Below are 56,702 nucleotides of genomic sequence, written 5' to 3'. Positions count from 1 at the left end.
TCATCGACGGAAAAATCAGACAGACTAGTGGATTCCGCAACCTGGATTATGCAACCCTCCAGGCCACCATGAGATGCATCTATCGCCCGTATTCCAAAGGTGGTAAGCCTTTTCAAGAAAAACACTTGCTCCAGTATGTCTGGAGATTAGAATGAAAAAAATAAATTATTTCTTATTCGCCGCAGCGATGACTTGTGGCACTGTCCAGGCCCAAGAACTGGGCAAACTGACAGACAAAGATTGCAAAGTACAGATACGCCGGACAGGCACCGCGAGTAAAGCCACGACCGATAGAAACATGTCTGAGCTGGTAGCCATACCTGATGATTCCATCGAGGGATTAAGACGCTTGTATGCTCTGGCGCTGCAAACATTTATCCAGGATTTCAGCACCGCAGAAAAAGCGATACGCAAGCATCAGGCTGCCCTGTCGAACTGGAACATGGCAGAAGCCGCACTTGCAGAAATCGACACGTCTTCAAAAGCACTGATAAAAAGAGGCTGGTGCGAATATGCAGAGTCTTATTTATTGCTGGGATCTGCCATTGCAAAGAAAAATGCGAACTTTTATCAGCGAGACATGCAATTCCAGCTCGGCCTCGCCAGATTGTATCTGGAAAGCAAAAGATATGACCTGGCACAATCCAGGCTGAAGCCATTGCTGGATAGCGGCAGCCCGGGTTCACCCTTGCTCCCGGCCCAAAAAGCGGAAGCCAATGCCCTGATGGGCGAGTCATACTTTACGATTAAAGACTATGTTAATGCAGCCGGGTTTTTTGAGCAAAGTGTGGCTATCCTGGAGCAAAATAATGTCAATGATAAAGGCTACTTGTCAGAAAATTTATATCTGCTCGCAGCCAGCCAGTATCTGACGAATGAGTTTCTCAAGGGCGAGAAGACCTTCGAAAAAATCAAACAGTTAAACGGAAATGACATCAGATTTTCCAACGGCGGGTCTTTGTATGATCAGGACATCGTCGCGAACTACAAAAACGGCAATCTCAAAGAAGCTATCCGCATTGCAGAAAAAAGACTGGAGTTTTTTAATGGCAGGCAGGAAGAGTTGCAAACAAAAATAAAAGCACTGTCTGGAAACCCGGTTGAAATGAAGAAGCTCTTGAATGAGCAGCGAGAGACCGAGCACAGACGCATTACAACCATGCTGACTCTGGCAGAAATTTTGCATTCACAAGCCCAGTTCGATAAAGCACGTGAGCTGTACGTACAAATTCTGGCTTCAAGTAAAAGCCAGCAATTTTCTCAAAAACTGATTTTCCAGGTACACAGCAATCTGGCACGTCTGTATTTGAGCAAAAAAGAATTTGGCCTGGCTGAAGACAATTATCTGACTGCCTATGAAATTGCACAGAAATTTTTTGCCCCTGAGCATCCGTCTGTGACAAGCGCAATGGCAAATCTTGCCTATGTCTATAAAATCAATGGCCAGACAGATTATGCTGAAGGATACTATCTCAAGCTGATAAACAGGCTCAAGGATGATTCAATCTATGGATATGAAGAACTGCCTGCTTACTACGAGTATCTAGGAGAAATTTACCTGGCAAAAGCGAACTTCCCGGATGCCAGAAAATTCTATGAACTGGCCTACGAAAAAAATGCCGCCTTGCAGGTAAACAAAAAAGACCCTCTCATCCGGTGCACCAAGGCCCTCATCACTGTTTATAGAAAACTCGATGAAACAAACAAGGCCAGAGAAATGGAAAAGGAACTGGCGAAATTTGACAGCCCGGCTCAAAAATTGAAGACATCTTCAAGCAAAAAAAGCAAGGCATAAACGTTAGCAGAAATGGGTACAGTCCCTGACCGTGAGCCAGACAGTAGGTTGCTTTGCAACGCACCGCTCGACAGCTGTAGGCCAGGGGGTATCTATCCGGGGGGCTGCTTCAAGTATTTTCCTGCCCTTCATGTGGTGCGTTGTAGCGTACCCCACGCGCTGAACAAGATGAAAGAACTAAGGCGAGTCATGACAATATCAAAAACTTTATCTCTATTTCAAAGAGTTCCTAAAATAGCGTTCTTTTTTTGCATTGGTCTGGTTGCCTGTCTTCGAGAGCAAAAGATAGAATACTTGGTCACTATTGAAAATGCTCTGAATGAATCCATTCATTTATGCAGATCAGAATTGAAAACAAGATGCTACGAAATTAAACCTGGAAAAACTGAAGATATCCAGTTTTTTGAAAAAGATACATCCAATCGCTGGATATCTCATCTTAAGCAGAATAGTGTAAGTTTTTGTGGAAGAGATGTGTTCATTCCAGAAATTGTTGCAACAACCGGAATTATATCTAGACCTAACGGATATTTGATTAGAATTGATCGTGGCATTGAACAGAAGTTATGTTCAAAAAATGTACCTTAAGCTTGATTGATTCACGATTTACCTCGCCATCACACGCCCCCGTCAAAATGCCGTCGTGGCTTTTGCTATAACGTGTGGTTGCGCGAATTATAGCTTCGCCCATGTGTATCTGGCAAACATAAATCTGAATTTTCCCATTAGCACAGCTACTCCAGAATCCAGAAATATCTCAGCCAGTAGGCGGAGTTACAACGCACCCCACGCGCTTATAAAATTCACAGAGCCATATGACGAAAGCAAGTGGCGATGGTAGGCGCTAAAACTGTTTCCTGATAACAAAGTTAGGTCTTTTCATGACTTTTATCCTGCGTACTTTGTCCCTGATCTCAGCTTTTCTTATGGTCGTGTGCTTTGTCATGCCTATCATGATGCTCGGCTATGGCACATCCCCAATTCGGGATGCTATTGCCTCCGTCATTATTATTGCGATAGCCGTTCTTGCGATGCGTTGCACCAAATGGCTCTGGCGGAAAAGGCGCTTCTGGACCGAAATTAAATCTCTCAGCGAAGTTTCGGCATTTGGTTGCCTGTTATTGCTTTCGCCCGTTGTAGCGTTTCTTGAACAAAGAACTAGCGGTGTAGTGAAAGGCGCTATTCAAATTGCCTTCGTGCTGATAGCCGTTTCCGTGTATTTTTTTGTTCAGCGTTATGGCCGAACCAAGAGAGCTTTTGTTGTCGAATCCTCACATGGCACCTCACTTCCAACGATTGGGGCCAGCCAAAAGACAGTGTTACCCATTAGCCCCGGTAGTCAAGTAGTTGAACAACATAATGAGATGTCCATCTCCCTGGATCTTTACTGTAAAGTTTACGTAAATGGAAATATCAATTACATCTCTTTAGTAAAACTTATTTCTGTAATACTTGGTGGGGGAATTGAGATGAGGTCGGTGCATGGCCCGTATTTTACTGCAGATGTTTTTGTCAATGAGCATGCAAATGTGATGGCAGACCCAGATGACTTTGTTGAATGGCCGCTGTATCTTGAAATAGAACCTGATGATGAAAATATTGACCCTCAGTTATATATAAATTCATTGGCTTCATTCATTTCGGCATTAAGGGCGAACGAGCTTAGAGTTGTGGCTGCATGCCATTTTGAAGAAGAACTTAATGCATTGATTCTCAATCATAAAGTTTAGGCCAGATGTGCATCTGGCGTAACATCAAATCTGCATAAAATCCTGCTGAAGTTATCACTATTCAAAATTGTGGGTATCTTTCATTACAATTGTGGAGTTGATCGAATTTGCCTCAAGTATTTTCATGTCCTTCATGTGGTGCGTTGTAATGAACGGTGAAGCAGTCATAGTGAACACCATTGCGCATGAGTTGAGTCACGCACGTGATTTTCTTCGCGGCGCAAATAGAAATGGCTGCGATAAACCACATGGTAATGATTTCTCTAGGCCTGGCGATGGAAGCGTATATGGTTCTGGAAATGCAATTGAGGATTGGATTAGGGGGAATCGATAAATGTTAGAATTGGAATGGAAAGGAGTGCCGTTGGAGCACTCGAAGAAATGGCAAGATATATTTCAGTTATCTCCACCGAGTGAAGGTATGCACTTAGCAGCCGCGTGTCCAGTTTGTGGCGCAAATTCGCTATTCAGATATTTTGCGCTGGGAAGGGCCGAGCCGCGCGAAATACAGGGGATAAAGGTCAAAGGATCAGGCAGCTATTGGGAATGGTGTTCAAGATGCCGTTCATTTGAACATATGTCAGTTTGGGTTCCTGATTGGTGGCAAGTTGACCCGCTTAAAATAGACCACGAGAAACTGACTGCGCGCCCTGATCTGCTTGATGCCGCAGTTGCCGCAGCGTAGTTTGTAAAACGGCGTCAGACTATGCTGCTGCCCTGTTCAGTGTTCATGATGCTGTGAACGCAGCAACAGTGGGAGTAATGCGCTGTTGCTGCTTGCTGTAGCCAACAGGGCGCGTTACAAGGCACCCCACGCGCCTGACCTCATTTTTTCTTTAAAGAAGCAGCTATTTCTCATGACATCATCAAATTTCACGCTGTCCCCACCGCAATTCAAGCATTCAATGACTAGCTGTAAAAGGTGTTATGCCACGCTAAGGTTTTATCATGCAACTCAATCCCCGGATGAAATTACAAGTGAATTGGAGCTTGTGCCAACTAGATACCAGGTTGTTGGCGCTCCTAAACGGGATGCTTTTTACACGATTAGCGGCTGGTTTTTATCTACTAAAGATAGGTTGAATTCTAAAGATATCAGGGCTCATATATGGGAGCTGGTTTCTGATCTCAAGGATAAAAGAAGAGCATTAAAAGTACTTGCCGAGAATGGTTGGTCGGCAGACATTTATTGTTATTGGGAGTCAAAGAGTGGAAATGGTGGCCCGTACTTCGATGTTTCCACGTTATCAGCATTAAGTCTGCTAGAAATAGAACTTGGTTTTGATATCTGGTTTTGAATCAAATCATTGAGCATTCTATTTTCATGGATTACATGCCAATAAAATTGAACAGCCATTAAGCCTCATGGCTGCGCCTGTTCGACGATTACGTTTCGTCATCGTATCGCAGGATTTGCATGAGCGAATAGCTGGGCATCTTTAACATACGAAAATTATAAACTTGACAATATAAGAAAAGTGAACTAATTTATAATTGCAATACGGAAATTAGTTGCGCAAACATCATCAACATGATGTCACTTATTGAGAATTCAGTTTTTAATTTAAATCTATGTTTAAGGAAAATGATGAATACTTTTGCAATTAGTAAATATCGCGCCATTTCGGTTTTAACGCTGTCTGGTTTGCTTGCGACGCAAAGCAGCATCGCGGCAACGGAGATGCCAGCGTATAACAAGTATTACGATATACCGTCACGCAACGTGCTGTGCCAGGCCGGGCATTTGGTGACGCTATATGACAATGGTTATCTGCAAAGTTGCACAGTGGCGGATGGCACTCAGCTTCAGGGCAAGACGGGGGGCAATGGCGCGCAATTTTATGCCTGCTCCTCTAGTCAGCCAGTGGTTATTTATGCCGACGGTTTTCTTAATCGCTGCATTATCACTAACAATATCCAGGTGGGCGGTCATAACGCTCCAAATGGCACGCAATTCTATACATGCAAGGCGAACAGTCTGGTAGAAATCAAGGAGGATGGGTATCTGTCCAGCTGCACCCTGGCAAGCCCCATCAATGTCTATGGCCGCTATGGCAGTAACACGGTGGTGCCATACACATGTAAAGAAAATGCCTCTCTGGAATTGCGTTCCGATGGCTATTTGAGCAGCTGCACCCTGGCTGGTGCCAATTGGGTGCAATCAAGCAGTGGCATGAAAATGTGTAATGCCGGCAGCGTTGTTTATATAGATGCGAGTGGTAACGGCTCTTGCGGCAATTGATATAGAGACAGAAGTAGCAGAAATAGGTGCCTGCTCTGCAAGCTTGTGGAGCGGGCACTTTTTTTTGGGGACGGACGCTCCTAAACTTTAGTCATACCGACCAGCCAGCAGGGTGCGTTATAAAGCACCCTACTGGATATGTCACTGTGAGTAGGGTAGTGCTGGCATTTGAGAAAAAATCCTCATTTTCACGAGAGCCATATTGGAGTTGTACTTGTACATCGGAGATTACAAACAACCCAAAAATGTCGAACAACCCATAAATGTCGCAAAGTAAAACCTGACTCTGCTTTCACAATTACAATCCTAATAAAATTGAGAAAAATGAAAAAATACCTTGGATCAGATAGATTTGGCAATATTGTTGAGAATGATGATTTAGTTCGTTTATTACGTATTCGCCCTTCTATCCTAAAGCGATTGGCTGGCGATGAGCATGCCGATGTTTCGTCAATGCTTGGTCAAGTCTTGCCTGTATTTGATATCTATGAAGATGGTCTGGTGTGGGTAAGTTTGACTTGGAAAAGGCAAGATGGGGCGACGGAAGTTCACGCAATTGCCGTTGATACTGACGCCATCGAATTGGTCGAAAAAGCCAGCTCACGTAACTCAGATTAGACAGCAGGGAGCGTTATAACGCACCGTCCGCGTTGCAGACCATCTAGTGCCTCAAAAGATAAGATCAAGAAGTGCCCATGATCGCAATGCAATAAAGGAATTGATAATGAATCCCAATGATTCACGTCTCGAAGATATGGAGTTTGAAGTCTGGAAGGAAATGGAGTCCTTTAGCCTCCAGCAATTGCGCGCTGAGTTGAATGTAACGAATATACTTCGGCAATATACTGCTGCTAAATATCTTCAACTTAAAGGTGCATCAAGAGAGACTTTTATATATTTGACTGATCTTCTTAGATGCGAGAACGAGTCGTATCGTAAAGTTGCGGTATTTTGCCTGGGGCAATTAGGTACTCCTGATCGACCTTTCTCAGCAGAGACAGTGCCACTATTAGTTGATTTGGCGAAAAAAAATATTGATTTGAGCGTGAGAGCAGAAGTGATCTCTGCACTTGGTCATCTTAAGGACAATAGTTGTTTTGAATATTTGGCAGATGCCGCAAACGACAAAGACGCAGGAATACGTGCTTGCGTTGCTTTTGCGCTTGGTAATATTCACGATAAAAGAGGCTCCGTCCCTTTATTGAAGTTGACGTATGACGCAGATGATGAGGTAGCTTCTTGGGCTATTCTAGGCTTAAGGCTCCTTGACGTTAGCTCTCTTGATGTGAGAAATCGCTTGTTTGAATTAGTTACTACTACGGACGACGAAGCGTCGGAAAATATCATCTGCGCACTAGCGAGATGGCAAGACCTACGTATACTGTCAGTGTTAATTGATAAGTTAAATCAAGACGAAATAAATGCTGAGCTTTTTGAAGCAGCAGGTAATTTAGGAGATAAAAAAGCATTGCCGAGATTAAAGCAATTACTTGATGATTGGGGTGACGATTCACCAAAGCTTCTCAAACAAGCCATTTTAAAACTTGAAGCGCAAATAAATTAAGCACTATGTCTTAAATGTAGTAGCCAGTAGGGGGGGCGTTGCAATGCACTCTACGCGCTAAGCAGTTGAATCAATTCTTGAATAAGCTGCGTGGAAATGGTGTGAATTTGAACAACGTAAAAGTAGGAGCAGGATTCTAATGAACATAAATATAAATTTCTTAAGAATACCTATATATAACTTATATTATATTGATGACGTAGCTGACTTTGCGGGACTGTCTGTAGAAGATTCACGGTCTCTGCAAGAAGTCTATGACGAAGAAGAGCTAAAAGGAATTTTTGAGGCATTAGCGTGGGCGATTAAAAATCCGGAATATGATTTTCTATCGCTTCTTCCAAATTTGCGGCATTCTAACGAAGATATTTATCTATACCTTTGCAAGATAGAAAGGTCTTTAACTGCAGCAGGAGTCACCTATTAGCCCCCGGTAGTCAAGTAGCCGAACAACATACCCGCGACACATCGCGATAAAATTTACTACACCATCGCACGCTTGTTTCAAAATGCCGGAGAGTCTTTTTCTTCAACGTGTGGTTGCGTTAATCAGAGCCAGTAGGGGGGCGTTGCAACGCCGCATGCGTGAGCCTATCTTTTATGAAAGAATGAGCAGTGAGGAGCCAGCTATATATTGGATTAATTGCATCTGAAGAAATAATAAAAAATTTTTCGATGAAGGTTAGTCTTTCTGAGGCGATTGTATATGAGATGGGTAGTAAATTGAAATCTTCCTGCGACCCAAAGTCTTGGCAATGGCGCACTCCCCGTAGAGCATCGTATACGTCGTTTCCAACAGATTCGATAGTGCCTCTTTTGCGAGAGTACGAAGTGATACTTCCTGCGCTCAATCAAGTCCGTGCATTTTCACATTTTCACGTGACGATCATTTGCGAATTTCATGACAATGAATCTCCTTGCGGATTTTCATTGTCGAGGGAAACTATAGAGTTACTTTCTAAATTTCAAGCTTCAGTAGAGATTGATTCGGTATCGAGGATGTCGCCGCCAGAAGTTTGAAGACTTCGGTCCGAAAGATAGCCAGTAGGCTGCGTTACAGCGCACCACTCGACAGATGTAGGGCAGGGGAAGTATCTATCCGGGTGAACCTGCTTCAAGTGTTTTCATGCCCTTCATGTGGTGCGTTGTAACGCATACTTCGCGCTGACCCGAGCTTGTACTACCAGGCATTCGAAAAATTAGATGAATACTTTAATTTTATATTTAGATCAATTATCTGATGGAAGACATCAGATTAAACACGGCATTAATTTCTGCGATGTTGCGATCGTCAAAGCTGTAATTGATGGTGAAGATATTGATGAAAACGAGCATTTTAAAGACTCGTTAATCTATTTTGATGAGTTGAAAAAAAGTAAGCTTGGTACCGCTCGCTACTTAATATTTACATGTGCCTGTGGCATAGCTGAAGATGGTGGTTGGGAAGGGGTTGAGGTTGAAATTAATGATACGATTGTGTGCTGGAAAATAGAGATGTGGAATGAGACACTTCAATATTTTTTTGACCGAGAACAATATGAACACGAAATTGACTCGATGAATGAGCATGTGGGTCGTTCTGGGTTACCTTTAGAACCTTTGAACGTGATTTTCCCAGAGAATTTTTCAAGGAGTATGTAAGCGTCCTGTCGCTTGCTTTGTTCAGTGCTCAGTCAGCCAGTAGGGTGTGTTACAACGCACCGCTCGACAGAAACAGACCAGAGGAAGTATTTACCCGGGTGAACTTGTTTCAAGTATTTTCATGCCCTTCATGTGGTGCGTTTTAATTCACCCTACCCGCTGAAGGAAAGATTACCTACAAACAAATATTAAAATGGAACAACGGGAAAGACGCGAAATCACGTCCTGTTCCGATGGGAAGTCCAAAACAATGCAAATGCCCAAAAAACTAGCAGTCACGCTAATTCTACTATTGGTGTGCATTTCCTCATTTGCAACTTTGACATTGGGAGTGTTGGAAAAATATGAATATGGTGATTTAGCTCTTGTGGGAACTGGGATGGACGGTAGAGGATGGATTGCTTGTTTCAAGAATATAAAAGGAGAGCGTTTCATCGCAATAAAAGGAGACCACATTGGGAAAGTATTTGGCTCAATTGCAGAAATTAATAGCAAAGGTATTTTTATAGCCGAAACGATAAATCTTAATTTTGAAGATTGGTATGAAAGAAAATTCTTTTGGCCAGTTGTGAGTAATGAATCAATGCGTTCGGTATGCAAAAGGTAGGTGATTTCGGCCTTGGATAAGGGGAAAGGTATGACATTCATACATTTCAAACCAGGCGGGCAATAACTGGGGCGCGGGGTCACAAAGCCGGGGGCACCCATTAGCCCCCGGTAGTCAAGTAGCCGAACAACATACTCGCAACACACCGCTCGATTACATGCAGGCCATGGGGCCTATCTATCCGGGTTGCGTGCTTCAAGTATTTTCATACCCTTCATGTGGTGCGTTGTAACGCACCGTACGCGCTGAAATTTAAATTGCAATTTTAGTAGTTGTAATGAAGTGAGGCTGACATGGAAATAAAGGATAATGAAAAAAGTTCGGATCAGCCTTTTGTTGATATGGCTAATCGAGGAATTTCTTTCACTTTAATCCTGGTTGTTCTGACGATAGCGGCGATAGCCATGGTAGTAGTGTATGGATTGTCATGGCAACGATTAATCTTTCAATACCCACGTTGGTCCGCTTACTGTTTGCTAATTGCCTCTCTCCTTAGGTTACTGGCAATCGCCGGTATTTGGAGGTGGAAAAAAATCGCAGTAATTTTATATTCATTGATAGCAATGGCAACGACGGTAATTTGGTTTGCGGTTGGAGAGCCAGTGCAAAGTATATTTGGAATGATCGGTGCAATACTTGTTGCATCGATGTCCACGCTCAAGTGGTCGAGAATGAGCTGGAAATTGATGAATTCCCAACATTAATGCAAGAGAGCAAAAAGCCGAAGTCAACCATTAGCCCCCAGTCGCCAAGTAGTCGAACAACATACTCGCAACACACTGCTCGATTACATGCAGGCCATGGGGCCTATCTATCCGGGTTGCGTGCTTCAAGTATTTTCACGCCCTTCATGTGGTGCGTTGAAACGCACCCTACGCGCTGCTGCTTGGATGGCAAATAAAGCTGATGAAAAAGGCAAAGACGAGGAAAAAGGCAAAGACGAGGAAAAAGAAATTCCAGAAAAGCCTGAAGGAAAAATTACCGTTACTGACGACAGCTATTGGGAAACAAAAGGGATACATCCCCATGATGTTAAAAATAATGGGAGAGGAGACTCCAAGAGAAATCTTGCTGTCGATAAGAAAGGTAATATTTGGAGTGTGGATCGTCATGGCTAAGGCAATCCATCTTATGAAGGACATATTGACCATTTTTGCCCTCCAAAAAAATGAGTGATATCTATGAAATTAATAAATTGGGAAAAGGATGCAAACGGTAGTTCGGCAATGTTTTTTGCTCCGAAAGAAAAGAAATTTATATCCTCCTCAAATGCGACATTTGTTGCCAAAAGCTTTATGCATGATGCAACAGTGATAAGTGCAAGCTTTCCACAAGTTGGGGAAATCGCCTATGGTTTATTGGCTGGTATTTCAGTCTTTGGAGATAACTCGGCGATTTTTTACGGGTTATATGGCGCTAGCAGCATGTCAGAGAATACTAAATATTGTTTAAGGAGGAGTGAATGGAAGAAAGGATTTGGAACTTTTGAGGCGGTTTTAAATGGATTTTCATCTAAAGTATTGTTTTTTTCATTACAGGATATACCCTCTTCATCCCAACAAATTATTGAAATGATAGATGCTCCTTTAAGTTCAACAAACATTGTTGTTCCTCGGAAATTAACCAATGCTAATTCTGAATTTATTAACAAACGAATTTATTATTCAATTGGAGACGACATTCAGGACATGGATTGCCGATATTGGGGACGTGACATGATGAACCCATATATTGAAGACGTTTTTCAGAAGATTCAAATCGTATTCAATTCTTTGGAGTCCGTAAACACTATGGAGCCTATAGAAGGCTCTTTTAGATTGTCATATGCGTTTGATTTGCTTTGTGATGCCGAGAAGGTGCTATTAGCTACTTAAGCAGTGCTCAAGGGAAAATTGGGGTCACCCATTAGCCTCCGGCAGTCAAGTAGCTGAACAACATACTCGCAACACACCGCGATAATATTTACTGCGCCATCACACGCTTGTTTCAGAATGCCGTCGTGCCTTTTGCTTCAACGTGTACTTGCGTGAATCGCAGCTTCACCCATGTGTATCTGGCGAAACATAAAGCTGGATTTCGCCCATTAGCACAGCTACTCCAGAAGAATCTCGGTACCCCCGTTGCGTCGAAGTGATGGGCAGATCTGTGGCTATCGGATTTGGTTATAACCCCGTTTCCGTTTTCGTTCTGCCGGTATCGCTCACCGTTGATAGCCCATTCCCAGCCACACAATAAGCGCCTTGCACCCGCCTGGATAGTAATGTTGCTTTCTGAGTAATAAAACCCTTAGATGTAAAATTTTCATTGACAAGAAATAAAAATAATATCACTATTAAATTCTAGAATGGAAACGTTTCCAAAAAATGTGAATTAAATGGAAGTCGATTCGGGAATTGATATCAATTGTCTTTACACATAGCTCAGACAGACGTTGTTGACAGCGTTTTTCCATGTCAATCCGTCTAAACCCTGTTTTTAAAATTGAAAATAACGGAGGCATGATGAATCGGCAGGACTATCGTCTCAACAAACAAAAACGCAGTAGCACACTCACCGCCATCGCGGCCAGCATCTTGCTGGCTTATGGCTCGCAAGCCTGTGCCAGTGTCACTAATCCTGTGATAGGCAAACTGATCTGGTCAGAAGAATTTAATGGCACCAGCCTCAACACAGGTTTGTGGACTGCCTATGATGGCAATGGCTGCCAGATCAATTTGTGCGGCTACGGTAATCAGGAACTGGAATACTACAGCCCTAACAATATCTCGATACAAAACGTGCCGTTTGAACCTGGTACGCGTGCATTGGCAATTCAGGCAAAAAACCAGGTCATAGGCAGCAACGTCTTCACGTCTGGAAAAATTTCTTCCGCGGGCAAAGTACAGGTCCAGTACGGCATGGTGGAGATGCGTATCAGCACACCACAAGTTGGAACAGGGCTGTGGCCTGCCGCCTGGATGTTGGGTACCAGCCCGCAAACCTGGCCGCGCAACGGCGAGATCGACATTATGGAAATGGGGCATAGCAACGCAGGACGGGCGCTGGCTGGCTACCCGGCGATCAATAATTATGTAGGCTCAAACGTCATCACTTATCAGGACGCCGCCTGCGTGCCGGGCAACCCTAGTTGTGCCGCTTCGACCGCGTGGCAAACCAAGAACTGGTATATCGCCACGACGCCTTTGATCAACCGCTTTGTCACCTACCGCCTGTACTGGACTGATACCCAAATGCGCTTTACCGTCACCGATAATGGTGTGGAGCGCGACATGTATCAAAACCCTTTGCCTGTCAATTCAACTTCGTTGCAGGCACCATATTACCTGCTGTTTAATCTTGCGGTAGGTGGCAATTTCACTGACGCTGCAACGCCAGCGCAAGTAACCACACCTTTGCCTGGCACCATGTATGTCGATTACGTACGGGTGTATGAGCTCGATGGTAAAGGCACGGTGAAAGTGGGCAACCCCAACGTGCCCGAGGTGGGCAAATTTGGCGTGTTCACCGACCTGACCGCAGTCAACAATAAACAGACGGCTGGCGTCAGCTCTGACGTGTGGAACTGGAACCAGGCGTCGATGTCGGCAGGTTCTACCGCACCGTATGAAGGCAGCAATGTCATCGCCTGGAATTACACTGCTGCCAACCAGTGGTTTGGCAGCAGCATACAATCGCGCCAGGTGCGTGACATGAGCAATTACAGAAATGGCACGCTGAAATTCAGGATAAAAATACCCGCCAATGTCGCCTTCAAAGTCGGCATCGGTGATACTTACACCAATCAGGGCTCGGTCACTTTCCCCGCAAGCGTGGCGAGCTATGGCCTGGTACGCGACGGCAATTGGGGCACCGCAACCATTCCCATTTCTGCACTCGCAGGCAACCTGATCGCCTTGCAATCGATGTCTGATCTGTTCCAGATTTTCAGTGTCGATGGCAGTCTGCCGGGTAGCACTTTCCAGTGGGCGGTCGATGATATTATTTGGGATACTGGTGTGCCGACTCCTACCCCAACACCAACACCAACACCAACACCAACACCAACACCAACACCAACACCAACACCAACACCAACACCAACACCAACACCAACACCAACACCAACACCAACACCAACACCAACACCAACACCAACACCCACGCCAACTCCGACACCGACACCAACGCCTACTCCAACGCCTACTCCAACCCCGACACCTACGCCCACCCCGACTCCAACTCCGGTTTCAGCCAGCGCCACGCAAATTAACGCAAGCACACTGCAGTTTGGTATCAACACGTCGTCGTGGGCAGACGTGCATTACACAGTCAACTCCGGCGGCCAGCAAAACTTTCGCATGACACAATCCAATGGCAACAACAGCTACGCAGCCAGCGGGCTCAAGACAGGGGATCTGGTCAAATACAGCTTCACTTATTGGGACGTCGCGAAAAACTATGCAGTCGATACCGGGCAGCAGAGTTTTACGATGAAGTGATATTGCTGAGTTTGTAGGGAAAACGGTCGTAAGGGATTGCGACCGTTTTTTTTACCTGTTGTACGAACGCCCCTGAAGCATCTCAGCGAATGCAAAGAGGGTTTTGCATTTATGTATTTACTTATTATGGAGGGGGACTGATGTAAGACCGCCCCTATTAAAGCCGCTACTATTTCGCATGCGCTTTTATATTCAGCCAATGTCAGGAAGTGGTCCAAAAAAACTAAATACTGCGACGATTTTCCCTGCCACATCGACTTCAACTACATCATAGCCCGCAACGATGGCTTGCTTTGCTATGCGCACTTCCCAGGTGTAACGATGCAAATGGTGGTGGGAGTCAACTCCTGAAGTCCAGACTATCTCTGCGTCAGGACGTTGAGTGCGGAACTCGGCAAGGCAGGCTGAAAATTCTTCAACGCCTGTGGCAACACGGTGTGGATCAAAATACCGGGTATTGGTGCCGAATGCATCGCTGACATGTTGGCGGATCTCGTCTATGCCATGTGAATTCCAGGCTGCAAAGTAACTGACCAGGCAAGCGGGGCGGTTAAACATTTTTTTCTCCAGATAGTTTGTCGATGTGTTGATAATAAGTGCTTGCAACGGGACGATCCATGCTCTATAGTCCATTTTATCTTTTCAATCGTCCGAAGATGATGGATCCACTTTCCGATACTCTGGCACTACTCAAACCCCGCAACTATATGTTTCACGGGCTGGACGCGGGCGGTAACTGGTCTATCCATTTCGAACCACGACAGGGGATACGTTGCTATGTCTTGCTTTCTGGTCAATTCTGGCTCACTTTGGACGATATTCCTGAGGCAGTACTTTTCAAAGAAGGCGATTGTTTTTTGCTGCCCGGTGGGCACGGGGTCACTCTTAGTAGTGACCCCACGCTGTCAACTACTGATGCGAAGACCATATTTTCTGACGTAAAAGAAGGCGGGCTGGTTACTTACAACGGTGGTGGTGCCTGTTACGGATTAGGCGGTTTCTTTGAATTTTCTGGCAGACACGCAAGCATATTGCTCGGCGTTTTACCAACTATCGTACATATCCGCAAAGAGTCAGACAAAAACACCCTGCGCCAGTCAATGGAACAAATTATGCAAGAGCTGCGAGAACCGCAGCCCGGTGGCACTTTGATTGCGCAATACCTTTCGTCTCTCATGCTCGTTCAGGCGTTGAGACTTTTTCTGTTTGAGAGGGCAGAGGCTTCAAGCGCAACAGGAAGTACAGACATTGGCGCAGGCTGGATTTATGCACTGGCGGACAAGCAAATAGGTGGCGCTATGAGTGCCATGCATGAGAACCCGGCACATAAATGGACTATACAGAGTCTGGCCAGCCGTTCTTGCATGTCCAGATCCACCTTTGCAATGAAATTCAAAAACCTGGTGGGCGAGTCGCCAATGGATTATCTGACACGCTGGCGTATGCTGCTTGCAGGTGACAGGCTTTTAAATTCGGATGATACAATTTCTGTCATCGCACCATCACTCGGTTATCAATCTGAAAGCGCATTCAGCACCGCTTTCAAACGTGTAATGCAATGCTCGCCGCGGGAATACAAAGCGCTTTGCCAATAGGCCGATTTGGGCTTGAACATATTTCTGTTGAGAGTTGCAATGCACATCACGCGATTACTATTTAATTTTTACCCAATCACCCCGACAGTCATAGTATATGAACTGCCACGTCGGTTTAACAAACTATTTAGATGATGCTGCAAAAATCTTATGTATTTAAGAGTCGGGCTGATTGTGCTGAATGTGAGCAAGCGATTGATCTAGCGCTTGGCAACAAAGAAATTAAATCAATTCCCGAGCCATCCTGGTATGCCCCTCCAATCGATGAAATGGGGCAGGCAGTATTTTTTGAAAAAATTAATGATGGCTCAGTTTGGGTGCTCGTTCTGCCAGAGCGAGTGTCATTCGGCTATTGGAAGCAGATTAAATAAGCGAATCGGGCGTTTGAAATTATCTGTTGATATACTTCAAAAATCAGAGGACGCGAACAATTTAGAAAAACTGCTTAAATTATGAACGATGAAAAATAAAAATTGCGATTCGTAGTCGATGATCTTATATCTTCGTTGAATGCAGAGCGCGTTCGGCAACTTAATATTCTCATCCTCAATCACCAAATCAAGGAAAGCTGGCTATGGTACGACGAGGTGATTTCTCGTTATCTGCAAAGCCCAGACTCTGCCGAACTAATAGGCGAAATCGATGCTTTGTTTCCAGATGAGAGTACATTAAAACTTATAGAAACAAGCACCGTTTTGCCAGTGTTTGAAGCCAAAGTTATTCTCAGAGAAGCACAAAATCTTCTGCGATCGTCAGCGGCCGACAGCATTTTAGTTTCCAGGTAGCAGGCATCAAATAGACACCTCAATTTATCAGCAAATCCGTTTCTCACACTTCCAGCACTGCCCACTTCCTTCGGGATAAAACAATGAACCGCATTCGGGGCAGGGCATGGCTTTTACTCCAGGGTTATAGGGCTCCCAGCCTTGGCGCAGGTGATAGATGGCCATTGCTTCTTCCCAAGTGGCTGCCTCTATGCGCCAGAACAATTGTTCGCAATCTGGTTCTGGTGTGCCGTCATTGAAGCAAGGCGGGTCTTCGCCTGCGGCAAGGGTTGATGGCATATGGGCGTCTCTAAGGCCCCAACTGGTAAATATTGGCATGTTTGTCTCATTTTAAAAATCAGCCCATAGGATGCTGATTACAACAATTCATTGTTCCGAAAAAAACGCCGCTTTTTTCTTTCATAGAATCTGGCACGCAATACAAGCGGTATGGCGGCAGCTATGGGCAGAAACAGAAAAATCAATGCCAGGGTTTTATAAGCAAGTATCCAGAAAATAGCGGCACCAAACCAACTGTTTGCTGTCAGCGTTCCCAGAACAAAAGCAATGTGCCAGTGGCAGCTGAGGCTGCGATGGCAGTTGTTGCATCGCACGGGCAAGCCGCACAAAGTGGTCAGGGCTTTGTGGCTGGCAGAGCAGGCGGTTTCTCCGCAGGCGGGGCAAGACAATATGAGTATGCTGTTTTTCATTGTGCCTGGTTTCTCTATAAATCTGCTGCTGTCCTTGGTGGTGATGCTGCTTGTCTGACATCTCTGAGCTCAAGGTCAGAACTTCAGTTGTTATCAGCAGGCTTATCCCCCGCTTCACGGCACAGTTGATCGACCAGCTTTAACAAAGTTGGCAGCCGGTATTCGCCATGCATGGCGGCGATGCTGGCCTGGGCTGTAGCCAGGTCCATGCCCAGGCTGGTGATGTACAGGGGCTTGATGCTCTCGCCCCGGCAGATGCCGAACGAGGCATCTATCGCCGAGAAAGAGGACTTGGCAACGCCGATGATGCTGACCTTGCCAGCCAGCGCCTCGTGCAGGTACCAGCCCAGGCCGGGTTTGCTGGTGCCATCAAGATAGACATAGCCGTCGATGATGATGCAGTCTGGCTGCAGATCATGTTCCGCCAGCAATTGCAGGATGCAGGGCAGCTCGCGTTTGTAAAATTCACCAGGCACATAGCTGGCCACGCTGTTGATGTGGCTGATGCAGGTTTTTGCCGGTTTGTCGTCATCCCAGTTGTGGAAGACGACACCGGCAACGCAGGCGCTTTCACCAGCTTCGTCGCTACTGTAATGCACATCCACCGCCAGCAAAGTGGCTGGTTTTGTTGTCATTTGTCGATATCCGCTACCCAGTCGCCGGATTTGCCGCCGTGCTTCTCCAGCACTCGTATATCGGTCATGACCATTCCACGGTCGGCAGCTTTACACATATCGTAAATTGTTAAGAGGCCAACTTGCACGGCGGTAAGGGCTTCCATTTCGACACCGGTTTTACCCACTGTTTCAACCTGGGCCTCGCATGTAACAGTGTTGTTACTTGCATCAATGCTAAAATCAACAGTGACGCGGGTCAGTGCCAGCGGGTGGCACAGTGGGATGAGGTCGCTGGTGCGTTTGGCAGCCATGATGGCGGCGATGCGGGCTATGCCGATGACATCGCCTTTCTTGGCATTGCCCTGCTCGATGATGGCCAGTGTGGCTGCCTGCATGCGGATATGCCCATGGGCGATGGCGATGCGGTGACTATTGTTTTTACTGCCAACATCCACCATATGAGCCTGACCACTTGCGTCAAAATGGGTCAGTTTGGCTGGTAATTCGTGGGACTGTTCTGTTTTGCTTGTATCTGTGCTCATAATTGTGTAAAAAACTTGTAAAACTAGAACAGGACTTACGAAAAATTGTCCCAGCAAGGCTATCGCTTTTGAGAACCATCCCCAGTGTGGGATGGTCGCTTTGCTGGCAGGCAACATGTTGCCTGAAACCCCAGCGATGCCGTAGCGACGAAGACAGTACTTTAGTACCGAATATTGCTAGATGCGGGAGCTGCAACGCAGCTAGGGCGGTTTTTCGTAAGTCCTGATAAATAAGGAAGCTATTAGTGTCCAAGTATCATAGCATTGAGAACCCCTTGCGACGTGTTTTTCGCCTGCCAGCCTTGTCAGCATTGCGTTTGGCGGTCTTGCTGGCAGTTGGCCTGGGGAGTGCCAATCTGTCGCCTGCACTGGTCCAGGCGCAAAACCTGCCGACTTTGGGGGACACCTCGCGTGAAGACCTGTCGCCGCTGGCAGAGCGCAAGCTCGGCGAGCAAATCATGAGCGTGGTCAGGCGCGACCCTGACTATATGGACGATGCCCCGGTCAGTGAATACCTGAACCGCCTTGGCAACAAAATGCTGGAAGCGCGGCCAGATGCCCGTGGCGAAACCAATTTCAATTTTGAGTTTTTTGCCGTGCGTGATCCGGTGCTGAATGCCTTTGCCTTTCCTGGTGGCTTTATTGGTTTTCATTCTGGCCTGATCCTGGCGGCACAGTCTGAGTCCGAGCTGGCCTCGGTCATGGGCCATGAGATAGGTCACGTGGCCCAGCGCCATATCGCCCGCATGCTGACCAGCCAGCGTGGCGATGCTCTCATCCCGCTGGCGGCACTGGCACTGGCCGTGCTGGCTGCGCGGTCCAGCCCTGATGCTGCAATGGCGATTGCGACTGGCGGGCAGGGCCTGGCGATACAAAAGCAATTGAATTTTGGCCGTGATGCCGAGCGTGAGGCAGACCGCGTAGGCTTCCAGATCTTGCGGGACTCTGGCTTTGACCCGTCGGGCATGGTCAATTTTTTTGGTCGCCTGCAAAGTTCCATGCGCAACTATAACGATAACCTGCCACCGTTTTTGCGCAGCCACCCACTGACCAGCGAAAGGATAGCCGACATACAATCGCGCCTGTCAGAGCAGCGCTACCGCCAGCATGCAGATAGTCTGGAGTTTTTGCTCACCAAGGCCAGGATCAGGGTATTGCAAGACAGCAGCACCCAGGGCCTGTTGGATGCCAGCACCTTTTTTGACACCCAGGCCAAAACCGGCAAGCTCGAAGACCAGATCACTGCCAAATACGGGCAGGCCTTTGTCGCCTACAAGCGCCTGGACTTTGCTACCGCCCGCAAATTGCTGGATCAATCGCGCAAAATGCTGGAACAGATACCCGCATACAAAAGCATGCTCACTTATAGCAATATGTATGTCGATATGTCCATCGACATCCTGATCGGCGACAAGCAAACTGCCGCCGCCGTCAAAGAGGCAGAAAAAGCCATGCGTGATCTGCCGCTCTCACGCGGTGTGGCCGTGCAATATGCCGAGGCGCTGCTGGCAGACAACAAAGAAGAGCAGGCGGCTGTTTTCTTGCGTGACCAGATCGTACTGTACCGGCAAGAAGCGCAACTCTACAACCTGTTGGCCAAAGTCTATGCCGCCCAAGGTAAGCAAGCCGCCCAGCATGTTGCCCTGGCCGAGGCCTACGGCATAGAAAATAACCTCGCCGCCGCCCTGCAACAACTGGACATTGCCCGGCGCGAAAAAGATGCGCAGTATTATGAACTGTCTGTCATCGATGCCCGCGAGCGTGAATGGAAAGAAAAGCACAAGGAACAATTGGCGGAAGAGAAAAAGCGGCGCTGAGTAGCTAGGGAGCACGCGTCGTCGATGCAGTCCGGACCAGATAAATAAATCAAGTGCAAACAAACGAAACATCAACTGAGCTGCTGAAAAAACAGCAGGCAGAAAAAATCCGTCTGCTGGAAGAACAGGTAATCGTTGCCGGCAAAATTGCAGAAGAGAGACTGGCCCGCCCGCGTGAAGAATGGTCAATCAAGTTCATGGACAGAAAGCCCATGACCAGCAGGCAAAAGTACCTACTCGCGCTGTCGTGTCTGGGTCTTGCCTGTTTGCTCTACGGGTTTAATTTGAGTGATAATTTTGTCTTTGCCGGGGAGCATTTTTATGCCACCTCTTTACCCTGGATTGTTGCGGTGGTGTTGTTTCCTTTTCTGCTTTACGGGTGCTATGACCGCACGCATCAGACTAATTTGGCGTATCGCTATCCCTCGCCAGTCTTACGTCAATTCGTCATACTGCCTCTCATGGCTTGCTTATTGACTTTCGTCATATTACGCAGCCCTATCGCCTTGTCTGCCCTGGCCAGCTGGACATTCAATAGTGAGGCGGTCGTTGTAGAAGCTACCGTAAGTTCTTTAGGACGCCTGAAACCCAAGCTGGGCATGTGTGATCAAACCCTGCGCGTGGGTGCTCCAGAGTTTGCCGCCACTATCTGCATGGAACATACCATCGTTGGCCGCCAGCCTGTTCCTGGTGATCGGGTTGTGGTCAAAGGGCGTCGCTCTGTACTCGGTATTTATATAGATGAGATCGCGGTGAAGTTACAAGTGCAATAGTGAACATCAATGCATGGCTGGCGACACCAGACCTGGAGTGCGCGCTATTCCTGTCCGATCATGCAAAGAAAAATGAGGTGTCCGCTGCTGCTTTCACTAAAGATATTCAATTTGGTGACTTGAAAAAGACTCATCTTCACTGGGCTGAGGAGGATTTGCGGGTCAGTATTCATACTAGCCGCTCATGTGTATAAAAAGCGGGCTATTGAGCGACTTAACAGAGGGCCCAAGCCACCGCCAGGGCTGTCGCGTTTTGAGGTGATTGAAGAACTGTATTTGTTTTTGCAGACGATGCGGCAAAAATATCCTAGCTATTGGCAAAGTTCGTGGGATGATTCATGTGGGGATATGCGGGGTACTGCATCTGCTTGTTAACTTGTTGCCCTGTTGAGTGGATAAATGAATATAGAAGCGTTTGAAATATCAGCATCGGCATATTTTTCGATCCGGTATGAATTAATACAAAACAAAAGTCATGCAGGCGGCGTCCGGTTATTTTGGGTGAAAATGCCTGACATTGATTTGCGGCTGATACTGATGATTCCGCCCACTGGCTACAGTTGGGGCATGCAATTCAATCAAACAAAAGATCTGCTTGAATGGACAGAAAAAGTGATTGCCAGCTCTGCCGTGGCCTCAGGATTTCGACGGGTTTTTGCAGAGTTGTCCATTGATCCAGCTTATGTACCTGAAACTCTGGCGGGATGTAGCTGGTTCGGCGAAAATCATGAATTGACTATTGGTACGCATGAACCTGACGTTCCCCGTGCCTGGTTTAGAACTGTGCTTTTGCCAGATGGTGACGATACCTTTGGGGCTTTTGTGCAGCGGTTAAGGCTGCATATTGATCAGTTGGGAATATTTTTCTTACTGCCTCAAGCAAATTTGAAGGAGGCAGGATTGCTTGCCTGGTCTGAGTCTGTTCATAAGAATCTTGGAATTCTTTTCGATTCTGACCATGACCGAAGTATTCGTTCTGTTGATATGTTTTCAAAAAGAAGAAATGCTTTGGAAGCTGCGATACAGAACACGACGAGTGAGCAAGCGCAGGCGTGGCTTACTTCACGTTTTTTGGATTGGGACATGATCAGGCCGAGTTATCCCATGGCAGAAACGCCACTTAAATCAAGACGTTCACAATTCCTGCTATCCATATTCTCATTACGATCTTTGGAGGACGTGAATGATGAAGCTAAAATACTCTCATTGCTCCGTTTGCAGCTCATGAAAAAATGGAAGTGGCCGGTGGGGGTTCGTTTGTTGGCGAACCATCATGGGTCCCAGTACTATAGGGACTTCAGGCTGAAAGGGCAGATATCCTGGCTTCCTCTGGAAGTTGAAGTTACAGAAGTATTGAAGCAGGCAAAGGATGTTTATCCAATTCTCTTTGATACAGACGTATAGCTTGATGCTACGGGTTGGTTCGAAATTTATCAAAACGGAAGGTGCTTGTAGCCGCACTAAATGCTGAGACTGCTGAGGCAAGGTACAAGCTGTAGTAGATTAATTTGCAAAAAATAATTTATAATGCATGAACGTGATAGCCACTCTGGCTGTCGATCCGTACTATCAGTTAAACCATTTATTCCCCACATGTGAAATAAAAAATGAAAATCTGAAGCCACCCTTTGCAGGATTGGTTTCATACCGGAAGTGCCTGAGCAGGCTGCTTGCATGTGCGTTCGCACTGTGATGCCTGTTTTTGGGTGCATGCCATCTCTGGATTTTTATTTTTTGTTCACATGTCATCAAGCAAACCTGTCAAAGACAGGGCAGCGGTTCAGCCGCCTGTCCTGCAAACTGTCAAATCCATTTTAATCAGCCTGTTGCGTCAGCCTCAGGGCATCGTTGCCTTGCTCAGTGATGAAGTCGATGGTGTCGTGCAGCCTGCATTGCGGCAGGTGAAGCTCGCTGCACTGGATGCGCGCTTGTTTCCGCAGTCGGCCAGCTTGCAGGCGGACTGGCATAGCCTGCAAACTGCCAGCGACTTGCGCAGCGTCTGGCCTGCTTTCTGGCGGGTGTTCTGGATGACCGTGCCTGATGCTGGCAATGCCAGCATGGTTGTGCTACCGCAAACCGGGGTGGCCAAAAAAGTGGTGGCGACCGCAGCTCACCCGCGTGCTTTTCGCGGTACCAAATACCAGCCGCCAAAGCCTGCGCAGCCTGCACTGGATTTGTGTGACTGGCTGGCAGATGCACGTTTGCTCGATGCTTTCTTTGCACGTCATGATTTTATTGCCTTGCCCGTGCTGGATGCGCAGGGACAGGTGATGTCGTTGTCTGCCGGGCTTATACCCAGCAGCGCCACTCTGTATTTGCATCACTGGAACAGGCCAGCACAAGAATTGCCCGTCTTGCCAGAAGCGTTTCGCCGTTGCTTACTGTGGCAATTGCGTGCATGCAGTGCAGACTTGCAACTGGCCTGGCTGCAAATATGGCATCAGCACAGCGGCCAGCATGCAGATGACATTGCACGCTCGCAAAAACTGGCCGTACTGGCGCGCCTGTGTGCCATGAGTACGGATAATACTCACGCCGCACAACTCACTTTGCTCTTGCCAGAAAACCGGCAAACTATTTTCCTGACTGTAGTGATGCGGGAAGCGCAGGGGAGTTTGTCGCCTCAACAGATGACTGCTGACCAGCTCATGCGTCTGCATGATTTGTCGGACGATGATGCACGCTTTGAATTTTACCTCTGCAATATTTTGCGCAACCTCGCCAGGCAAGTCAGTGTGGAATATAGCCTCACAGGTTGCCTGCTATATGAGGCGAGTGATATCAGCGAATTGCGCGACTATGTGCTGACGGCCAGTCACGATTGTCAGGATGTGCCATTAGAAGCGATAGCAAGAGCCTGTAAAGCTGTGGGTATCAAGTCCCGGGTGTCTTTGTGGGACTATTGCGCCAAATTTCCCGGTCTCGCACATTATCTGCGTGAAACCCAATGGGAAAAGTTGAGTGAGCCCGCTGCCGATACCTGGCTTCATGTCTTCTACAGTTTTATGGATGAAGATGAAAAAGAAAAAATGCAGGCCAAGTGGCAAGTGTATCTGACGCTGTTTTCTGCCTGCCATGATGTACTGATCAGCCTGCCTGCCGACAGGCAAAACAAGCTGGCACTGATGTGGCGGCACTTTATTGGCGGCTGGGATGATGCACGGACTTTGCCACAAGCAGTGCAGGATTTTTTGCCACTCATGCATAAATTATGCTTGCCGCCGTTTAAGGCTGAGATTGATTATGGCCATAGCTTTGTGAACATCGTCGAGACCTGGCCGATAGATAAAAGAGCAGAAATTATTGCCATTGACGATAGCGTCTGGCGGCAATTGGAACTTGCATGCCGTCGCGAAGACAATATGAATTTGCTGACTTCTGGCAGTTATTCCTTCGTAAACCTGGCCCCGGCGTTCTTGCGAACTTCTTTGATGGCCGCGCCAGCCAGGTTTTTTAAGACTTGCAATCTGCTGGGCAGTTTGCATTTCGAGCGTCGGCAACTCTTCATGAAAAAATTCCTTAAGACGGACTGGTTTGCGCTGGACTGGCATGCAATGCCGCCATTGGTGGCTTGCCAGCGCATGCTGGACTTGAGTAAAGAAGCTGGCCTCGATAGCCCCTTGCCACGTCGTTTGCGCGAATACCTTGAAGGCGTATTGAGTTTATCTTCACAGCAAATCGCCAGGCATTGCAGGCTGAGTTTGTCGAGATTGCCATCGTTGCGTTTACGCGCTCTGACTGCTGCACTTTGGGTAGAAATGGATGCTTCTTTCAACTTGCGTGATACGTCTGCACCTGCCAGGCATGCCCTGCGCCTGTTGGCGGGCCTGGATAATTTTTCTAGTCGTAATAACCGCAAAGGATTGCGACGATTTCTCGGCCACGCCAGAGATGGTAATGCATTGAATTATATCCAGCACCCGCTTAATCAGGCTTGGTATGCCAGACACCCGCGTGCACAGCAGGCGGCATGGCAGGCAGGGCTGCAATGCAAAGTGCAAACGGCACAAGGTGATTTGGCACTGGCATTTGAACATGATCCTTTTGAAGTTCTCATGATGGGCACTTATGCAGGCAGTTGTTTAGGTATTGGTGGTTTGTGTGATTATTCTGCGATTGCCTGTTTGCTTGACGTGAACAAGCAGCTCTTGTATGCCCGTAATGAGCAGGGAAAAGTAGTGGCGCGGCAGTTGCTGGCGATTGATGAAGGCGATCAACTGGTGTGCTTTGCGGTCTATCCAGGAAATGTTTCGCAGGACGTGAAAGCCGCGTTTAAAACCTACGGACTGGAACTGGCTACTCAATTGGGCATCACTGTTTATCAGGACGGTAACGACGGCAGCTATGACGTGGCCACCATCCTTGCGCAGAACTGGTGGGACGATGGCCCATGGCAAGAAAAATGATTGTCAAAAGGCAAGTACTTTCCTTTATTTCATGTATGATGCTTGTTTAGTACTTTTAACATTTTTTAATATTTTTGAGTTGGCCCATTTTGAAGGGGAAGTTGATGAGCATTACACGTGCAGGCATTTGTTCTGGCTTTGCTGCTGTCATCATGATGGGCGCCAATGTGGTTTGGGCGCAGTCTGCGCCTGCTCCGGTGGCGAATGCGGCAGATCCGGCCAGCGCCAGCGTAGCAGCCGCTACCTGCGCCACACCAGGCAAGAATGGCTACGACAAGCAATGCAAGCGCTACGCGGATGCCGATACCTGGCCAACGACCTGTGAACAGGCCGCGACAAACATATTGGCCAGGCTCGATGAAGCCAGCAAACAGCGCACTCGGGATTCAACGTATGACAACTTGATCCAGTTTCACATGGGATGGGGTATGGGGATACGTAATAGCACGGGTCTGTGGCGCGGCAATGTGGCGCTGACGGATTCTTGTATGGCACTTGATAACGACGGTGATCGCCACCCTGACCATATTTCCATGATCATCATCCAGCAAATCTGGAAAAAGCTTCACTGAGTGGTCGCTTAGGTCGCTTAGCATTGAGCTGGATTTCAAACTGCTTATAGTGGGCGCTGTCCTTGCGTCCTTTGCCCGTGCGGCAATCGGCTTACCTGCCTGCGCCGCCAGTTTTTTGTGGAGACACAAACATGAAAACCACAACAGGCAAGATGCATCTGGCTGTGATTGCAGCCGTGTTTTTATCCAGCGCTGCACAGGCGCAACTTGACGCAACGGCAGAGCCGGGCAGGCCCAGCTATAAGCCGGCAACGGCCATGTGCATGCGCACTGATGATGTCAATGACAAGACCTGTCGCCCCTATCCCGATGCATCATCATGGCCTGCAAGTTGCGGGCAAGCAGTAGGCCAATTCCTGGCCAAGCTTGATGACAACAGCAGGCGAGCTTTGCGCAAGACAAAATACGCAGAACTGAAAGACCATGCCATTCTTTGGGGCATGCTCGTGCGCAACCGCTTTGGTTTATGGCGCGGTAACAGTGCGCTCATCGCTTCGTGCCTGGAGATGCGCCCTGGCTCGAGTGCTAATCCTGAAGATATTTCCTGGGTGATAGTCGAAGAGGGCTGGAAAAGACTGCAATAAGCCACCATGTAGAGGCGCTAAAGACAAACAAAAGGAGCGAGGCATGACAGCAGTGAATGAAAAATTGCCAGCAATTTTTATTGCCGTCGATGTAGAGGCCGATGGGCCCATCCCCGGCCCGTATAGCATGATCTCTCTGGGTATGGCGGTGGCCGGGCATCCTGAGCTGAGCTTTTATACTGAACTGAAACCCATCTCTGATGAATTTGATCCCGCTGCACTGGCTGTCTCTGGCCTCGACAGGCAGCACTTGATAGACCATGCACCAGAGGCCGCAGTGGCAATACGTGCTGCCTATGACTGGGTGAATTCTCTGCGCAAGATAGGCAGGCCAGTGTTTGTGGCGGCACCGGCAGTATGGGATGGCATGTATGTGCATTGGTACTTCATGCGTTACATTGGTGCGAGCCCCTTTGGCTCTACCGGCTCAGGTGTGGATTTGCGCAGCTACTGGATGGGCCTGACAGGTTGTGAGTGGGTGGAAAGCCGCAAGGGCAAGATCAAATATGCGCTTAATCTTGAGGGCTTGCCGCATACCCACCATGCCGGTGAAGACGCAGCAGAGCTGGCGCAGGTGTTTGCGGCGGTACTGAAAAGCAGGAGTGACAGCTTGCCTGATGTTGCATAATCAGTGACTGCAGTGACTGATCGGGCGACCAGACTGCAGATCGCAAAGCCATGGTCTTGACACTCCCCATCGACAAGCAATTCACATCCCTCAGTGCAAGGCTTGTGTGAATACACGCAACACTCATCTTGAATAAAGTGACTTTTTTGTAAGCAAATGTTATCTTCGCTTTGTTTGTAAAAATGTCATCTCTCTGAAAAATCAGCCAGCTAAAGTGGAACATGTCCGTGCTCAACAGCAGGGCATGTCTCATCGTGCTGTCATCCCCATGCCGGGCTTTTTGGGGAGAGGGCGCAAGTCATTTAATGATGCAGCCACTTATCATTGAGGAGTGTATTTTGTCTGAAGCAACTTATCCAGTTACGCCACAGGTGGCCGTTGACAAGATATTCCCGCTGACGCAGCCTGGGCCTGCTGCACATACCTTTGAGCTGGCCCTGGTGCTCGGCGGCACGGTGTCTGCCGGTTGTTATACAGCCGGGGTGCTGGATTTTCTGATCGAGGCACTGGATGCCTGGGCTGCGGCGATTGCACAAGATGACAAAGACAACCCCGGTGCGCCAACCGTGCCACGCCACAAAGTCTTGATCAGGGCGGTCACTGGTACTTCTGGCGGTGGTGTTAATGCCGTGCTGCTGTCACGTGCACTCAGTTATGTCTATCCGCCGGCGAGTGTACAGACCGCGCCTGAGTTGAGGGCAAAGAATCCGTTCTATCAGATATGGGTCAATGCCATCGATATAAACGGTTTGCTGGCGACCGATGATCTTGATGGCGCAACGACGATCACCTCATTATTGTCTGGCAAACCGCTTGCTGCAGCGGCTGCCAGTGGCATTTCATTTGACAGCGGGCTGGCTGCAGCGCGGCAATATGTGGCCAACCCTTTGCCGGTGATACTGACTTATACCAATGTCGCGGGTATCCCTTACAAGCAGATGTTTTCCGGCCAGACTGGCCGCGCCGAATACTTTGTCAATCACGCTGATTTTGTGCGCTTCGCCATTGATATCCAGGGGGCACTGCCAACACCACAATATACGCTGGCGCCAGATAGTTTTGAGGTTGGTAATCAGGCTCAGGACATGCTGGCCTGGTCTGGCATGTCTAGTTATGCGCTGGGTACGGCGGCTTTTCCTGTGGGTTTGCCTGCTGTGCAGATCGCCAGGCCAGCCGGGCATTATGCTTACCGCTACATCTTGCCGAATAGCGGGCAGGGCGTTTACAGCCCGCAATGGCTGGTGCCGGAATGGTCACTGTTTGTACAGCCCGATAGTGATGCAGGCAGCAAGTATGCCTTTGTTTCTCTCGATGGCGGTTGCACCGACAATGCACCGATAGGCCTCGCGCATGATGTGCTGGCAGGTATAGCACCAACCCGCGAAACCAGTGGCAGCACGGTCAACCGTGCCATCGTGCTGATAGACCCATTTACCGATGTGCCCAATTTTGCTGCCTTGCCCAAGGCCGATTTGGCGAGCATCCTGTTCCCCACCATTAATTGCCTGATCCAGAATAACCGTTTCAATTCAGCAGACCTGGCTGCTTTTACTGATGGCAGTGACTTCAGCCGCTTTTTGATCACGCCTAGCCGCAAGAATGCGAGAGGCGATCCACTGACAGGTGGCGATGCGATTGCCTCATCCGGTCTGGCGGCTTTCCTTGGTTTTTTCTCGCGGCAATACCGTGAACATGACTACATGCTGGGCCGCAGGAATTGCCAGGCTTTTTTAAAATCCTGGTTTACGCTGGAGCCCGTCAATGCCGTTTTCAATGCGCTTAAACCTCCGGCAGTAGAGACTCCGCCCAACAGCGGCAAGTTTGAGATTCCCATCATCCCCTTGTACGGTTCTGCCCTCGTTGAGCAGCTATCGCCCGAGATACCGGGCAAGTTTGACCCAGGCAGTCTTGAAGACCAGATAGAGGCGAGAGCAGACAATTTGCTGCGGGTGGCCGCCCATGTCGATAGTGCAGGCTGGTTGGCGCGGCAGGCTTACAAAGTGGTGATAGGAATAGCGAGCAGCAAGGCCGCAGACAAGGTAGTCAAGGTGGTGCAGGCTGCAACGCGGGACTCAAAATTGCTCAATCCCAAGTGAATTTACCCAAATGAATTTAATTTGAATAACAAAACGCAGGAGCAATGCAAGGTCTGCATTAATCAAATTTGTTAAGCAAACTTGTTAGGCAAACTTATTAAGCAAGCTTGTTGTACAGCTCCGTTGGCAACATCGAGAAAAGGATTCATCATGTTTGGTAGCCAGGTATTGGAAACGGCCATCGGTATCGCCCTGTTTTTTCTTGCGGTATCGCTGTTCGTGACCGCATTGCAGGAATTCATTGCCACGGTCTTGAAGCTCAGGGCCAATACGCTCTCTTCTGGCATTGATGAATTGCTGGAGCAAAAAAAGAATCTTGACCCTGTCATACAGGCCATCGTCAATCATCCGCGGGTATCACCGCTCGATGGCAAGCTTTCTTATATTTCATCGACCAGTTTTGCTGCGGCCACTATCCATGTGCTGGGTGGTGCAGGGGATGCTTCCAAAGATGCTTTCAACCGCCTTGATATTGCCGTGGATAATTTACCAGCCGGGAATCTGAAAAGCGTGCTGCAACTCGCCGTCAGCCGTGCCCAGGGTGATGTCACCAAGGTGGAGCAGGAAGTGGCCACCTGGTTTGATGAATCCATGGACCGCCTGTCTGGCCGTTACAAGCGCTATGCCAGTTACCTGAGTCTGGGCCTGGGGGCAATACTGGCCGTGGGCATGAAGCTCGATGCCTTTGCCGTTGGCAGCGCCTTGTGGGTCAGCCCTGTGCTTAGGGACCAGGCTGCCGCGGCTGCGGCAGCCGCCATAGAAAAAGGCGCAACGACAACCCCGGCCATCACTGCTGATGTACTCGCCATGTTTGGCTTTCAAAGTTTCTTTGCCAGCTTCCCTTGCGGCATGGCGCTACTGGGTTGCCTGGTCACCGCATTTGCCGTCAGCCTGGGGGCACCTTTCTGGTTTGATTTCTTGCAAAGCATAGTCAAAATCAATGTGCGCGGTACTGGTGACAAGCCAGCAAAGGCGGATGGCAGCTGATTGCTTGCGTCAGGCAGGGGTAAAAATAAAGCCGGCGTCGCCGGCTTTATTAGCTTACTTCAGTGAGTTAACCTATCCTTGCGCTTTGTACGATGCGCTTCACACGCTCTATATGGCGTGGGTAAAACACCAGTTTTGGTGCCTGGTACATAATCGCATACAGTTGCCCGTTGACGACAGAGACATCTGCGCTGCCAAGGATTTCGAGATTATCAAGCTTGCGCAAGAGGCTGAATTCAAAATGAAAACCTTTGGTGCCGCCAAACTGGCTGGGCTCCATTTTCAGTAATTTGAAGGTAGAACTGTCGCGTGTCAGCGCACCTTCAAACAAGGCAATGATCTGTTCATTTTGCATGCCTGGTTTAAATGCGAATACTTTTTTATCCTTGTTCGATTCTTCTGGCGGGTGCACAGGCTCGCCATCCCGCAGGCCTGAATACACCAGCAGTTTATCTACCGGCAAACCTTCCATGGTCCAGGTATCGCGGTGTGGACCATTCATGCCACTGGCACTGACCTGGTTCCAGGCACCTTCCAGCGTCAGATTGAGTTTGTCGCCAATCAGGCGCGTGCCTGACTCTACTTTGGTTGTGGTGACGCAGGCACTTAATGCCAGCACCAGGCCCAGGACTGAGAGTTTCTTAAAAAAATTCATGTATTCAAATCCTCAATATAACTTTTGATCATGAGTGCATCGCCCGCTTCGGGTGCACTTTGCAGGTATTGTTCAAAGCATAGTTTTGCCTGGTCTTTATTGCCTTTTTGACGCCAGATCAAACCCATGCCACGGTGTGTTTCGGCAGGTTCATTGCCTGCTGCGATGGCTGCCTGATACTGAGTCAGTGCCAGGTCAGCATCCTTGTCCTGATTGCGCAAACGCAGTATTTCAGCCTTGGCCCACAGGTATTCGGCCTGTTTCACTTGACGCCCTGACAGACGCTCAAACAGGACCAGGGATTCGGCATAGCTGCCACGTTTGATTTCATCGACCAGCCAGTCATGCAGGAATGGTGCGGTACGCTCCAGCCATTCTTGCTGGTTATTGCTGCCCTGGGTATTGAGCAGCGCTGCATATTGCTCCAGCTTTTCCTTGCGCTCGTGGATGGGAGGGTGAGTGGCAAACATGGGACTGTTTTTAGCCGGGTCACCCAGCGGACCTGCCTTGCTCTCTTCACGCAGGTTTTCCCAGATTTTTGCAGCTTCAGTCGTATCATAGTGAGCGTTATGCAGCAGTACGATACCTATCCTGTCGGCATCGCTTTCATGCTCCCGCGAAAACGAAAATTGCCCGGCAAGCAAACCGACCTGGCCGAGTGCACCAATCAAACCAAACAAACCGAGGAACTGCCCAAAGGCGGCGCGGCTCTTGATGTCGCGCAAATTGGACAAGGTATGCCGCTCAAGGTAATGGCCTATCTCATGTCCCAATACAGAAGCCAGTTGCGCCTCATTGTCTGCACGCAGCATCAGGCCAGACCAGACTTGCATCATGCCATTTGGCGCCATGTTGGCGTTGAAATAATGATTCCTGACGATGTGCACCCGGATATCCGGGCAATGTTCTGGCGCCAGCTTGCAGGTCAGGGCTTGCACATATTGCGTAAACTCTTTGTCTTTCAAGACAAAGGGGCTGCGGCGCAATTTGGTTTCTTCCCTGTCCATCATAGACCACAGGCCACCTTCGTCAGTGCTGATCTCTGGACGTAAGAAACGGCCAGGCACCTGATACAAAGCCTGGGCGCTGGCGGTGATACTGCTCAGACCCAGACTCAAGCCCAGGGCAATACAGAGCAGGTGTTGACCCTTGCGGTATTTCATGGTTTCACCGGGAACTTGTCGAGCAAGTTGTCCACGGTGTTTCTGGCCTTATCCAGTTCGCGCATGTCGCCTGAACCGCTGATCAATTTATTGAACCAGAGTATCCGGCCAGTGCGCAGATCAACCAGCGAGGCATAGCCGACTTGCATGCCACCTGTCAGGCCTACGCCAAAAATGGCCATGGCGATCATGGCAGCCTTGCGCTCGGCGCTGGCATAGCTATCCCTGACCCAGGTAAATATTGCATAGTCTGCCTGGGTTTTTTCGCGCAGGACTTGTACAGAATCTCCCAATGACCAGTCAAGCGCACCTGCCTTGGTCGGCAAGTATAACGAGGAGGAGCTGAAGTGGTGCAGGTTGATCGCCTGCGCAACTGCGCCATGCAAGGCGTTGACCTCGGCTGTGGCGTCTGCATCCTGTGCATTGAGGGTGACAGTATTTAAGCCAAATTTATTCTTTTTCTCTATCAGGGCCTTGGCAAAATACCTGGTAGCCGCTTCAGTCCAGTCGGCCTTGGGTTCAGGAACGCCACCTGCACTTAGTGAATACAGTTCTATGTCACTGGGCATGATGAGTACAGTGCTGCCTTTGGGAATCTTGCTAAAGCCCGGAGCAAGTTGCTCCACAGCCTGAGCTGATTGCATGGCTGCCAGCAGCATGAGGCCAAAAAAGGCAAAAGGCGCGAAGGTTTTGCGTATAGACATGGATGGAATCCAGAAGAAAAAAGTGCCATATCTTATCAGCGCACCTCAATAAAATACAGTTAAGTTTTTGTGACAAACTCTGGAGATGGGGCAATTTTCGATAGTTGCCAAAGCATAGATCGGGGATGCTTAATCTAAGACGTGACAATTGAATGCCCTAGACCTGGGTTAATCAATGACATGTCAATTGCCGGTAGTTCCCAGTAAGATGTATTGTGCTAGATCGTAAGTGTCGCTGTACTCTAATTCAGCCGGTACGGCAATGTCTGTAGTTAGCAAGCTGCTCTTCAAGCCAGGGCCGTTGGGTGGCATTGTGGAATTTTTTGCGATGCTTTGTGCCAAATAGTGCTTCAGGTTTTTCTATATTGAGCACACTCATGACCAGCGATTCTGCATCGTATTCATGATATTTTTCGACCATCTGTGTGCGGATATACTCGAAAGAGTAATTACTATTAGCGAGGATCGCGATTGTATTGAAAATCTCTAATTGCCTATCAACCCAGTCCGTAAAAAACTCTAGCATATTAAATGCACTTTCCGAGATACCATGTTCGGTCGAAAAAAAAGCAATTTTCCCCAATTTTTCGCCATTCGTAATGAGGCAAACTTCATGACCGCAGCCTTCAAATAAGATGGGCATGAGGCCGCTTAGGTCTTGTCGATTCAAACTCAGACTCTCATCGAGTGGGTTTTCATCATCTCTTTTTCTAAGCGCCATGAGTGCCTCCACGCCAGGATAAGGCTTTGCCGCCTCATACTCGTAAAGAGCTTCGACTTTTTGTAGCCCGTAATGTGGCCCTGCGCCGCCATTACCAACTGTTATATAAAATTGCCTGAGCTGCTCTGGTAGATTGAGATTCAGTTTCTTTTCTATACGCCCAAGTAATGCGGGCGTCACCAGATCGCCAAACTGATATCGATGTTCGTCTGCGGCAAATGCTTGACACTGTTTGTCCATGTGACGCAAGGTGATGAGTTTTTCCTTGAAATCTTGCCACATACTTTTTCTAGCTTGTCGTTTGTCGAGGTTTTGCCACAAAACCAAATTCCCGCATCAATTGCCCCTCTTCACAGCGCTGCACTTCCACACATAAACCAGGCATGCCGGGCGGGCGCAATTGCAATTCACCGGGTGTGCTGGCATCTTCCAGCCACTGCAATAGTGCTTCATCACTGACTGGCTGTTCGCCGAGCGTCAGCCAGGGCAGGCATAGCGCCAGGTCGCGGTCATCAAGCTGGGCAAGGATATTGCCACTGCTGAGTTGCAGCCTGCCTTGCGGGTCAAGAAAGGCGAGTTCGGGTGTGAAAGCCTGTTGCAGGGTAAAGCCGCCATCTACCGTAGTATTGGCGATATAAGGTGTGGCTTCCAGATCGACATACACGCGCTGCGGGCCGTTCTGAAAATACCAGCAACCCTCTTCATTGCACAGATAATTGCGGGTGATGAAAGCCAGCAGGGCGGCATTGCGTATGGGGTCACCCTGCAGGTTCAAGGTCTGGCTGCGCTCGTCGCGCATGCGCCAGTTACCGCGCGCATCGAGTGCCAGCCAGCCGTAGCAATGCGGTACATTCGGCCACTTGGCCATGGCTGCCTTGACGATTTCATCCATCAGCTATTCGCCTCAAAAAATTGCAGTATCTTTTGCGGTAACCAGTTCAAATGGCCTGGTACCTTGCCTGCCGCAAACCCTACATGGCCGCCATGATCAGGGTAATCCAGCGTCACGCATCTGGCCGCCTGGGTGGGTAAATGCTGCTCGGGCAGGAAAGGGTCATTTCTGGCGTTGAGCACCAAAGTCGGTACCGTGATGTCATTCAGTATAAGCTTGGCGCTGGCTCTGTGCCAGTAATCATCAGTATCGAGATAACCATGCAGCGGGGCTGTGACGACATTGTCGAACTCGTACAGGTCGCGTGCATTGAGCATGGCATCACGGTTGAACAGGCCAGGGAACTGGTTGAGCTTTTGCAGGCACTTGGGTTTCAGTGTCTTCAAAAACATGCGGGTATAGATCATGTTGAAGCCGCTCGACAGCGAAGCACCACCCTGCGCCAGATCAAGCGGGGCAGAGACGGCGCAGGCTGCATTGACGATCTCTGCATGGTGCTGCGATTCACCGAGCCAGCGCAACAGCGCATTGCCACCGAGTGAAACACCCGCCGCATAAAACTTGCCACCATCATGACGGTGATGGAATTGCTGATACAGGCGTTCTATGATCCAGTCTATCTCTTGCGCATCACCAGAATGATAAAAGCGTGGTGCCTGATTCAGCTCGCCCGAGCATCCCCGAAAATGCGGTACCGCTCCCGACCAGCCTTTGTCGGCAAGGGCAGCCATCATGGCACGCGCATAATGGCTGTCGCTGGAACCTTCAAGACCATGGAAAAGTACAACCATGGGTTTGCCGGGTTCGCCATCAAGGAAATCGATATCGACAAAATCATTGTCCGGCGTGGTCCAGCGTTCGCGCCGCAGCGGTGTCACAGGCTTGTTGATAAACAAGGCCGGGTAGATGGTTTGTAAATGGCCACCGGGTAACCAGCGAGGGGAGAGGTATTTCATGCAAACTTCATCAATGCAGGGTGCTGGCTTTGAACATGTCCAGCGGCGGTTTGCCAGACGCGACCGAGGCGTGGTGCATGGTGATGCGCCAGCCACGCGGTGTCTTGACATACACATTGGTGGCCAGGATATGGACATCCTGGCTGCCGTCGCTGGGGCGCTGGAATTCTTCGACAATGCTATGGACCGCTGTCAGCATATTATGGGTCGCATGCAACTGCAAAGGACGTATCTGCACACTGCCGCGCTCGAAGATCGCTTCCCAGGAACTGCGTATGGCTGCATGGCCTATCAGTCTGGCTGCACCGGGGTGGATGCAGACGATCTCTTCATCCTCGGCCCACAGGGCCATCATGCCATCGAGATCGGCACGGCTCAGTGCATCATAAAAAGCCGCCTCAACTTCGTCGGCACTGCCATTCAGCTGTTTTTTAGCGGCCATGATAGGGGTGGTGGATTAGTGGGCTTTAAGCACAACGCCTGCTGCCAGCTTGTATTGCGTGCCGCAGTAAGAGCAAGTGGCTGTGCCGCCATGCGACAAATCAAGATAGACGCGCGGGTGCGAAGACCACAGCGGCATGGCCGGGTTAGGGCAGTGCGCAGGCAAATCCGTGGCTTGCAGTTCGACGATGTTATTGGTGGTGGCTGTGCTGGCTGTGGTGGACATGGGGACTCCGTAAATAAAAATGGTGCTGGAAGCAGGCGCGCACAGGCTGGCGACGCTGGTTTGCTCCCGAATTAAACATTGCCAACGGGATTTTAACGGATTATGGGGTGGCTGGGGGTATTCGTGCGGGTGGGTGGTGGTGCTGTGTACTCTGTGATTTTGCATGACCCAAAAAAATCGTAGGTTGGGCCGGGCCCTGCCAATATGTAGGTTGGGCTACGCCTCATCAGCCCAACACTCGGCGCTTAAATACCGTATACGTTTGCAGAAGCCCAGTGTTGGGCTGACACCCCGCAGCCCAACCTACGAAATTGCATTGCATGAAATTTAAAATTGTTTGCGCTTGCCAGGATCTGAGAATTTATCAATCTGCTCACAAAATAACCACCACAGGCAAGCTTTTTGTTTCCAAGTTACAATGATGCACTTTCCCGCTCTATCTACACTCTCATGTCATTTGAATCAGACAAGGCCGCGATCAAGGAAGGTTTGAGAGTAGGAGCACCCACCTGGTTTGGTATAGGTGCCTGGGGAATGGTGGTTGGCGTTGCCATGATCAAGGCTGGCCTGACGCTGCCACAAGCCATGGGCATGACCCTGCTGGTCTTTGCCGGCTCAGCCCAACTCGCTTCACTCCCTCTGATTGCCGCACACGCACCAGCATGGGTGATTTTTGCTACGGCACTGGTCGTGAACCTGCGGTTTTTGATTTTTTCTGCCATTCTCGCTCCCCATTTTGCGCACCTGCCCTGGCGTACACGCGCCTGGCTGGGTTTTATGACAGGCGACATTTCTGTCAGCCTGTTCATACAGCGTTATCCTGAATTTATTGAGGAAAAAGGCAAGCTGGCCTATCTCAAATCCTTGGTCTTCCCGAATTGGGGCGCCTGGCAAACTGGCTCTCTCATTGGCATCTTGCTGGGCAGCCAGGTGCCGTCAAGTTGGGGTCTGGGCTTTGCCGGTACCCTGGCCATCCTGTGCATCATGCTACCCCTGATCATCAACCGCGCTGCCTTTGCCGGTGTCGTTGTGGCTGGCATCGTGGCCCTGCTTGCAGTGAATCTGCCCTACAAACTAGGTCTCTTGCTGGCCGTCTTGCTCGGCATGGGTACGTCCATGATGCTGGAAGAATATCTGGACGGTAAAAAAGTAGCCGCCGCTGGCAAGAACAATGGGGAGCAAGAATGAGCGATTGGGAAATCTGGCTAGTCATAGGCCTGCTGACTCTCGCCACCTTCATCGCCCGCAGCGGCTTCTGGCTGGTGGGGCATCACATCAACCTGCCCAAGCGCGTGCAGGAAGCTTTGCGCTACGCCCCCGCCTGCGCACTGGCCGCGATCATTGTGCCAGACCTGTTGCTGACCAATGGTCAGATCGAAGTCGGTTTGCAAAACCCGCGCCTGCTGGCGGGTTTGCTGGCAACAGCTTTCTTTTTGGTGCGCAAGAATATGTTGCAGACGATATTTTTTGGGATGGCGGTGTTTACTTATATTCGGTTGGGGTTGTGAGGGGGAAGTAGTAATTGCGTAGTTTTTACCATATATCTTCGCCTGTGTTGCCAATATCAACTTCCTATTTAGGAATCGTGATAATTGCTTAAGAGACCTGTTTTTGCATTTCCTTTAAGTGTTTTATGACCTGGCGTCCGACAGCTTTAGCCATCAGAGGAGGAACTGCATTTCCTATTTGTCGGGCTTTAGATTGCAACTGCCCATAGAACTTATATTTGCGAGGGAATGTTTGCAAGCATGCTGCTTCGCGCACAGATATTGCGCGGTCTTGATTCGGATGCCCAAAACGACCGTTTGAGTAACTGATGCATTTAGTAGTCAAGCCCGAAGCCGGTTTGTCCCAAGAAAGGCGACCATATACATCGGAGTGTCCAATATGACTCTTATGACAGTCTAGCCATAGAGATTTAGGCCAATCATTTCGGCCACCACCTTCTGGTGTATTTCTGATTCTGTGCAAATTTAAGTCAGATAATTTAGCTGCAACATGGTCTGGATCTTTCTTGCTCCTTTCGCCAGCATTTAATTCAGGTAAGCCGTTAATCCAATCTCTTACTGTTGAAAATGGTTTGCCAAGAGGTCCATGGGTAGCAACTGGTAAATCTATTTTTCCAATTCTACTAGCCAATAAAACGAATCGTTCTCTTTTTTGTGGGACGCCAAAGTGAGATGCAGGGATAACTCTGGATTCATATGAATACCCAAGTTTTTTTAAAAGCTTTAAGAAAGAGGGAAGTGGCCCAACGTTATCGACTGCAATTTTTTGCATACCCGGTACGTTTTCAATAAAGACGTACTCGGGAAGCCACGCTTTTACAAAGCGTGCGAACTCCGATAGAAGATTTCTCCTTGAGTCTGAAGAGTCAGTTGTTTGGTTTTGACGTGAAAAAGGCTGGCAAGGTGCACAGCCACAAAACAATAAAGGAACTTCTCTATTCCCAACGGAATTGGCTAGAGCATTCGTATGAATATCTCTGATATCACCAAGAATAAATTCAGCTTCGGGGAAATTTTTTTGAAATGTCTTTGCTGAATCAGAGTCCAGATCCAGTCCAAGCGCAATCTCCATGCCAGCAGACTCGAATCCGCAACTTGTACCGCCACATCCCGAAAAGAAATCGAAGACTTTAATTGACATATCTAATCCAAAAGTCATTTACACACATTTTTATGCTAAATATTAGCGAATTTGTTTAATATTTGCTGTAAGCAAAGTATTCCAGCATTGTCGCTGGGTATTGACGCAACCTTTCGCTGCTGTGTGGCTAAAATTTGCGAAGCATCGATAGTTTCAAAGTCTTCTAGCCCTAATTCTGATCTCGCAAGTAATTTAAATTTTTCTTTCGGGTTTGCAATTGTTATCGCAGCCTCTATTTTATCCTGTGTCATTGAAGTCCAAACAAATTCCTCTGGATCAATGCCCGGTAAGTAATTAACGTGAGTATTTACCCACGTGATGAATTTTTTTTGAGCATCTACACGTTGTTCATTGTTGCCACCACCTGCACCGCCATCAACAGGGAAGCTTAAATCAACATTGGTAAAGTTTTTTATGATAGCAGCTAAGTTTTTCTCTTGACTCGGGGTAATTTCATCCACGGCTGGAAGTGTATTGTTTGTACGCTTATCTCCATCCAATAATATGAATATATCTTGGCGGTCTGCTAATGCAAATGGGGATGCATAAAATTTCCATAATGTTTCTGCTCCACCTGGGTAGTACTTAACTTCGAACATTGCGGAAAATGCTTGACCCAATAATCGTAATGCTTTTTCTACGATTGCTTTACCCAACTTGTCCTCAACTAAAATTGTGCGCCTCCCTTGCCCTAAGTCGCCTAAGTGAAAGAAGGCCTCTTCAGGTAACGAGGCTTGCTTGGGGATCGTGACTTTTTCAAGCAAATTATCGACAATCATGACCTTTATGGCATCCTCAGGTAATTGGCGAACAAATGCTGGTGAGTGTGTGGAAAGCACAATTTGATGTTTGTTGTGTTTTACAGCATCCATTAAATAGTCCATCAATCGTTCTTGAGCACCAGGATGAAGGCTCACTTCTGGTTCGTCTAGTAAGATTAATGATTTCTCTTCTGCTAATGAAACAGCATTGACTAATGCGATCACAGAGAACTCACCACTTCCCGCAAAAGCCTCAGTGTATTGACGCGACTTGGTTTTCAATTGCGCCGTGTATCCATCGCCGTCAAAGAAGCTATGACGTACCAACTTTATTTCGGAATATTCTCGCCCCAATATTTTAGAAACTGCCTTAACTTCTGGAACGGCTAACGTTCTATTTTCCCTATTTACGATTCGTTCATTGTAATATTCGTAACTCTTTGCTCCTGAGTTAATTGCACTTTTTAGATGTGGCGATCTCGACCTTATTAAAGCTTTTTTCGCTTTAGTTTCACTCCCTTTGTTTCTTATTTGTCCGTAATAAAAAAATTTATCAAATGCACTTAATGCTGCGCGAAAGTCGATGTAAACCACGTTTTTTGAGATTGTATTCCAGCGTGTTTTGGACCCACCTTCTGGAGCTGGGGCATCTTTCTTAAAGGGGGTCATTCCATATTTCGCTATTGGCCTAGATGGTTCCCAATAGTCAGGATCATTTTCTTTTTTTATTCTGCTTTTAAGTACTTCAGTAATTTGACCTGCTTTTTCATTGAAATAGCCGTAAATAAAACAATTTGGAGAGCCATGCCCTTCTTCGATGGGATCTATTGCAGTCGAAAACCATAAGTTCCCTACATTATTGCTTCCTGGAACACCGTAAAGTGCCTTGAGAACTGAACTCTTATTCGTTCCGTTCGGACCTACTAATGCAGTTATTGGGTAAGTAAAGTCGATTCGTGTGTCAGGTAGCAAATTTTTGTACTGTGGGAATCGGATGTAGTCGATATACGGAATTAATTGGTTTTGGTTTTTTAGTGTCCGTAAAATATTCTTTGTTGAAGTCATAAGATAAGTTAAATTTTGGCTATTCGAACATAATTGTATTTATTATATTTGTAACTTATTCTTCAGTTTCGTGCAAATCTAAATAAAAGTGCCTCAATCTGTTAAATTTTCCATTGCTTTAAATGCACTAAATCTTGTTGACTCCCACTTTGATCAGCTCATATTTTGTGAAGCGACAGCGTTGCCATTGTATTTTAGATGTTTTTTTAACAATCATTCTCGCATTAAACTTGCAAAACCCACGCAAAACCGTATGGTCTGCAAGCGGGCTTTGGTAAAATAGCGGGCTGAGAACTTATGCAGTAAATATGCATTAAATTTACTGGCGGAATTCATTTGCCCGGCTCTCGCAGGCAAATGCGCCACCCTTCAACCTTGCCAACTCCATATCACGATGCAATTCAACCGACTCAGTGACCTGATCGCAGCAAACCAGCTCCAGGGCAAACGTGTTTTCATCCGCGCCGATTTGAACGTTCCCCAGGACGATGACGGCAATATTACCGAAGATACCCGTATCCGCGCATCTGTCCCGGCGATACAGCAGGCTTTGCAGGCGGGTGCAGCCGTGATGGTGACTTCGCATCTGGGTCGCCCAACTGAGGGTGAATTCAAGGCAGAAGATACATTGGCACCGGTTGCCAAGCGTCTGTCTGAATTGCTGGGTGTGAACGTCGAACTGAAGCAAAACTGGGTGGATGGTGTAGATGTCGTGCAAGGCCAGGTAGTCTTGCTGGAAAACTGCCGTGTCAACAAGGGTGAAAAGAAAAACGACGATGCGCTGGCGCAAAAGATGGCTGCCCTGTGCGACGTATATGTGAATGATGCCTTTGGCACTGCCCACCGTGCAGAAGCAACTACCCACGGCATCGCCAAATTTGCCCCTGTCGCCTGCGCTGGCCCGCTGTTGTCTGCCGAGCTTGATGCCCTGGGCAAGGCGCTGGGTCAACCTGCGCGCCCACTGGTGGCTATCGTGGCTGGCTCCAAGGTATCCAGCAAACTGACTATTTTGAAGTCCTTGGCAGACAAGGTTGATAACCTCATCGTCGGTGGCGGCATTGCCAACACCTTCATGCTGGCATCTGGCCTCAAGATAGGTAAATCCCTTGCAGAAGCTGATCTGGTGGATGAAGCCAAGGCCATTATCGACATGATGGCCAAGCGCGGTGCATCCGTGCCTATCCCGACTGATGTGGTGTGCGCCAAAGAATTTTCGCCAACCGCAGTAGCAACCGTCAAGGCAGTGGCAGATGTGCAGGACGATGACATGATCCTCGACATCGGCCCGGCAACCGCAGCATTGCTGGCAGAGCAAATCAAAAAATCTGGCACGATAGTCTGGAACGGCCCGGTCGGCGTATTTGAATTTGACCAGTTCGGCAACGGCACCAAGGTGCTGGCGCAGGCGATTGCAGATTCAGCAGGCTTCTCGATTGCTGGCGGTGGCGACACCCTGGCAGCGATTGCCAAATATAACATCGCTGACAAGGTAGGCTATATCTCCACAGGCGGCGGCGCTTTCCTGGAATTTTTGGAAGGCAAAACCCTGCCAGCAGTAGAAATTTTGTTGCAACGCGCGGTAAAGTAAATTCAAGGTCAAGATCAAATTCAAGACCATTAACCACAGAGGTACAGAGGAAGGAAAGACTGCTTGCAAGCAGTCTTCGTTACGCGGGCGAGTGGCATGCCACTCGAATTCCCCGCTACACCACAGAGAAAGGCAAGAGAAAACCTTGAAATGACTGAATCTGTAATGATTAGATTCTCTTTTGCCTTTCTCTGTGCTCCTCTGTGTCTCCGTGTCTCTGTGGTGAGATTTTCGGTCTTAACAAGCTTTTCAGGTTTTCATCCAACTCAACGCTAAAAATAATATCTAATTTTCAGGAGACCAGATGTCACGTGCCACCAAGATTGTTGCCACCATAGGCCCCGCTTCAAATGACATGGCTACGCTCAAGCGCATGATCCATGCCGGGGTGAATGTGGTGAGGTTGAATTTCTCGCATGGCAAGGCGCAGGATCATATAGACCGGGCCACGATGGTGCGTCAGGCAGCAGCAGAGTGTGGCCGCGAAATCGCCATCATGGCTGATTTGCAGGGGCCTAAAATCCGTATCGGCAAGTTTGAAAATTCCCGCATCCATCTTGAAAACGGCGACAAGTTCATCCTCGATGCAGACTGCACCATGGGCACGCAAGAGCGCGTTGGCCTTGATTACAAAGCCCTGCCACGCGATGTCAGAAATGGCGATCTGCTATTGCTCAATGATGGCCTCATCGTGCTGGTGGTAGAAAAAGTCGTTGGCAATGAAATCCATACCATTACAAAAATTGGTGGCGAGCTGTCCAACAACAAGGGCATCAACCGCCAGGGCGGTGGCCTGACAGCGCCAGCACTGACTGGCAAGGACATGGAAGACATCAAGACTGCGATGTCTTTCCAGGCTGATTATGTGGCCGTGTCTTTCCCAAAAAATGCGACTGACATGGAAATGGCAAGGCAACTCTCGAACATCGCGGGTGAGCCTTATAACCACAAACCCATGATGATCGCCAAGATAGAACGTGCAGAAGCGATACCGCTGCTGCAAGAAATTCTGGATGCATCAGACGGCATCATGGTCGCCCGTGGTGACCTGGCTGTAGAAGTCGGCAATGCGGCTGTGCCAGCCCTGCAAAAACGCATGATCAAAATGGCGCGTGCTTCCAACAAGCTGGCTATTACTGCCACGCAGATGATGGAATCCATGATCGTCAATGCCGTGCCTACTCGTGCTGAAGTATCAGACGTGGCCAATGCTGTTTTGGACGGCACTGATGCCGTCATGACCTCAGCAGAAACTGCCTCTGGCAAATACCCTGTAGAAACCGTAGAAGCGATGTCGCTGATTTGCCTGGAAGCTGAAAAATTCCAGGAGAACAAGCTTGACGCCGATTTCCTCAACCTGACCTTTACCCGCATCGACCAGTCCATCGCCTATGGTGCGCTGTTCACAGCGCACCACCTGGGTGTAAAAGCCATCGTGGCCCTGACCGAATCGGGTTCTACTGCCTTGTGGATGAGCCGCCACAGCGTCGACGTGCCCTTGTTTGCACTGACACCAAGCGTGGCCACCCAGCGCAAGGCAGCGCTGTACCGCAATGTCCAGACCTTCAAACTACCTTACTCTGATGACAGGGAAGCGGTGTTGAAGTCTGCCGAAACCGTCTTGCTGGAAAACGATGTTGTCGTCAAAGGCGACATGATCGTCGTTACCTGGGGTGAACCCATGGGGCAGGTCGGCGGCACCAATGCAATGAAAATTGTCAGAGTAGGTGAGAACCAAGCGTAGCAGGGACAAAGATTTTTTTATAAAGCAATCTGGAGTTAATTATGCCACTCGTATCCATGCGTCAATTGCTGGACCACGCCGCCGAAAACGGTTACGGTCTGCCAGCTTTCAACGTCAACAACCTGGAGCAAGTCACTGCCATCATGCAGGCCGCCGATGAAGTTGGCGCACCTGTCATCATGCAAGCCTCTGCCGGTGCCCGTAAATATGCTGGCGAAGCATTCTTGCGTCACTTGATCGAAGCCGCGGTAGAAGCCTACCCGCACATCCCCGTCGTCATGCACCAGGACCATGGCCAGTCGCCAGCAGTGTGCATGGCTGCGATCAAATCCGGTTTCACCTCGGTGATGATGGATGGTTCGCTGGAAGAAGACGGCAAGAGCGTCGCCAGCTATGAATACAATGTCGAAGTATCGCGTGAAGTGGTCAAGTTTGCCCACTCCATCGGCGTCACGGTAGAAGCAGAACTGGGCGTGCTCGGTTCTCTCGAAACCATGATGGGCGACAAGGAAGACGGCCACGGTGCAGACGGCAAAATGACGCGTGAACAATTGCTGACAGACGTGCAGCAAGCTGCTGACTTCGTCAAGCAAACACAGTGCGACGCCCTGGCAATTGCCATCGGTACTTCCCACGGTGCCTACAAATTCTCTCGCAAGCCAACTGGCGACATCCTGGCAATCGACCGCATCAAAGAGATTCATCAGCGCATTCCAAATACGCATCTGGTCATGCACGGTTCCTCTTCCGTACCGCAAGAACTGCTGGATGAAATCCGTCAGTTTGGCGGCGACATGAAAGAAACCTATGGTGTGCCGGTTGAAGAAATCGTCATCGGTATTCAGAACGGTGTGCGCAAGATCAACATCGACACCGACATCCGCCTGGCAATGACAGGTGCGATCCGTCGCTACATGTTTGAAAACCCATCCAAGTTTGATCCACGTGATTACCTGAAACCAGCACGCGAAGCAGCCAAGCTGGTGTGCAAGGCACGTTATCTGTCCTTCGGTTGCGAAGGCCAGGCAGGCAAGATCAAGCCTATGGCATTGGAAAAAGTAGCAGAGCAGTACAAGAAAGGCGCATTGGCGCAGATCGTAAATTAAGACGTAAGTTTGTTTCCTCATTCCGGTGCGAGCCGGAGTGGGGGGATGAAATGCAGGGTTTAGACAAAATTGACGGTTGGAAAAATGTAGGTTGGGCTAATCTCGTAGGTTGGGCTAATCTCGTAGGTTGGGCTAATCTCGTAGGTTGGGCTAATCTCGTAGGTTGGGCTACGGTTTACCAGCCCAACACTGGGCCTTAAAAAATGTATGCGTTATTTAAACGCCGAGTGTTGGGCTGATGAAGCGTAGCCCAACCTACGAGAAGCTATATTCGCCTCACCAACAATTTTGTGTAAACCCTATCCAGATCGAAATAAAGAAATCCCTCATGACTACGCAAATCAATTCCACTCTTCATTCCCTGCCTTTGCTGGGCCGTGGCAAGGTACGTGACAATTACGCTGTTGGCGACGACAAGCTGCTCATCGTCACCAGTGACCGCCTGTCCGCATTCGATGTCATCATGAATGAACCCATCCCTGACAAAGGCCGCGTGCTGAACCAGATGGCGAATTTCTGGTTTGAAAAGCTGGGTCATATCGTGCCTAACCACCTGACAGGTGTCGCACCAGAATTCGTCGTGTCCGCAGATGAAGTGGCGCAAGTCAAAGGCCGTGCGGTCGTTGCCAAACGCCTCAAACCCATCATGGTAGAAGCCGTGGTACGTGGCTACATCATCGGCTCAGGCTGGAAAAATTATCAAGAGACTGGCGCAATCTGCGGCATACAATTGCCAGCAGGTTTGCCACAGGCAGCCAAGTTGCCAGCACCTATTTTCACACCGGCTGCCAAGGCAGAAATGGGCGAGCATGATGAAAACATCAGCTATGCAGAAACTGAACAACGTATAGGCGCGGAGCTGGCCGCCAAGATCCGCGACATCAGCATACAGCTCTACACTGAAGCCGCAGAATACGCCGCCACCCGCGGCATCATCATCGCCGACACCAAGTTTGAATTTGGCCTTGATGACAATGGCGTGCTGCACTTGATGGATGAAGTACTGACTGCCGATTCTTCGCGCTTCTGGCCTGCTGACTCATATGCCACCGGCATTTCACCACCGTCTTTTGACAAGCAGTTCGTGCGTGATTATCTGGAAACCATCACCAGCTGGAAAAAGACCGCACCAGCACCAGCCCTGCCGGATGAAGTCGTGCAAAAAACTGCCGCCAAATACCGCGAAGCACTGGAACGCCTGACTGGCGAAAGCCTGAAGGACTGATGATGACTACCAATAAAATCGTCGTCGGCGTCGTCATGGGTTCATCGTCAGACTGGGACGTCATGCAAAACGCCGTCGCCATCCTCAAGGAATTTGGCATAGGCTTTGAAGCCAAGGTCGTCTCGGCCCACCGCATGCCGGACGAAATGTTCACCTATGCAGAAACCGCCCGCGAACGCGGCCTGCGCGCCATCATCGCCGGTGCTGGCGGTGCAGCGCACCTGCCAGGCATGATCGCAGCAAAAACCATCGTGCCAGTACTGGGTGTGCCCGTGCCATCCAAATACCTGCGCGGCGAAGATTCATTGCTGTCCATCGTGCAAATGCCCAAAGGCATACCAGTAGCTACATTCGCCATAGGCGAGGCAGGCGCAGCAAACGCCGCCCTGGCCGCGATTGCGATTTTGGCGACGACAGATGATGCATTGGCGGCGAGATTGATCGAGTTCCGCGAAAAGCAAACGCAAGTTGCACGCGATATGGTGTTGCCGGTTTGAGTGTGTTTGTAGGTTGGGATGGTCTTGTAGGTTGAGTTAACTCCGTGAGTTGGGCTGATCTCGTAGGTCGGATTGCATCGTAGGTTGGGCTACGTTTTATCAGCCCAACACTCGGCGTTTGAATCACGGATACGTTTGTTGAAGCCCAGTGTTGGGCTGATAAAGCGTAGCCCAACCTACGGCACGGCCCAATCTAGGTACACGGCCCATTAACGAAACTTGATATCGCAACCCGGATTTCTATCTACCTAAATATCCGTACCTCATTTGATTTGTACTATTGTGTACAAACAATCCCTAGTTTGAAATCACTACCATGACCACTCATCCACAGCCCGCACAGCCCCGCCAGCCATTGTTACCCAATACCCCCGCCAGTTGCCTCGGCATCATGGGTGGCGGCCAACTGGGCCGCATGTTTATCCAGGCAGCGCAAGCCATGGGTTATCAGGTAGCCGTGCTGGAACCTGAAGCAGGCTGCCCCGCCGCGCAAGTGACAGGGCAGCATATCCAGGCAGGCTATGAAAACCACCCTGGCCTGATGGCATTGACCAAAGCCAGCAAAGCTATCACCACAGAATTTGAAAACGTCCCGGCAGAAAGCCTGAATCTGCTGGCACAAACCAGCTTTGTTTCACCTGCCGCTGCCTGCGTCTCCATCGCGCAAGACCGCATCGCAGAAAAAAACTTCTTCACCCGCTGCGGTACAACGACCGGTGTTTATCCGGCACCGCACCTGGCCATCAATAGCCAGGACGACGTTGCCAAAGTCAGCGATGATCTCTTGCCCGGCATCTTGAAAACCGTGCGCATGGGTTATGACGGCAAAGGCCAGGCCCGCGTGCGTGACCGTGTTGAACTCGCTTCTGCCTTTGCTGGCATGAACGGCCAGGTTTGCGTGCTTGAAAAAATGCTGCCGCTGGCTTATGAAGTGTCCGTCCTCGTCGCCCGTGGTGTCGATGGTGAAGCGGTGGTATATCCAATCGCAGAAAATGTCCACCGCGATGGCATCCTGTTCACCACCATCGCCCCCAGCACCCATGTGTCGGCAGATGTCGCCAGCAAGGCACAAGCTGCGGCCCTGCATATCATTGCAGAGATGGGCTATGTAGGCGTGTTGTGCATAGAATTTTTTGTGCTCAAGGATGGTAGCCTGGTCGTCAATGAAATGGCACCACGCCCGCACAATAGCGGCCATTACACGATAGATGCCTGCATCACCAGCCAGTTCCAGCAACAGGTCAGGGCGCTCGCGCAATTGCCGCTGGGTGACGTGCGCCAGCATTCACCAGCCGCCATGCTCAATATCCTCGGTGATGTCTGGTATGAAAGCGACACTGACAACATGCGCGAACCTGCATGGGATCAGGTGCTGGCTATCCCAGGTGCGCACCTGCATCTGTACGGCAAGGCAGAAGCACGCCGCGCCCGCAAGATGGGCCATATCACCTTCGTCTCACCGACGATGGCAGAAGCGCAGGCTAACCTTGGCAAAGCCTGCGCCATTCTCGGCATAGCAGCACCGGAGTGGGCATGAAGTCACAAGCCATTACGCCTGAGGCAATCTCACAGGCAGCGCTAGCACTGGAACGCGGCCAACTAGTCGCCTTCCCAACCGAGACCGTGTATGGCCTGGGTGCTGATGCAGAAAACCCCGCCGCCGTTGCCAACATCTACACCGCCAAGGGCAGGCCATCGAATCATCCGGTGATTGTCCACGTTGCCCCCGGTGCTGACATCAGCTACTGGGCCAAGGACATCCCGGCAGAAGCGCACCAGCTCATCGCCGCCTTCTGGCCCGGCCCGCTGACCCTGATCTTGAAACGTGCTGACCATATTCCCGATGCCGTCTCAGGCGGGCAAGACACGGTAGGCATACGCTGCCCATCACACCCAGTAGCACAAGAACTCTTGCTCGCCTTCAAGGCAGGCAAGGGCGGTGTGGCTGCACCATCGGCCAATAAATTCGGCCACGTCAGCCCCACCATGGCCGCGCATGTAGAAGAAGAATTCGAGCAAGAGATACAACCCGGCGGCCTCATCGCCAGCATACTCGACGGCGGCCAGAGCGATGTCGGCATAGAATCCACCATAGTTGACCTCAGCCGCCTCGCCACCCATGGTCCGGTTTTGCTGCGCCCCGGACACATCACCGTCGCCCAAATGGCCGCCGTGCTGGGCACCACGCCAGCAGCCCCGGACGCCGCCGCCCCACGCGCATCCGGCACCCTGGACGCCCACTATGCACCGCATACGCCCGTGATTCTGGTAGAGGCCGCAGAACTCGACGACACCGTCAACCGCTTGCACGCCAAAAACAAAAAGCTCGCCCTCATGAGCTACCAGGCCCACCTCGCCATCCACGCCGAAGCATGGCGTCATCTGCCAGCCGACCCGGTAGGCTATGCGCACGACCTGTACGCAGGCTTGCGTGAACTCGATCATGCCAACGCTGATTTGATTCTGGTAGAAGCCCTGCCACAAGACAAAGACTGGCAAGGCGTGAACGACCGTTTGCGCCGGGCGGCGTTTGACTCGCGGGATGTGTTGAAAGCCTTGCTTGACAATGCATGACCAAACAAAAGCCAGCCAGCTAGCCCAGGAAGGCTTGGCCCTGTGGGGAAAATCCGAGCTGGCACTGGCTGCGCAAAAAACAGAAGAAGCAATTGCACTTGCTGACCCAAATCATTGGGAAGTACCCGTTTATCACAGCAGGCTGGCAGGTATCTATGCACAGGCTGGCCAGAACGACAAAGCCAGACTGCACTACGAGACGGCGCTACTCCTTCACTTGCAGGATGGCGAAACAGAAGGCGGCATCACCATCATCACTAGCAGATATTTCCTGTCTATGCATTTGCTGGAAATGGGTCTCGCAAACGAAGCATTGGATGTGCTGCAACCTTCTTTGCAAGCCGCTTCTACTCATTGGCTGAACTGCATTGCCCATGCCCATATCTTGCACGCATTGGGTAGATTTACAGAGGCTAAAGAAGCAGCTCAATTGGCGATCAAATATGCACCTTCGTTGTTAAAGGCCGAGCAACTGACGGATAATCTGAAAACGGTTCTTTCTGAGGTCTGAACTTCAAAGAAAATAATCAGCATCCAGGTAGACACACAGTTAACTTGGGGTTAATAGCGTTTGTCAGTCCGCAAAATAAAATAGGAATCGTATGTTTATCGATCTGGAACATAGATGGAGATGCACTACCAGCGAGGCTATGCATGCACTTGCCAAGCAACTTGGTTTAGCGCCGCCACCCCTGGCTTACGATTGGCATTATGCTGTAGCTGATCCTACCAGAATTGAAGGTTTTGTCGCTGCGTATGAAAATTTGTCATTAAGTGACGACGAAAAATTCACTTTGATGGAAGTGATACTCAACTCTGTCATCGATGCTGCAGATGAAACTATTCTGGAAAGTCATCTATGGGAAAATATATTACTTTTGATAGAAAATAACATAGCACTGCACATCTATTCGGTTTGGTACTACTCAAGCGTGAAGCAAGAAAATATTGAAGATGCCTGGTGCATCGCCCAGTGGATGCGCAAGATCCTGATGCGGCATCAAGAGAATTTTGCACAGCCCATGTAGGCACGATCAGTTCCGCGTAATCGCACATACATCAATAAAAAATTTCACTGGGTTTTTTTTCGCTCACCCCACAAATAAATCATCTATGTTCGACTCCTTCAAGCAATTTATCTATGTCCGGATTTCTCCTGATCTCCTAAGCGTGAAGAATATCAAATCGGGAGAGTGCATTTCAGAAGTACCTGAACTGGCGATCAGTGCGCCACCTGATCAAAAGATACTGGGTGTTGGCGCTGCGGCGCGGTCTTCGATAGTGGGAAAAGCCGGTGCCGTTGTGCTTAATCCCTTTGCTCATCCTCGCTCACTTGTATCTGATTTTACCGTGGCACAGCAACTCATCAAGGCTTTTGTTCAGCGCGTCAAGTCCAGTTCTGCCATGGCGATGAATCCCATCATTATCTTCCACCCACTCGGTAACCCCGACGGTGGTTTTACCCAGGTAGAAGGCCGCGCATTTCGTGAGTTGGCGTTCGGGGCCGGTGCATACAAAGTCATACTCTGGTACGGCGACGAACTGACTGATCAGGAAATATTGTCCGGCCAGTATCCCGCCCATGGGCGTGTTATTGAGTAATCTTGTTGGTACAGCAGAGCCTTGCGCTTGCCAAGCCCGTTGAGTCGGGGTGTCATGGCTAAACGAGTTTTAATAAAGTCCGTCTAGATACGATTAGACTAGAGCGTAATAACAAGAATAGAAATTAACTCCAGGCACTTAAACAGTATTTTTCTGAAATTTGGAAATAGCTAAGCAGTTGGATTTATCTTGCTTCTTGTGTCATTGATCTTTTCCCATAAACGCGATCACGTTTCACTAGTCGCACTTACGCTTGCTGAGAGTTCTTTGATTTTTTCGCTATAAGGCTCTGACCAACTGTCAATAAGGGTACGGCTATTTATCCATTGCTGCATATGGGGAAGAGCTTCAATTGCTTTCCCTTGTTGATATAAAATATCCGCAATGAATTTTTGATTAAGGCGGCTATAAAAAATACCTGGCTTCCTTGCTTCTTTTTGGGGAGCGGGGAAAAGAAAATTCATAATACGTAAAATGATAGATCCTTGTGGTTGCTCTTGAGGTGCCCCAAAGTTTAATTCGCCTTTTAATACAGCGATGAATATTTGAGGCTCAGAGAATTTGTCCAACCAGGGCAATATACGCTTGAAAAAATCTGATTCAAAATCACTGTGGTTTTCAATTGAATAATCCATAGATGTGTGCCAGCCCCGTTGTTCAAAGCCGGTTTTTAAGACTTCGACACTTAAAGCTTCCTCGAATACTCGCTCTTCATTTTCATGCATACGCAAAAAATCAGGTTGGAGTACGGCGATAGAGAGCACGATATAAAGATACTGCTTATTCAGTGAAGACTGCGTTACTGATATTCTTTGCTGGATAAAATCGCATGTTGGCGACTGCCTAGTAAATGAAATGTATCGCAGAGATTTGCGAACGAGATTTTCATCTATGTCAAAACCAAGATTTGAAAAATTAATCTTTACCCATTCGAAGGTATTCATCGTTAGCTTAAATGAGAGTCTGACGTGATCAATGGAGTTTATTTATGCGGTGATTATAAGTGTTTCCTTGCAAGCGGTCTTATAATCAGGAATTGCGTTTCTCCTCAGTTAACCTCAAATGCTGAAAATACCATCATATGAGCTCAACAAAATTAGGCTTTAAAGAAAACCAGGCCAAATTGATTTTGTATAGCTACTCCAGCCTGCAGCACCAACTCCATGCCGACGCATGTATGCAAGGCTTATACACCAGACGATACATAAAGATGGAAAAAGAATTCAGGGTACATATTCAGCAAAGTATAGACACCAGGCTCATTGTAGATGGTCTATTTAAGCTGGATAAAAAAATCAAGCTTGGTGCACAGCGTCCGGGCTCTTGCGTCTGGCGCTGGAGGGTGGCGGACAATTTCTCTTGTTTTGTGGTTCTCGAATTCTATGCATCCGGCAAGGACTGCAATCTCGGTATAGGCTGGTCAAAAAGAAGTGATGGCGTATTGGATTTTTTAGAGGCTCATCGAACTGCTGTTGGGAAGCTGGATGCTAACGATGGCAATCTTGATGCTCTGTCAGATTTGCAGGAAGTGTATTTTTATAGATGGGCATTTGGCAGCCCGGTTGGATTTTTTGGCCCGGCAGAAGAAATGGCTTCGATAGAAAGGGCAAAGGATGTATATGCCGACCCTGATACCCTGAAGAGAGCAAATGCATCTGCTGCCTATACAGAAACCGATTGGGAAAAGAATACGATGATCAGGTACTGGGGCATTATGAAATGCTTCATGGATACTCCGTTGACTCAAGAAGATGCCGAATATGCGACTGGGGATATGTGCAGGGAAATGCTTTCTTTTCTTGAAAACTTTGGCCTGCCATATCTGATGAAAACTGCGCAGGCATGCTGCCCTGTTTAGAATTGATGGTATAGACAATTTTTATCCAGCCATTGCTGCCTTATGGCACAGCTTGCAAATTGGCATGTCGTGTAGCTGTTATGTACACAGAAAAAGGCTTAGCCGGCAAGCCAGGGAAAAAATAAACGCGGCAACACTGCCGGAATGATTAAAAAGAAAACATAATTGTGCATTTGATTATAAAATGTATGGTCTTGAACTGTCTTTTTATCCCGTCTTTTGATTCCCCCGGTCTGATGTTTGTCGCCAAGGTGGCGCATGCCGGTTCTTTTCCTGGAGTTTTGCATGGCCTTCAATTTTGAGAACGACAGACCTTATTTCATCATCCCCAAACATAGCAAGCAGCCACTGGGCGTGCAAAGGCAGGAAAAACAAAAAGGGCTGAAGATAGAGTCGCAAAACGCGATCCAGGGCAGCACTGCTCAGCAAGTGCGTTTCGCCCGCCATGGCAAGGGGCACTTTTATGTGATCATGAGTCATTCCGGTTTGTACTGGGATATCAAGAACGCTTCGCAAGATGCCGGCGCAGAGCTGTTGCAATGGGATTGGAGTGATTCACAAGGTAATTCGCCCAACCAGCGTTTCAGGCTGATGTCGAACGGTGAGGGCTATTACTATATCAAGGCTGCTCATAGTGGTCTGACGCTAGAAGTAAAAGATGCGGGGAAAGATGGTGCGCAAGTACAGCAAAATCAACTGAACTCCAATATCGCCAACCGCGATTATCAGTTGTTCAGCATTATGCCGGCCAGTACTGGTTATCTGGTGAGAGAGCCAATGGCATTCAAGGTTCATACCGATTTTATACGTGAGGCAACGCTGTCACTTATAGACAAGATGCCCGAGGTTGGTGGTGCAGTGCAGGCCATTGTCGGCTTCTTCTGGCCTGACAATCACGATCAGAATTTTTGGGATCAGATCACCGCCTATGTTGAACAGCGTATGAAGGATTTGCTGAAACAGGCTGAAATCAAAACATTGACCCAGACCCTGGAAGGCATCAAAAAAAATCTCAAGGAATATCTGAGCACCACTAACCTGATCAATAAACGCATCAAACTGCTCGCTGCCATTACAGCGGCTACGCAGGTAGAAAATCACTATCTCGATAATGATGGCGGCCTTGCCGTGCTGCCACTCATGGCATCCTGGGGTACCATGGTACTGACTATGCGCATGGAAGTGGTTAGTCACTATAACCAGGTGAACCTGCTCCTGGCCAACCCGGACCAGGCTGCGCTGAAGGCAGATGGTGATGAACTGCAATTTTTAAACGAAGCCATAGCACGCTTTGGCCTGGCCGCCAGTACCAGCCGCAAAAAGGCGATGGAATGGCGATTGTCATTTATCGTCAGTGATGTAAAAGTCACTTCCAGCAGGCAGGGGCGGCTGGATGAATACTGGGTCGAAGATCGTTATGAAGGCTGGCGTGTTTCACATACTTCCGCACCTTCATCACGCGTTCACGATCCCCAAGCCAAGGCCAAGGTAGATAAAGCCAAGGAAATGCATGTGGCCAGGGTAAAGGCGAAATTCGATGTCGAACTTGACGTTATCCTGGCACAGGTGTACCTGTGGCCTTATTTCAACAGAGAGAAAAAACCTGGGCCGGGCAAAAAGAAAATCGCAGTAACGACTGCTTATGGGTATATGCCTTCTAACAACAGTTTTGCCTCAAAGCTTGATGATCTGGGCGAAGTCGTATTGTGGACGCATGCCAATAATCAGCCACATGCCTTTCTTTGTGGCCTGCAATTATTACCTGTTAAAGGCGATAGTTTTTCCGTCGGCAAGACAGAAGGGGACAAACAGACACTGAAACTGGCAACAGGTGAATATATCTGTAATGTCCGCCTTCTTGAATGGGATAACATCATTTTGGGACTGATACTCGAAACCAATCTGGGACGATCTATCCAGGCAGGCAAGATTGGCGATCACATCAATGGCCGTTATTTTGACGCGGGCCTTGACGATATGGTTGCTGCCAAACTCGTCAATATTTCTGGCACCCATAGTACGGATAAATTCAATTCATTGAATTTTCATTGGGAATATGAGCGGGCTGAATAAGTCTATCGCTGCCTAAGACATCTGTGGTGATGGAGATGAATGTGGTCATCAATGCGTTGATGACACTGCAAGGCATACATCGCGGTTGTGCTTTGCTGCCTAAGCCTCGGCAGCAAAGCATTGTTCCATGGCCCTCAATGCATGCACATTCGATGGAATGAAAGCATGGCTTGCCGGTACAGGTATCGCCTGCGCCTGTGACGATGGGATGGCCTCTTCAGCAGCAACCATGCCATCGTGTGGCAAGCTAAAGCCAAAGAAAAAACAGAAAGCACCCAGCCAGGGCCATGTGCCATAGACGTGCGCGCAGGGAATGCTGAGCATCGGGACTTTGCTCATCCTTTCTTCATCAGCGGCAAACTGGCCGCATTCGCCAGTCAGTATCCGATAGATTTTCCAGTGACGTAATCTGCGGGCGAGCCGCATGGCGCGCAATGGCGATGCCAGCAACACTGCGCGCCTGGGGCGCAAGTGCGGTTCCAGTTGCTCGTTCAGGCTCCTGAGAAGCACACCACCAAAAGAATAGCCTACAGCATGGTAGTCACCTTGACTGCCGACCGCAGTTAGTAATTCGCTGAGCTTCTTTTGGATTTCATCAAAAGATTGGCTTGATACACGGTAGTCAAAACAAACAACTGAATAACCATGTTGTTCAAAGTAACGGACAAACTTGCCGCGCATATAGCGCTTGCCGCCGACTCCATCGATAAAAATAAGCTGACGGGTATTCTTGCTCATGCAAACTTTCCATTAAAACCTGGATACGCGATGAAGACCGGCTACACAATTCTCCGCAGCTACTCGTGGTATTGATGCAGAATAAAAAATTCCGTGATTTTTTATGGTAGCGGTCGCTAAAGTGATTTTTCATTCAGAAAAATCTTGTAGTATTGTAGCCTGAACCAGAGTTTGACAGAGCTACAGGTACATACGCATTTTCATGATCTGTACTTTTCCTGATTCATACGTATTTGCAATTTAATAGCTTACCGGTCCAGTGCTTTGTACGGAGTATTTTCTGCTTTTAAATGTCGTCAGTTGTGCTTATTAACTGTCTCTACCAACTGTTTTTATTAACTGTTTTCATCAACCCTTTAAGACCATGAAAATTTCCTCAACACTGTTAATCGCGGCTACCGTAACTTTGTCAAATCTTGCTGGCGCGAGCACGGCAACACCTGCAAAACCAGCCGCGCCAAATGCCAAACAAGCGCAAGCTGGTAAATTCTCTATCGAGCTGCTGGCGAAGGATAAACTCCCAGTCAATTTCAAAGGTGCGAATTTAATTGAGACTATCAATGCGCTTGAGAAAATGTCGCTCATCAAGAAAGGGGAGTTTGAAACCACGGCAGATTTCGACAACCGTAAAGCCAAGGCATATGCAGCTAAATTGCCTGGTGGGCAGGGCATAGATGATTATTTTGCTTTTACTTTCCCGGTCTCTGTTGCTGATTCTCTTCCAGTCGGTTTCAGGTACAAATACGATGCAGATGCTGGGGATGCGCTGTTTTTCATGCTGCCGACCAATGCGTCTCTCAATGGTATAGGCTCACCTAACCATGACATTAAAGGTGCAAGAGTCGATAGGCTGGATGCGCTTGATTTTGATCTTAATATTGACAAGACCAGGACATATCGTGCAAGTAACGCCTATGGCGCAACGGTCAACGTTGAAGAGACCTCTACGACAGTATTTGGCATGGCGTCACCCACTATCCCATTTCTCGACTTTAAGCGTGAGGTCGGTTACTACCGGGACTTGATCCCCGCTGCCCGCGTAAGCATGCCAAGTGCTCTTGCAGCAAAAGAACTGCCTGCGATAAAGGCCCTGGTTGTCGCCAAGATCACCCAGCCTTATCTGATCTATGACTTTTATCACTCAGAGCCAACCAGGGATAATCCAAAAGAGAGCTATCGCCAGAAGAAATATTTAAGGAATCTCTGATTAAGTCCCCGAGCAATGATTCAGAAACGGTAATATAAGCTTATTTTCCATTGAATCATAAATACCATGAGACAGACAACATTTGCCGAAGGTGGCTTTGAACGCTATGCCA

60 protein-coding genes (1 of these 60 running past the window's edge) are annotated in these 56,702 nt (G+C 48.8%); 43 read left to right on the top strand and 17 right to left on the bottom strand.

What is annotated here, in order from left to right; genetic code table 11:
- From ACO0LL_RS26315 to ACO0LL_RS26240, 16 genes are all read left to right on the top strand, one after another.
- Positions 1-155 carry the 3' end of an energy transducer TonB gene (locus ACO0LL_RS26315; protein ID WP_422953780.1) on the top strand. 232 nt of this gene lie to the left of the window's left edge, so the window shows 155 of its 387 coding nt (coding positions 233-387); its start codon lies off the left edge, out of view; it ends in the stop codon at positions 153-155.
- Positions 152-1,795: a tetratricopeptide repeat protein gene (locus ACO0LL_RS26310; protein ID WP_422953779.1), complete on the top strand. Its 1,644-nt coding sequence runs from the start codon at positions 152-154 to the stop codon at positions 1,793-1,795. The genes ACO0LL_RS26315 and ACO0LL_RS26310 overlap by 4 nt, the downstream gene beginning before the upstream one ends.
- Before the next feature lie 189 nt (positions 1,796-1,984).
- Entirely contained in the window at positions 1,985-2,383 is a 399-nt protein-coding gene (locus ACO0LL_RS26305; protein ID WP_422953778.1) for a hypothetical protein, read from the top strand.
- A 293-nt stretch (positions 2,384-2,676) separates the two neighbouring features.
- Entirely contained in the window at positions 2,677-3,525 is an 849-nt protein-coding gene (locus ACO0LL_RS26300; protein ID WP_422953777.1) for a hypothetical protein, read from the top strand.
- A gap of 334 nt (positions 3,526-3,859) precedes the next feature.
- Positions 3,860-4,210: a hypothetical protein gene (locus ACO0LL_RS26295; RefSeq protein WP_422953776.1), complete on the top strand. Its 351-nt coding sequence runs from the start codon at positions 3,860-3,862 to the stop codon at positions 4,208-4,210.
- Between the two features lie 172 nt (positions 4,211-4,382).
- Positions 4,383-4,823 carry a DUF4279 domain-containing protein gene (locus ACO0LL_RS26290; protein WP_422953775.1) on the top strand — a complete coding sequence of 147 codons (441 nt, stop codon included), beginning with the start codon at positions 4,383-4,385 and terminating at the stop codon, positions 4,821-4,823.
- Between the two features lie 290 nt (positions 4,824-5,113).
- A complete protein-coding gene (locus tag ACO0LL_RS26285; protein ID WP_422953774.1) occupies positions 5,114-5,767 on the top strand; it encodes a hypothetical protein in 654 nt (217 codons plus the stop codon).
- A 324-nt stretch (positions 5,768-6,091) separates the two neighbouring features.
- Complete coding sequence (locus ACO0LL_RS26280; protein WP_422953773.1) at positions 6,092-6,385, top strand: hypothetical protein; 294 nt, start codon at positions 6,092-6,094, stop codon at positions 6,383-6,385.
- A 106-nt stretch (positions 6,386-6,491) separates the two neighbouring features.
- Complete coding sequence (locus ACO0LL_RS26275; RefSeq protein WP_422953772.1) at positions 6,492-7,331, top strand: HEAT repeat domain-containing protein; 840 nt, start codon at positions 6,492-6,494, stop codon at positions 7,329-7,331.
- A 139-nt stretch (positions 7,332-7,470) separates the two neighbouring features.
- Positions 7,471-7,755, top strand: coding sequence for a hypothetical protein (locus ACO0LL_RS26270; RefSeq protein WP_422953771.1), 285 nt, complete (start codon positions 7,471-7,473; stop codon positions 7,753-7,755).
- 776 nt (positions 7,756-8,531) lie between these two features.
- Positions 8,532-8,969 (top strand): hypothetical protein, encoded by a 438-nt coding sequence (locus tag ACO0LL_RS26265; RefSeq protein WP_422953770.1) that lies wholly within the window; start codon positions 8,532-8,534, stop codon positions 8,967-8,969.
- Between the two features lie 193 nt (positions 8,970-9,162).
- Positions 9,163-9,576 (top strand): pilus assembly protein PilP, encoded by a 414-nt coding sequence (locus tag ACO0LL_RS26260; protein ID WP_422953769.1) that lies wholly within the window; start codon positions 9,163-9,165, stop codon positions 9,574-9,576.
- 293 nt (positions 9,577-9,869) lie between these two features.
- On the top strand, positions 9,870-10,280 hold the full coding sequence (locus ACO0LL_RS26255) for a hypothetical protein (RefSeq protein ID WP_422953768.1): 411 nt from the start codon (positions 9,870-9,872) through the stop codon (positions 10,278-10,280).
- A gap of 96 nt (positions 10,281-10,376) precedes the next feature.
- Complete coding sequence (locus tag ACO0LL_RS26250) at positions 10,377-10,694, top strand: hypothetical protein (protein WP_422953767.1); 318 nt, start codon at positions 10,377-10,379, stop codon at positions 10,692-10,694.
- 63 nt (positions 10,695-10,757) lie between these two features.
- Positions 10,758-11,450, top strand: coding sequence for a hypothetical protein (locus ACO0LL_RS26245; protein WP_422953766.1), 693 nt, complete (start codon positions 10,758-10,760; stop codon positions 11,448-11,450).
- Positions 11,451-12,077: 627 nt separating this feature from the next.
- Complete coding sequence (locus ACO0LL_RS26240; protein ID WP_422953765.1) at positions 12,078-14,054, top strand: glycoside hydrolase family 16 protein; 1,977 nt, start codon at positions 12,078-12,080, stop codon at positions 14,052-14,054.
- 192 nt (positions 14,055-14,246) lie between these two features.
- Here the strand turns inward: ACO0LL_RS26240 and ACO0LL_RS26235 are convergent, their stop codons facing one another.
- Positions 14,247-14,612, bottom strand: coding sequence for a hypothetical protein (locus ACO0LL_RS26235; RefSeq protein ID WP_422953763.1), 366 nt, complete (start codon positions 14,610-14,612; stop codon positions 14,247-14,249).
- Positions 14,613-14,671: 59 nt separating this feature from the next.
- Between ACO0LL_RS26235 and ACO0LL_RS26230 the strand changes: the two genes are divergently transcribed.
- The 3 genes from ACO0LL_RS26230 (at position 14,672) to ACO0LL_RS26220 (ending at position 16,434) form a co-directional block, all read left to right on the top strand.
- Positions 14,672-15,649: an AraC family transcriptional regulator gene (locus ACO0LL_RS26230; protein ID WP_422953762.1), complete on the top strand. Its 978-nt coding sequence runs from the start codon at positions 14,672-14,674 to the stop codon at positions 15,647-15,649.
- 131 nt (positions 15,650-15,780) lie between these two features.
- On the top strand, positions 15,781-16,020 hold the full coding sequence (locus ACO0LL_RS26225; protein ID WP_422953760.1) for a hypothetical protein: 240 nt from the start codon (positions 15,781-15,783) through the stop codon (positions 16,018-16,020).
- Between the two features lie 102 nt (positions 16,021-16,122).
- Positions 16,123-16,434 (top strand): hypothetical protein, encoded by a 312-nt coding sequence (locus tag ACO0LL_RS26220; protein WP_422953759.1) that lies wholly within the window; start codon positions 16,123-16,125, stop codon positions 16,432-16,434.
- A 27-nt stretch (positions 16,435-16,461) separates the two neighbouring features.
- On the opposite strand, the gene ACO0LL_RS26215 is transcribed toward ACO0LL_RS26220, so the two are convergent.
- The 3 genes from ACO0LL_RS26215 to moaC all read right to left on the bottom strand — a co-directional run bounded on the left by ACO0LL_RS26215 (position 16,462) and on the right by moaC (position 18,282).
- The gene (locus tag ACO0LL_RS26215; protein ID WP_422953758.1) at positions 16,462-16,713 is read right to left on the bottom strand and encodes a hypothetical protein; all 252 of its coding nucleotides are present in this window, start codon (positions 16,711-16,713) and stop codon (positions 16,462-16,464) included.
- 493 nt (positions 16,714-17,206) lie between these two features.
- Complete coding sequence (locus ACO0LL_RS26210) at positions 17,207-17,758, bottom strand: endonuclease V (protein ID WP_422953757.1); 552 nt, start codon at positions 17,756-17,758, stop codon at positions 17,207-17,209.
- Positions 17,755-18,282 carry a cyclic pyranopterin monophosphate synthase MoaC gene (gene moaC / locus ACO0LL_RS26205; protein WP_422953756.1) on the bottom strand — a complete coding sequence of 176 codons (528 nt, stop codon included), beginning with the start codon at positions 18,280-18,282 and terminating at the stop codon, positions 17,755-17,757. Before moaC ends, ACO0LL_RS26210 begins: the two co-directional genes overlap by 4 nt.
- Before the next feature lie 275 nt (positions 18,283-18,557).
- Here moaC and ACO0LL_RS26200 point away from each other — a divergent pair, with 275 nt between their 5' ends.
- From ACO0LL_RS26200 to ACO0LL_RS26160, 9 genes are all read left to right on the top strand, one after another.
- Entirely contained in the window at positions 18,558-20,099 is a 1,542-nt protein-coding gene (locus tag ACO0LL_RS26200; RefSeq protein WP_422953754.1) for a M48 family metallopeptidase, read from the top strand.
- A gap of 53 nt (positions 20,100-20,152) precedes the next feature.
- The gene (locus ACO0LL_RS26195; RefSeq protein WP_422953753.1) at positions 20,153-20,872 is read left to right on the top strand and encodes a hypothetical protein; all 720 of its coding nucleotides are present in this window, start codon (positions 20,153-20,155) and stop codon (positions 20,870-20,872) included.
- Positions 20,873-21,271: 399 nt separating this feature from the next.
- Positions 21,272-22,276 carry a hypothetical protein gene (locus tag ACO0LL_RS26190; RefSeq protein ID WP_422953752.1) on the top strand — a complete coding sequence of 335 codons (1,005 nt, stop codon included), beginning with the start codon at positions 21,272-21,274 and terminating at the stop codon, positions 22,274-22,276.
- Positions 22,277-22,614: 338 nt separating this feature from the next.
- Positions 22,615-25,278 (top strand): hypothetical protein, encoded by a 2,664-nt coding sequence (locus tag ACO0LL_RS26185; protein ID WP_422953751.1) that lies wholly within the window; start codon positions 22,615-22,617, stop codon positions 25,276-25,278.
- A gap of 104 nt (positions 25,279-25,382) precedes the next feature.
- Positions 25,383-25,850: a DUF6794 domain-containing protein gene (locus ACO0LL_RS26180; RefSeq protein WP_422953750.1), complete on the top strand. Its 468-nt coding sequence runs from the start codon at positions 25,383-25,385 to the stop codon at positions 25,848-25,850.
- Positions 25,851-25,981: 131 nt separating this feature from the next.
- Positions 25,982-26,434 (top strand): DUF6794 domain-containing protein, encoded by a 453-nt coding sequence (locus ACO0LL_RS26175; protein WP_422953749.1) that lies wholly within the window; start codon positions 25,982-25,984, stop codon positions 26,432-26,434.
- A gap of 43 nt (positions 26,435-26,477) precedes the next feature.
- Positions 26,478-27,062, top strand: a complete 585-nt coding sequence (locus tag ACO0LL_RS26170; RefSeq protein ID WP_422953748.1) for a hypothetical protein — start codon at positions 26,478-26,480, stop codon at positions 27,060-27,062.
- Positions 27,063-27,400: 338 nt separating this feature from the next.
- The gene (locus ACO0LL_RS26165) at positions 27,401-29,158 is read left to right on the top strand and encodes a patatin-like phospholipase family protein (RefSeq protein ID WP_422953747.1); all 1,758 of its coding nucleotides are present in this window, start codon (positions 27,401-27,403) and stop codon (positions 29,156-29,158) included.
- A gap of 150 nt (positions 29,159-29,308) precedes the next feature.
- A complete protein-coding gene (locus tag ACO0LL_RS26160) occupies positions 29,309-30,145 on the top strand; it encodes a hypothetical protein (protein ID WP_422953746.1) in 837 nt (278 codons plus the stop codon).
- Between the two features lie 67 nt (positions 30,146-30,212).
- Here ACO0LL_RS26160 and ACO0LL_RS26155 read toward each other — a convergent pair whose 3' ends face one another.
- The 8 genes from ACO0LL_RS26155 to ACO0LL_RS26120 form a co-directional block, all read right to left on the bottom strand.
- Positions 30,213-30,800 (bottom strand): hypothetical protein, encoded by a 588-nt coding sequence (locus tag ACO0LL_RS26155; protein WP_422953745.1) that lies wholly within the window; start codon positions 30,798-30,800, stop codon positions 30,213-30,215.
- Positions 30,797-31,963 (bottom strand): M48 family metalloprotease, encoded by a 1,167-nt coding sequence (locus ACO0LL_RS26150; protein ID WP_422953744.1) that lies wholly within the window; start codon positions 31,961-31,963, stop codon positions 30,797-30,799. The genes ACO0LL_RS26155 and ACO0LL_RS26150 overlap by 4 nt, the downstream gene beginning before the upstream one ends.
- Complete coding sequence (locus ACO0LL_RS26145) at positions 31,960-32,667, bottom strand: hypothetical protein (protein ID WP_422953743.1); 708 nt, start codon at positions 32,665-32,667, stop codon at positions 31,960-31,962. Before ACO0LL_RS26145 ends, ACO0LL_RS26150 begins: the two co-directional genes overlap by 4 nt.
- 247 nt (positions 32,668-32,914) lie before the next feature.
- Complete coding sequence (locus ACO0LL_RS26140; protein ID WP_422953742.1) at positions 32,915-33,670, bottom strand: SMI1/KNR4 family protein; 756 nt, start codon at positions 33,668-33,670, stop codon at positions 32,915-32,917.
- A gap of 7 nt (positions 33,671-33,677) precedes the next feature.
- Positions 33,678-34,280, bottom strand: coding sequence for a DUF2946 family protein (locus ACO0LL_RS26135; protein ID WP_422953741.1), 603 nt, complete (start codon positions 34,278-34,280; stop codon positions 33,678-33,680).
- A complete protein-coding gene (locus ACO0LL_RS26130) occupies positions 34,280-35,236 on the bottom strand; it encodes a YheT family hydrolase (protein ID WP_422953740.1) in 957 nt (318 codons plus the stop codon). Before ACO0LL_RS26130 ends, ACO0LL_RS26135 begins: the two co-directional genes overlap by 1 nt.
- Before the next feature lie 10 nt (positions 35,237-35,246).
- On the bottom strand, positions 35,247-35,678 hold the full coding sequence (locus ACO0LL_RS26125) for a YybH family protein (RefSeq protein ID WP_162042498.1): 432 nt from the start codon (positions 35,676-35,678) through the stop codon (positions 35,247-35,249).
- Positions 35,679-35,693: 15 nt separating this feature from the next.
- Entirely contained in the window at positions 35,694-35,903 is a 210-nt protein-coding gene (locus ACO0LL_RS26120) for a zinc-finger domain-containing protein (protein ID WP_162042497.1), read from the bottom strand.
- Positions 35,904-36,353: 450 nt separating this feature from the next.
- On the opposite strand from ACO0LL_RS26120, the gene ACO0LL_RS26115 reads away from it, so the two are divergent.
- A complete protein-coding gene (locus ACO0LL_RS26115) occupies positions 36,354-37,091 on the top strand; it encodes an AzlC family ABC transporter permease (RefSeq protein WP_422953739.1) in 738 nt (245 codons plus the stop codon).
- Entirely contained in the window at positions 37,088-37,411 is a 324-nt protein-coding gene (locus tag ACO0LL_RS26110; protein ID WP_422953738.1) for an AzlD domain-containing protein, read from the top strand. The genes ACO0LL_RS26115 and ACO0LL_RS26110 overlap by 4 nt, the downstream gene beginning before the upstream one ends.
- A gap of 88 nt (positions 37,412-37,499) precedes the next feature.
- Here ACO0LL_RS26110 and ACO0LL_RS26105 read toward each other — a convergent pair whose 3' ends face one another.
- Positions 37,500-38,570 (bottom strand): DNA cytosine methyltransferase, encoded by a 1,071-nt coding sequence (locus ACO0LL_RS26105; protein WP_422953737.1) that lies wholly within the window; start codon positions 38,568-38,570, stop codon positions 37,500-37,502.
- Positions 38,571-38,587: 17 nt separating this feature from the next.
- Positions 38,588-40,378 (bottom strand): ATP-dependent nuclease, encoded by a 1,791-nt coding sequence (locus tag ACO0LL_RS26100; RefSeq protein WP_422953736.1) that lies wholly within the window; start codon positions 40,376-40,378, stop codon positions 38,588-38,590.
- Positions 40,379-40,772: 394 nt separating this feature from the next.
- On the opposite strand from ACO0LL_RS26100, the gene ACO0LL_RS26095 reads away from it, so the two are divergent.
- The 10 genes from ACO0LL_RS26095 to ACO0LL_RS26050 all read left to right on the top strand — a co-directional run bounded on the left by ACO0LL_RS26095 (position 40,773) and on the right by ACO0LL_RS26050 (position 50,714).
- On the top strand, positions 40,773-41,966 hold the full coding sequence (locus tag ACO0LL_RS26095; protein ID WP_422953735.1) for a phosphoglycerate kinase: 1,194 nt from the start codon (positions 40,773-40,775) through the stop codon (positions 41,964-41,966).
- Positions 41,967-42,270: 304 nt separating this feature from the next.
- Positions 42,271-43,710 carry a pyruvate kinase gene (gene pyk, locus ACO0LL_RS26090; protein WP_422953734.1) on the top strand — a complete coding sequence of 480 codons (1,440 nt, stop codon included), beginning with the start codon at positions 42,271-42,273 and terminating at the stop codon, positions 43,708-43,710.
- A 41-nt stretch (positions 43,711-43,751) separates the two neighbouring features.
- On the top strand, positions 43,752-44,816 hold the full coding sequence (fba, locus tag ACO0LL_RS26085) for a class II fructose-bisphosphate aldolase (protein ID WP_110256738.1): 1,065 nt from the start codon (positions 43,752-43,754) through the stop codon (positions 44,814-44,816).
- 328 nt (positions 44,817-45,144) lie between these two features.
- A complete protein-coding gene (locus ACO0LL_RS26080; protein WP_422953733.1) occupies positions 45,145-46,041 on the top strand; it encodes a phosphoribosylaminoimidazolesuccinocarboxamide synthase in 897 nt (298 codons plus the stop codon).
- Positions 46,041-46,538: a 5-(carboxyamino)imidazole ribonucleotide mutase gene (gene purE, locus ACO0LL_RS26075; RefSeq protein ID WP_422953732.1), complete on the top strand. Its 498-nt coding sequence runs from the start codon at positions 46,041-46,043 to the stop codon at positions 46,536-46,538. Before ACO0LL_RS26080 ends, purE begins: the two co-directional genes overlap by 1 nt.
- Positions 46,539-46,854: 316 nt before the next feature.
- Entirely contained in the window at positions 46,855-48,075 is a 1,221-nt protein-coding gene (locus ACO0LL_RS26070) for a 5-(carboxyamino)imidazole ribonucleotide synthase (protein WP_422953731.1), read from the top strand.
- Positions 48,072-49,112: an L-threonylcarbamoyladenylate synthase gene (locus ACO0LL_RS26065; RefSeq protein ID WP_422953730.1), complete on the top strand. Its 1,041-nt coding sequence runs from the start codon at positions 48,072-48,074 to the stop codon at positions 49,110-49,112. The genes ACO0LL_RS26070 and ACO0LL_RS26065 overlap by 4 nt, the downstream gene beginning before the upstream one ends.
- Positions 49,105-49,623 (top strand): hypothetical protein, encoded by a 519-nt coding sequence (locus ACO0LL_RS26060; RefSeq protein ID WP_422953729.1) that lies wholly within the window; start codon positions 49,105-49,107, stop codon positions 49,621-49,623. The genes ACO0LL_RS26065 and ACO0LL_RS26060 overlap by 8 nt, the downstream gene beginning before the upstream one ends.
- A 91-nt stretch (positions 49,624-49,714) precedes the next feature.
- Positions 49,715-50,140 carry a hypothetical protein gene (locus tag ACO0LL_RS26055; protein WP_422953728.1) on the top strand — a complete coding sequence of 142 codons (426 nt, stop codon included), beginning with the start codon at positions 49,715-49,717 and terminating at the stop codon, positions 50,138-50,140.
- A 142-nt stretch (positions 50,141-50,282) separates the two neighbouring features.
- A complete protein-coding gene (locus tag ACO0LL_RS26050; RefSeq protein ID WP_422953727.1) occupies positions 50,283-50,714 on the top strand; it encodes a rod shape-determining protein in 432 nt (143 codons plus the stop codon).
- Positions 50,715-50,941: 227 nt separating this feature from the next.
- Here the strand turns inward: ACO0LL_RS26050 and ACO0LL_RS26045 are convergent, their stop codons facing one another.
- Positions 50,942-51,658: a hypothetical protein gene (locus tag ACO0LL_RS26045; RefSeq protein ID WP_422953726.1), complete on the bottom strand. Its 717-nt coding sequence runs from the start codon at positions 51,656-51,658 to the stop codon at positions 50,942-50,944.
- A 266-nt stretch (positions 51,659-51,924) separates the two neighbouring features.
- Here ACO0LL_RS26045 and ACO0LL_RS26040 point away from each other — a divergent pair, with 266 nt between their 5' ends.
- Positions 51,925-52,572, top strand: a complete 648-nt coding sequence (locus tag ACO0LL_RS26040; protein WP_422953725.1) for a hypothetical protein — start codon at positions 51,925-51,927, stop codon at positions 52,570-52,572.
- Positions 52,573-52,670: 98 nt separating this feature from the next.
- On the opposite strand, the gene ACO0LL_RS26035 is transcribed toward ACO0LL_RS26040, so the two are convergent.
- Entirely contained in the window at positions 52,671-52,859 is a 189-nt protein-coding gene (locus ACO0LL_RS26035) for a hypothetical protein (RefSeq protein ID WP_422953724.1), read from the bottom strand.
- Between ACO0LL_RS26035 and ACO0LL_RS26030 the strand changes: the two genes are divergently transcribed.
- Positions 52,858-54,645: an RICIN domain-containing protein gene (locus ACO0LL_RS26030; RefSeq protein ID WP_422953723.1), complete on the top strand. Its 1,788-nt coding sequence runs from the start codon at positions 52,858-52,860 to the stop codon at positions 54,643-54,645. The genes ACO0LL_RS26035 and ACO0LL_RS26030 overlap by 2 nt on opposite strands.
- 99 nt (positions 54,646-54,744) lie before the next feature.
- On the opposite strand, the gene ACO0LL_RS26025 is transcribed toward ACO0LL_RS26030, so the two are convergent.
- Complete coding sequence (locus tag ACO0LL_RS26025; RefSeq protein ID WP_422953722.1) at positions 54,745-55,383, bottom strand: hypothetical protein; 639 nt, start codon at positions 55,381-55,383, stop codon at positions 54,745-54,747.
- Positions 55,384-55,747: 364 nt separating this feature from the next.
- Between ACO0LL_RS26025 and ACO0LL_RS26020 the strand changes: the two genes are divergently transcribed.
- Entirely contained in the window at positions 55,748-56,590 is an 843-nt protein-coding gene (locus ACO0LL_RS26020; protein WP_422953721.1) for a hypothetical protein, read from the top strand.
- Positions 56,591-56,702: the final 112 nt, after the last annotated feature.

Origin of the sequence: Undibacterium sp. TC4M20W (assembly GCF_049340245.1) — a bacterium.
Classification (GTDB): Bacteria; Pseudomonadota; Gammaproteobacteria; order Burkholderiales; family Burkholderiaceae_D; genus Undibacterium.
This window is presented reverse-complemented; position numbering and strand designations above follow the sequence as displayed.

Excerpts from the sequence above, each read along its gene's own strand:
- ACO0LL_RS26310 (WP_422953779.1), top strand. The coding sequence starts at position 152 with ATGAAAAAAATAAATTATTTCTTATTCGCCGCAGCGATGACTTGTGGC.
- ACO0LL_RS26305 (WP_422953778.1), top strand. The coding sequence starts at position 1,985 with ATGACAATATCAAAAACTTTATCTCTATTTCAAAGAGTTCCTAAAATA.
- ACO0LL_RS26300 (WP_422953777.1), top strand. The coding sequence starts at position 2,677 with ATGACTTTTATCCTGCGTACTTTGTCCCTGATCTCAGCTTTTCTTATG.
- ACO0LL_RS26295 (WP_422953776.1), top strand. The coding sequence starts at position 3,860 with ATGTTAGAATTGGAATGGAAAGGAGTGCCGTTGGAGCACTCGAAGAAA.
- ACO0LL_RS26290 (WP_422953775.1), top strand. The coding sequence starts at position 4,383 with ATGACATCATCAAATTTCACGCTGTCCCCACCGCAATTCAAGCATTCA.
- ACO0LL_RS26285 (WP_422953774.1), top strand. The coding sequence starts at position 5,114 with ATGAATACTTTTGCAATTAGTAAATATCGCGCCATTTCGGTTTTAACG.
- ACO0LL_RS26280 (WP_422953773.1), top strand. The coding sequence starts at position 6,092 with ATGAAAAAATACCTTGGATCAGATAGATTTGGCAATATTGTTGAGAAT.
- ACO0LL_RS26275 (WP_422953772.1), top strand. The coding sequence starts at position 6,492 with ATGAATCCCAATGATTCACGTCTCGAAGATATGGAGTTTGAAGTCTGG.
- ACO0LL_RS26270 (WP_422953771.1), top strand. The coding sequence starts at position 7,471 with ATGAACATAAATATAAATTTCTTAAGAATACCTATATATAACTTATAT.
- ACO0LL_RS26265 (WP_422953770.1), top strand. The coding sequence starts at position 8,532 with ATGAATACTTTAATTTTATATTTAGATCAATTATCTGATGGAAGACAT.
- ACO0LL_RS26260 (WP_422953769.1), top strand. The coding sequence starts at position 9,163 with ATGGAACAACGGGAAAGACGCGAAATCACGTCCTGTTCCGATGGGAAG.
- ACO0LL_RS26255 (WP_422953768.1), top strand. The coding sequence starts at position 9,870 with ATGGAAATAAAGGATAATGAAAAAAGTTCGGATCAGCCTTTTGTTGAT.
- ACO0LL_RS26250 (WP_422953767.1), top strand. The coding sequence starts at position 10,377 with ATGGGGCCTATCTATCCGGGTTGCGTGCTTCAAGTATTTTCACGCCCT.
- ACO0LL_RS26245 (WP_422953766.1), top strand. The coding sequence starts at position 10,758 with ATGAAATTAATAAATTGGGAAAAGGATGCAAACGGTAGTTCGGCAATG.
- ACO0LL_RS26240 (WP_422953765.1), top strand. The coding sequence starts at position 12,078 with ATGAATCGGCAGGACTATCGTCTCAACAAACAAAAACGCAGTAGCACA.
- ACO0LL_RS26235 (WP_422953763.1), bottom strand. The coding sequence starts at position 14,612 with ATGTTTAACCGCCCCGCTTGCCTGGTCAGTTACTTTGCAGCCTGGAAT.
- ACO0LL_RS26230 (WP_422953762.1), top strand. The coding sequence starts at position 14,672 with ATGCTCTATAGTCCATTTTATCTTTTCAATCGTCCGAAGATGATGGAT.
- ACO0LL_RS26225 (WP_422953760.1), top strand. The coding sequence starts at position 15,781 with ATGATGCTGCAAAAATCTTATGTATTTAAGAGTCGGGCTGATTGTGCT.
- ACO0LL_RS26215 (WP_422953758.1), bottom strand. The coding sequence starts at position 16,713 with ATGCCATCAACCCTTGCCGCAGGCGAAGACCCGCCTTGCTTCAATGAC.
- ACO0LL_RS26210 (WP_422953757.1), bottom strand. The coding sequence starts at position 17,758 with ATGACAACAAAACCAGCCACTTTGCTGGCGGTGGATGTGCATTACAGT.
- moaC (WP_422953756.1), bottom strand. The coding sequence starts at position 18,282 with ATGAGCACAGATACAAGCAAAACAGAACAGTCCCACGAATTACCAGCC.
- ACO0LL_RS26190 (WP_422953752.1), top strand. The coding sequence starts at position 21,272 with ATGAATATAGAAGCGTTTGAAATATCAGCATCGGCATATTTTTCGATC.
- ACO0LL_RS26185 (WP_422953751.1), top strand. The coding sequence starts at position 22,615 with ATGTCATCAAGCAAACCTGTCAAAGACAGGGCAGCGGTTCAGCCGCCT.
- ACO0LL_RS26180 (WP_422953750.1), top strand. The coding sequence starts at position 25,383 with ATGAGCATTACACGTGCAGGCATTTGTTCTGGCTTTGCTGCTGTCATC.
- ACO0LL_RS26175 (WP_422953749.1), top strand. The coding sequence starts at position 25,982 with ATGAAAACCACAACAGGCAAGATGCATCTGGCTGTGATTGCAGCCGTG.
- ACO0LL_RS26170 (WP_422953748.1), top strand. The coding sequence starts at position 26,478 with ATGACAGCAGTGAATGAAAAATTGCCAGCAATTTTTATTGCCGTCGAT.
- ACO0LL_RS26160 (WP_422953746.1), top strand. The coding sequence starts at position 29,309 with ATGTTTGGTAGCCAGGTATTGGAAACGGCCATCGGTATCGCCCTGTTT.
- ACO0LL_RS26155 (WP_422953745.1), bottom strand. The coding sequence starts at position 30,800 with ATGAATTTTTTTAAGAAACTCTCAGTCCTGGGCCTGGTGCTGGCATTA.
- ACO0LL_RS26150 (WP_422953744.1), bottom strand. The coding sequence starts at position 31,963 with ATGAAATACCGCAAGGGTCAACACCTGCTCTGTATTGCCCTGGGCTTG.
- ACO0LL_RS26145 (WP_422953743.1), bottom strand. The coding sequence starts at position 32,667 with ATGTCTATACGCAAAACCTTCGCGCCTTTTGCCTTTTTTGGCCTCATG.
- ACO0LL_RS26140 (WP_422953742.1), bottom strand. The coding sequence starts at position 33,670 with ATGTGGCAAGATTTCAAGGAAAAACTCATCACCTTGCGTCACATGGAC.
- ACO0LL_RS26135 (WP_422953741.1), bottom strand. The coding sequence starts at position 34,280 with ATGGATGAAATCGTCAAGGCAGCCATGGCCAAGTGGCCGAATGTACCG.
- ACO0LL_RS26130 (WP_422953740.1), bottom strand. The coding sequence starts at position 35,236 with ATGAAATACCTCTCCCCTCGCTGGTTACCCGGTGGCCATTTACAAACC.
- ACO0LL_RS26125 (WP_162042498.1), bottom strand. The coding sequence starts at position 35,678 with ATGGCCGCTAAAAAACAGCTGAATGGCAGTGCCGACGAAGTTGAGGCG.
- ACO0LL_RS26120 (WP_162042497.1), bottom strand. The coding sequence starts at position 35,903 with ATGTCCACCACAGCCAGCACAGCCACCACCAATAACATCGTCGAACTG.
- ACO0LL_RS26115 (WP_422953739.1), top strand. The coding sequence starts at position 36,354 with ATGTCATTTGAATCAGACAAGGCCGCGATCAAGGAAGGTTTGAGAGTA.
- ACO0LL_RS26110 (WP_422953738.1), top strand. The coding sequence starts at position 37,088 with ATGAGCGATTGGGAAATCTGGCTAGTCATAGGCCTGCTGACTCTCGCC.
- ACO0LL_RS26105 (WP_422953737.1), bottom strand. The coding sequence starts at position 38,570 with ATGACTTTTGGATTAGATATGTCAATTAAAGTCTTCGATTTCTTTTCG.
- ACO0LL_RS26100 (WP_422953736.1), bottom strand. The coding sequence starts at position 40,378 with ATGACTTCAACAAAGAATATTTTACGGACACTAAAAAACCAAAACCAA.
- ACO0LL_RS26095 (WP_422953735.1), top strand. The coding sequence starts at position 40,773 with ATGCAATTCAACCGACTCAGTGACCTGATCGCAGCAAACCAGCTCCAG.
- pyk (WP_422953734.1), top strand. The coding sequence starts at position 42,271 with ATGTCACGTGCCACCAAGATTGTTGCCACCATAGGCCCCGCTTCAAAT.
- fba (WP_110256738.1), top strand. The coding sequence starts at position 43,752 with ATGCCACTCGTATCCATGCGTCAATTGCTGGACCACGCCGCCGAAAAC.
- ACO0LL_RS26080 (WP_422953733.1), top strand. The coding sequence starts at position 45,145 with ATGACTACGCAAATCAATTCCACTCTTCATTCCCTGCCTTTGCTGGGC.
- purE (WP_422953732.1), top strand. The coding sequence starts at position 46,041 with ATGATGACTACCAATAAAATCGTCGTCGGCGTCGTCATGGGTTCATCG.
- ACO0LL_RS26070 (WP_422953731.1), top strand. The coding sequence starts at position 46,855 with ATGACCACTCATCCACAGCCCGCACAGCCCCGCCAGCCATTGTTACCC.
- ACO0LL_RS26065 (WP_422953730.1), top strand. The coding sequence starts at position 48,072 with ATGAAGTCACAAGCCATTACGCCTGAGGCAATCTCACAGGCAGCGCTA.
- ACO0LL_RS26060 (WP_422953729.1), top strand. The coding sequence starts at position 49,105 with ATGCATGACCAAACAAAAGCCAGCCAGCTAGCCCAGGAAGGCTTGGCC.
- ACO0LL_RS26055 (WP_422953728.1), top strand. The coding sequence starts at position 49,715 with ATGTTTATCGATCTGGAACATAGATGGAGATGCACTACCAGCGAGGCT.
- ACO0LL_RS26045 (WP_422953726.1), bottom strand. The coding sequence starts at position 51,658 with ATGAATACCTTCGAATGGGTAAAGATTAATTTTTCAAATCTTGGTTTT.
- ACO0LL_RS26040 (WP_422953725.1), top strand. The coding sequence starts at position 51,925 with ATGGAAAAAGAATTCAGGGTACATATTCAGCAAAGTATAGACACCAGG.
- ACO0LL_RS26030 (WP_422953723.1), top strand. The coding sequence starts at position 52,858 with ATGGCCTTCAATTTTGAGAACGACAGACCTTATTTCATCATCCCCAAA.
- ACO0LL_RS26035 (WP_422953724.1), bottom strand. The coding sequence starts at position 52,859 with ATGCAAAACTCCAGGAAAAGAACCGGCATGCGCCACCTTGGCGACAAA.
- ACO0LL_RS26025 (WP_422953722.1), bottom strand. The coding sequence starts at position 55,383 with ATGAGCAAGAATACCCGTCAGCTTATTTTTATCGATGGAGTCGGCGGC.
- ACO0LL_RS26020 (WP_422953721.1), top strand. The coding sequence starts at position 55,748 with ATGAAAATTTCCTCAACACTGTTAATCGCGGCTACCGTAACTTTGTCA.